The organism is Bradyrhizobium sp. 142, from assembly GCF_023074015.1.
GTDB lineage: Bacteria > Pseudomonadota > Alphaproteobacteria > Rhizobiales > Xanthobacteraceae > Bradyrhizobium.
Genome location: NZ_JADPKQ010000025.1, coordinates 1 through 42,958, shown reverse-complemented (window position 1 = coordinate 42,958; position 42,958 = coordinate 1). Strand labels below are relative to the sequence as shown.

The window sequence follows — 42,958 nt, the reverse complement described above, 5'->3', positions numbered from 1 at the left end:
GGCGCGCATGAGCCAGTAGAAGCGCCGCACTCGGATTGCAACAACGGGTGCCAATCCACGCCTCGCTCGACACGCTGACGGCGCTATTGAGGCGCGCGGACGAATCCTTCAGGTCCGTCCCTGTTCCGGCTGCTAACACTAGGCTGGGATTCCCGATCGTGGGAGCTCGAGCTTTTCCACCTGTCCGCCGCTCGGTGCAAAACAGCGGTTTGTGCGGTCTGGAAATCCGCGATAGCCGCTGTGTGTACCGAAAACTTAAGCTCGGGCGTAGTGGTGGTGAAGTCCGCCGAGGATGGCGTGTGATTTGATGCTACCGATTCGCTGAATTTGACGAGAGACTGGTGCATCTTTGTCCAATGACCGGTGCGTCCTGATGTCATTGTAATAGCGTGCGTACGATTGCAGAATCTGGCGCAGATGCACCTCACCCAGGACAATGATGTGGTCTACACACTCACGCCGGATCGATCCGATCAGCCGTTCGGCAAAGCCGTTCTGCCAGGGTGAGGCTGGTGCGGTAGGCTTGTCCCGGATGCCCATGGCGCGCAATCGGCGCGTGACGATGCTGCCATAGATCCGGTCGCGATCGCGGATGATGTAGTGCGGAGCCTCATCCCAAGGAAATGCCTCCGTTATTTGACGTGCAACCTTCACGAAGTTGAAGAATCCGAATTTCGCCGGGGTTGCGCGCGCGCTGGGTCTCTGGGGCCAGACCGTTTCGAGTGCGGACCAGTTGGAGACCGCGGTCAAGGACTGGCTGGCGCAACCGGGGCCTGCGTTCTGCACGTGCACGTCAACCCGATGCAGCTCGTCATGCCGCCATTCATGCAGGTCGAGCCTGCGATCGGGATGGCGCTTTATTCCGCTCGTGCCGTCCTGCATGGCCGTGGAGGAGACGTCTGGGAGATGGTCAAGGAGAATTTCCTCTAGTCGAGGTCGCCTTCCCTCAGCAGCAGTGTGGCGGCATCCCGATCGCTTCGCCGCACAGCATGAGAGTGGCCAAGCATTGCTGTCATGGGTCGATCGAGATTGTGAGCGGGAACGGGCAAACCTCGCTCGCTTCTTCTCGCCGAAAATTGTCGACCAGCTTGTCGGCATTCATACGCCCTTCTCTTTCGCACGCCGTCAACCCGCCACTGTCCTGTTTGCCGACATGATAGGCTTTACCGCGTATTCGTCGGGAAAGCCTCCAGACCTCGTCATCGGCATGCTGCGCGATCTGCTTCATCTCCTTAGCGAGGCGGTTTTCTCCAATCACGGATCGGTCGACAAATATCTGGGTGACGGGCTGATGGCATTTTTTGGCCCGCCCCTGACGAGCCGGCGAGATGCCACAAACGCGGCTCGGTGCGCGCTGGAAATCGTGAACGCGATCGAATGCCGGAATCAGCAGCGCATCGGCTGGAACGAGGACGCCGTCCGCATCGCCGTCGGCATTCACTACGGCGAGGTCGTGCAGGGAGATGTCGGCAGCGAAAGGCGGCTCGAGCTCACCCTGGTCGGGGACACCGTGAATATCGCGAGCCGCGTTGAATCTTATTGCCGAATTCTCGATGCTCCGGTGCTGGTTACCGGTCAATTCTTGGAGGCGCTGCTGGCAGAGGGGAGTCAGGATCTTGCGAAAGCGTTTGTCGACGAAGGTGTCCACGTATTGCGCGGTTGCAAGGAGCCGATCCGCCTCCTGAGCGTGAGAAGAGAGCGCAAGGCTGCCCCCGGACGACAGGCTGGTTTGCAGCCGTCCGGCGGATGAAGTCGGGTGAAATGGATGGGCGAGCCAGGTGGCCTATTCTGCCCTGATATCGCTTGGCGCCTTGTTCGTCCACCGATGGAACGCGCGGCGGAAATTCGCGGCGTCGCTGAATCCGAGCGCCAAAGCGATGTCGTCGTTCGAAAGCCTAGTTGTGCGGAGATATTTCAGCGCAATCTGGGTACGGAGTTCGTCCAGCAAGCCGCGATAGGAAAGACCCTCGCGGCGGCAACGGCATCCTGCGAAGAGCCACATCGGGCGGTTCGTGGCTGACGCGGAGGCGATCCATTCCTACGAAGGAACCAGGGAGATGAACACCGTGATCGTGGGCAAGTCTATCACCGGGCTTAGTGCCTTCGTCTGATCCCAACGGGACGCCGTCGCGACTTGCGCACAGCATCGTGCGTCGTCCTATCCCGGAGCGTGTCGTCCTTGGCGAGCCCACTCCGACGGTCAGATCGCAACCTGAAGCAAATGTCGGTATCGGGTGGTTGCACCTCCCCGATTTGAACCTGCCGTTCGACAGGCTTCTGATTTTAGGCGAACGATCGGAGGAAATATCGCAGATTTGCGTCGTGTGGGGAAAGGCGGTAGCGGTCTCCCGCTACGAATTTAGTCGTTTTCCCCGGGGGCTTCAGAGCATGGGCTCAAACTGGCAGTGCACGAGCATCTCGGAGACCGAGGCGTTGTTCGGTAGCATCAGCGCGGTTTCTACCAGGCGGGCGATATCGCCCGGCTGGCTCATCTCGTGGCGGGGAATCTCGTCGTCGTTCAGCGTCATGTCGGTGGCAACGTAGCCCGGGCAGATCACCGTCGCCCGAATGCCGGCCGCGCGTCCTTCCCGGCGAATGCCGTGGGTGAGTGCAACCACGGCGAACTTGGTCATGGCGTAGCCGACGTTGCTTCCCACGCGCTTTCCGGAGAGGGATCCCAGATTGATGACCCGCCCATGACCGCAGACGGCCAAATGAGGGAGGGTGGCTCTGACGAGGCGCAGGGGTCCCTTGACGTTCACGCGCCACATTTCATCCAGCTCGTTTTCGCCCTCGTCGGAGACACGGACCTTCGGATTGATGCCGGCGGTGTTGACGATGGCGTCGATACCGCCCCACCGTGCGACCGTTGCGTTGACCCAGGAAATCGGGCTCTTGGCGTCTTCGGCATCATAGCGGTGCGTCATGAGCCTCTCGCTCTCGGCGAGACGGCTCGGGTCGCGAAGTCCCGCCGATACCCGGAAGCCTGAGGCCAGGAGCTGGTCGACGACGGCGCGCCCGATGCCGCGCGAAGCCCCGGAGACCAAGACGATCCGATTGCCGACTTCCAACATCCTAGTCCGTCTCCCATGGGCGAGCGAAGAGCATCGCAAAATGTAAGGGGATGCGCGCGACGACGAGTAAGAGAAATTCACTCTGCCTGCATCGGGTGCGCTTATGGCTCGCGCGCCCGACGACTTTCGGCCGGGATATTGGCTGTCCTTATGAGGGCAGAACAAATCCGCTGTATGCGTGCGTCGGCCTCCGCACGTAACTTTCCGCCGCTCTGGCTGACGGCAAGAGAACCTTGCGGATGGGATTTTCGGACTATCGAACGGCGTTGGTGACGGGCGCGTCCTCAGGTATTGGGGCTGCGACGGTTCGGCGCCTCCGTGCCGAGGGGCTCGAGGTTCATGCGCTGGCGCGCGACGTTCGCCGGCTGTCCAGCCTGTCGGCCGAGACCGGATGCCACGCATGCGCGGTCGATGTGAACGATCTCGACGCCCTGAAGCGCCTTGCGAGCTCGGCCGAATTCGATGTTCTCGTCAACAATGCCGGCCAGTCGCGGCGCGGCAATATCCTGGATACAGCGCCTGACGATGTCGACACCCTGGTCGACGTCAATCTGCGCGCAGTCCTGCACCTGACGCGGTTGATCGCACCAAGCATGGCGAGGCGCAACAGCGGCCACGTGGTCAATATCTCGTCGATCGCCGGCCACTATGCCTTCGGCGAGAACGCCACGACATTCAATTCATCCGTGGCCTATCACGCGACGAAGGCGGGCATTCATTCACTGTCGCAGCAATTGCGCTTCGATCTCTACGGCACCTGCGTTCGTGTCACCGAAGTCTCGCCCGGGCGCGTGGCGACGAGCATCTTCCAGAACCAGAACGCCGCCGACAACCCGGATGCCCGCTTCGTCGGCGGCTTCGAGACGCTCCAGTCCGAAGACGTCGCGGATGCCATTGCGTTCGCGCTGGGATCGCCGGCGCGGATGAACGTCGCGACGATCGAGATCGTACCCACGTTCCAGGTCGTCGGTGAACTGCGATTTGCGAGCCGATCCGAGGCCGCACGTTTGAAAGAAATGAGAAGTGGAGCTGACAATGCCTGAATTCGCAAACCGCCTCAAGACCGTAAAGGTGTCGGCCTCGGCGGCGATGACGGACAAGGCGCGCGAGCTCCGCGACGCGGGCGTCAAGATCGTGGGTCTGTCATCCGGCGAGCCCGATTTTCCGACGCCGCCGCATGCGATCGAAGCCGCACATCGGGCGGCCCTCGCAGGCGATACCAAGTATCCGGCGCAGCCGGGGACCGTCGCACTGCGGACCGCTGTCCAGCGCAAGTTCAAGCGCGAGAACAATCTCGACTACGCCCTCGACGAGATCCTGATCGCCAATGGCGGCAAGCAGATCATCTTCAACGCGCTGTTTGCTACCTGCAATCCCGGCGACGAGGTCATCATTCCGGCGCCGGGCTGGATCACCTATGCGGACATCGTTCTCCTGGCGGAAGCGACGCCCATCGCGGTGCCTTGCCCGGAGAACAACCAGTTCAAGCTTCGTCCGGCGGACCTGGAGGCGGCGATCACGCCCAGGACGAAGTGGCTGATCCTGAATTTTCCCAACAATCCGACTGGCGCTGCCTGTACGCGCGAGGAGATGCGCGCGATCGCCGACGTCATGCTGAAGCACCCCGACGTCTGGATTCTCACCGATGACATCTATGAACATCTCACCTATGACGGTTTCCAGTTCTGCACTATCGCGCAGGTCGAGCCGAAGCTGAAGAATCGCGTCGTGACCGTGAACGGCGCGTCCAAGGCCTACGCCATGACCGGCTGGCGGGTCGGCTATTGCGGCGGTCCCAAGGACTTGATCGCGGCGATGAACAATGTCCACGGTCAGGCGACCGGCGGAATCTGCACGGTGAGCCAGGCAGCGGCCGTCGCGGTCCTAGACGGACCCCAGGACTACCTGAAAGAGCGCGCTGACATCTATCGCGACCGGCGCGATCTGGTGGTCAGGCTCCTCAATCAGATTCCGGGCGTCACCTGCCACAAGCCGGAAGGGGCCTTCTACGTGTTTCCCAACATCGCCGGCTGCATCGGCAAGACCACGACGGGCGGGCGACGGCTGGAAACCGATGCCGACTTCATCTCGGCGCTACTGGAGGAACAGCATGTCGCGGCGGTGCCCGGGGGCGCGTATGGCATGAGCCCGTATTTCCGCATTTCCTATGCGACCGATACCGAATCGTTGAGGGAGGGCTGCCGGCGTATCGCGAGCTTCTGCGAAAGCCTGCGCTGACCGGGCGCCGATATGTCAGGGGGCTTGGCCCTCGGCGGAGAACGAAAGATGCAACCAGCGGCATTCGTCGACCAAGATCGGAGCAGCATGCCGAACCAATTGTCATAATCCTTCCTAATGCCCCTAAACGAAGATGTTCTTGGTCCTGTAGGATGCCGACGCATAAGCTTTGTGCAAAGAGGGGTATTGCCTTGGTATCGCGCAGTCGAGGACGGCCAGCGATGACCACCAGCGACGATGCGGTGGCAATCTTAAGCGTTCAAGCTCCACCGGCAGCCAGGCGGGCATCGCGGTGGCGTCTGGCGCTGCCGGTCGGGCTTCTCGCCGTCCCGATGCTGGCATTCCTGACGTACTTCTTCTTCTATCCGGCGCTGGGGCTGCTGTTCTCGAGCATCCAGACACAGGACAGCCGCGGCATCATCGGCCGTCCATTCACACTTGCGCACTACGCCCGTCTGATCAACGTCGATCTCTATGTGCACGTGCTCTGGACGACGCTGCGGATCAGCGTCATCACCTCCGCGCTCGCGACGGTCCTCGCCTATCCGGTCGCGCTGGTGATGGTCAAGAGTCGTCCGATGGTCACGCGCATCATCACTTTGATCGTCATCGCGCCCCTGATTGTCAGCGTCGTCGTTCGTGGATACGGCTGGCAGCTCGTGCTCCAGAACGGTCCGAAGGGAATGCTGAACTGGATCCTGATGACGCTGCATATCGTCGATGCCCCGATATCGGTCCTCTACACCGAGGTAGCTGTCGTCATCGGGTCGCTGCACGTGTTCTTCCCGATGATGGTTCTGCCGCTGGCTTCAGCGCTCGGCAAGATCGATCTCAACCTCGAAGATGCAGCCCGGATGCTGGGTGCGCCGTGGTGGAAGGTATTTCTCCGCGTGACGCTGCCGTTGAGCATGCCCGGCTTCGTGGCGGGGTTTACCCTGGTATTCTCGCTCACCGCAGGCTCCTTCGTCATTCCCGCGATCCTGGGCGGCGCTTCGGCGGTCATGCTCGGCAATCTGATCGAGCAGCAGATCTTCGTCGTCTACGACTGGCCGTTCGGCGCCGCGATTGCCGTCGTTCTCGTCGGCCTGGTCCTCGCGGTGAACGGCGTCTCGATGTGGCTGCTGGAAGGCCGGCGTCTCAGGAGGCCCGACTGATGGACGAGCGGTTTTCCGGCTTCGGCGCCTTCATCCTCTACACCATCACCGCCGGCATGATGCTGTTCATCCTGGCGCCGCTGCTCCTGGTCATGGCGGTGTCGGTTTCCGACTCCTATTTCGTGACGTTCCCGCCGCAGGGCTTCACGCTGAAATGGTATGCCAAGGTTCTCCAGGACCGAGACTTCCTCGAGGCGATGAGGCTGAGCATACTGCTCGCGCTCGGCACGACGGCGGGCTCGCTCCTGTTCGGCGTGCCCGCGGCCTTCGCGCTGGTCCGTGGCAAGTTCTTTGGACTGGCAGCGATCAAGGGGTTCTTGCTGTCGCCGCTGATTTTTCCGGCGCTGGTCACGGGCCTGGCGTTGCTTCAGGTCCTAACCAAGCTCGGCTCGCAGGATGCGCGGCTCAACCTCCTGATCGGGCATGTGGTCGTGACGTCGCCCTATGTCATCCGCACAGTCGTCACCAGCCTCCAGCTCGTGGACGAGAATCTGGAGGATGCCGCGCGCACCCTCGGCGCAAACCGGCTGACGACCTTCTGGCGCGTGACGTTGCCGCAGATCGGCTCGGGCGTCGCCGCCGGCGGGCTGTTCGCCTTCATGGTGTCCTTCGACAACTATCCGGTCACGATGTGGCTGGCGAACTCGGAATACTCGCCCGTGCCGCTCGTCCTGATGCGGCAACTGGTTAACGTCTTTGACCCTTCCGTACCGGCGATGTCGACGATCATCATTCTGATGGGGATGGTCGGTGTGCTGCTGCTGGAGAAACTGGTCGGCCTTCGCCGCGCGCTGGCTGCCTGATGTGCATTGGTAGATGGAGATTGGACCCATGAAGCTGACACGTAGGACTCTCATTAAAGCCGGCGCATCCGCGGTTGCTTTCCCGACGATCATCAACCGGTCGTGGGCGGAGGACGCCAAGCAACTGCATGTCGGCGTATACAACTCCGCGCTGGGCAAGCTGATTCAGAAGGAAGTCATTCCGAAATTCGAGGCCGAGTTCAAGTGCCGCGTCTTCACGATCGAAGGCGCTACGCTTTCCAACATCGCCGCCCTCCGCGCCACCCGTGATACGCCGCGCTTCAGCATGATGATGATGGACGATGTCGGCATCCCCCAGGCCAAGCAGGAAGGGCTGATCGACAAGCTCGATCCCGCCAGGATTCCGAATCTTGCCAAGGTCTATCCGCGCTATCTCTTCGAAGAGGATCATGGCGTCGGTTTCTCGATCTCAAGCGCGGCCATGTTCATCAATCCCCAGGTGACGAAGCCGCTCGAGAGCTACGAGCAGATCTTCGACGCAAAATATCGCAAGCAGATCCTGCTTAATACGCCCAAGAACACCCAGAGCGTGCTGATGCTCATCGTGGCGACGGCGCTCACGACGGGCAAGCCGCTGAAGGAAGCGCAATACCTGGTCGATAGCGGTTGGGACAAGCTCGCAATGCTCAAGCCCAACGTCCTGACGATCTACGACAGCGAGGCGCAGGTGCTTCAGGTGGCGCAGGGCCAGGCGACCATCGGCGGCATCGAATATTCGAAGGCGATCTATCCGCACACGGCCAAGGGCTTGCCGCTCGACATGACGTTCCCGAAGGAGGGCGCGTTCACCGGGATCAACAGCATGACGCTGGTCAAGAATGCGCCCGAACCCGAGCTTGCGTGTGCGCTGATCAACCGCATTCTGGAGCCCTCGGTCGCCAAGATGCTGTCCGAGCAGACGCTCAGCGCGCCCTCGGTGGGAGGGATCGACTTCAAGCCGGAGACGGCCAAGTTCCTTGCCTATCCCGACACCAAGGCGACCGATCTCGGACTGTTCACGCCGGATTGGAAGTTCATCGTTCCGCGCCGCGGTCCGTGGCTGGAGCGGTACAATCAGGTGTTCACGAGCTAGGACGGGCTACCATGAGGTCTTCCGAAGTCAGGCTTGACCGCCTCAGTAAGGAATATAACCGCAGTATTGCGGTCGAGGACGTCTCGCTCACGATCGAGCCCGGCCATATGGTCGCGCTGCTCGGTCCGAGCGGATGCGGAAAGACGACCTGCCTGCGCATGATCGCGGGGCTGATCCGCCCGACATCCGGCGACGTCTTCGTGAACGACAGGAGGATGACCGATGTTCCGGTGCACCGCCGCAATGTCGGGATGTTGTTCCAGAACTACGCGCTGTTTCCTCATCTCACGGTCGAGGAGAACATCGCATTCGGCCTTGAGATGCGCGGGATATCCAAGGCCGATGCCGCAAGGAAAGTGGGCGAAGCACTCAATCTCGTTCAGCTGTCCAGCTTCGGGAAGCGCTATCCGGCGCAACTCTCCGGCGGCCAGCAGCAACGCGTCGCACTGGGGCGGGCCCTGGTGATCGAGCCGGCCATGCTACTGCTCGACGAGCCGCTCGGGGCGCTGGACAAGGGGCTCCGCGAGAGCATGCAGGTCGAACTGCGCGCCCTTCAGCGCAGACTCGGCCTGACCACCGTCATGGTGACCCACGACCAGGACGAAGCCCTGACGATGGCCGACAAGATTGTGGTGATGCGCGATGGCAAGCTCGAGCAGGTCGGCTCGGCGACCGAAATCTACCAGCGCCCGACCTCGAAATTCGTCGCCCAGTTCATCGGCGCGTCAAACCTGTTCGAGGGCCCCATCGAGCAGCGCAACGGAAACGGGGCGGTCATTCGCGTCTCGCCCGAATTGAGCCTTCAGGTCGACCAGATTCCGCAATCGGCAAGCGATGTAATGGTCTCGATCAGGCCCGAGGCAATCGTGGTCGAGCGCGTTGGCCAGAGCCCGGCGGCGCAACGCCTCAACAGCGTGATGGCGCGTGTCGACCAGGCCATCTATCGCGGATTCGTCAGTCACTACTATCTCAAGACGCCGAGCGGCGGGCAGATCATCGTATTCGAGCAGAACCAGTCGCAACAGGCCGGACTTCGGTACGCCGTGGGTGAGGAGGTCGTGGCGCGGTGGGAGTCGCCCAGCAATCACGTCATTGCGCGTCACTGAAGCGGCGTACGAGCGCGGCGTCTCGCGTGCAATCGACATCCTTTATACCCGCAGACGAACATCGTCTTGGATCGGCTTGCGCCGCTTGGCTAGATTTGACTGTGGCAGCGCCACGCGCGTTCGACCAGCGAGGCCCTTTTGTCGGTTAATCAGCCCAACGCTCCCTTTGTCGGCACGATCGAGAAAAGCCCGAAGATCAGCCTGATCGGCACGCTTGCGATGCTAGTCGAAGCGCCGGGTGACTTCGACCTGGTGCAGCAGGGACGTGTCTGGGCGCTTGCCGATGCCCTCTCGTCCTGGCCAAATGTCCAGGAGGCCGTCATTGGCGTCACGAACGTGATGCTGGCATTTGAGCGGCCGCCCGAAGATATCGGCGTGCTCAGCGCTTCAATCGTCGAGCTGTGGCACCGTCTGCCAAGCCGCCAGGCGGACGGCAAGCTCATCGATATTCCTGTCGTCTATGGCGGCGAGCACGGATTCGACTTGCCTGCGGTCGCTGCGCGCGCGGGGTTACCCGAACGGGAAGTGATCCGGATTCACAGCAGTGGGGAATATACCGTCTGCGCCGTCGCAAGTTCGCCAGGGTTCGGTTACCTCCATGGCCTCGATCCGCGCATCTACATGCCACGAAAATCCGTACCCTCACTGAACATGTGTGCGGGCTCGGTAACCATCGGAGGGATGCAGACCGGCGTCGCTGTCCTGACCAGTCCGAACGGGTGGAATGCGATTGGCTGGGCCTCGGTTGCGATGTTCGATCCGCAACGGGCGCAGCCGTCTCTGATGCTGCCGGGTGACCGCATCAGGTTCATGATCGATCGGATCGAGCTATGATCGAGATACTGACCAGCCATGCGTTCAACACCATCCAGGATCAGGGCCGCTACGGCGCGCGCTGCCTCGGTGTGAGTACATCCGGCGCCATGGATCGCGTCGCGCTCGGGGCCGGCAACGCGCTGCTCGGCAACGATCCCGATGCAGCTGGTATCGAGATTCAGACGTTCCCCTTCCGCCTGCGATTTTCAGCCGACGCCACGTTTGCGCTCACTGGTGCCGATCACGATGCCACATTGGCGGGCGCCGCTGTCCCATCCTGGTGGTGCAGGCGGGCCAAGGCGGGCGATATTCTCTCGATCGCAACGCCCCGGCGTGGCGCGCGCGTCTACGTGACGTTCGGAGGGGGCATCGGTGTGCCGCGCGTGCTGGGCTCGCGCAGCACCCATCTGCGCGCCGGATTCGGCGGGATGGAGGGGCGCGCCTTGCAGGCAGGCGACGTCGTGCCGGTGGGCGGGACACAGTCCGAAGCCACCGGCCGCTTCGGCTTCGGCGTCGAGCCACCCGATGTGGCGATCGCTGGCCGTGGTCCATCGAAGGGCCGCGTGCTGCCGGTGCGCGTCATGCGGGCCGGCGAATATGATCTGTTTTCGGAGGCGATGCAGGCCGCGTTCTGGTCCACGACATGGAAGATCAGCGCCCGGAGCGATCGGGGCGGATACCGTCTCACCGGCGGCAAGCTGACATTGGACGCGCCGGTCGAGATGCGTTCGCATGGCGTTGTGGCAGGCGTCGTGCAGGTGCCGCCTGCCGGCGAACCGATCATCCAGATGAGCGACGCCAACACGGCCGGTGGCTATCCGAAAATGGCCGCCGTGATTCAGGCCGATCTCTGGCGTCTCGGCCAGGCGGCGCCGGGATCATTCATCGCCTTCAGCGAGGTCAGCTATCAGGAGGCCGTTGCGGCCATGGCTCCCGTCAACGACTACCTCGTGAAGTTGCGAGCAACCGCGGATCTCTATCGAGCGCTTTGAGTGGACGTCAACAATAACAAGAGCAGGGTACGAACATGAAAATTGGCATCGACTCAGACATGGGCGAAGGTTTCGGCAATTATCGCGTCTGCGACGACGAGGCGCTGATGGGCATCATCTCGTCCGCCAACGTGGCGTGCGGCTTCCACGCTGGCGATCCTGTCATCATGGATCGCATGGTTCGCCTGGCGAAGCAGAAGGGGGTCGAGGTCGGTGCCCATCCGGGCCTGCCCGATCTGCTCGGGTTTGGCCGCCGCGTCATCCAGATGGATGCCGCCGAGCTCGAGAAGCACATGGTCTATCAGATCGGCGCCTTGCAGGCGATTGCAGCCAATGCCGGCCATCGCGTGACCCATGTCAGCTTCCACGCCGCGATGGGCAACATGGTCAATGCCGACCCCGATATGGCCGATGTCGTTGCCCGTGCGATTGCGACCATCAATCGCGATTTCATCGTGTTCTCACAGCCGGACGCCGAGATCGTGCGCGCCGCGCGCAAGGTGGGCCTGCGCATCCTCACTTTGTTCCTGGCTGATCGCGCCTATGACGAGCACGGTCATCTGGTGTCCCGCAAGCTTGCCAACTCGGTCATCACTTCGGCTGATGCGGTGGCCGAGCGGGTCAAGCGCTTTCTCGATAGTGGCACTGTGCAGACGATCGAGGGCAAATCGATCAAGGTCGAGGCGCGCTCGATCCTGATCCATAGCGACACGCCGGGTTCCGTCAATCTTGCTGGCACGGTGCGCCGCGTGATCGAGCAGGGCGGCGGCGAAGTCACGCCCGCAACTGTACTGCTCAATTGATCGGGCTTCCCTCGGAGAGCGGGCGGATGCGCACAATCGGTGTGCCGTAGCCGACCGTTGCGCCAGGCTCCGCGATCACGGCATCAACGGTGCCGGCGGCCGGTGCCACGATGGGCGCATACAGCAACCCGATTTTGACGAGGCCGACGATCGCGCCGGCCTCGATCCGCTGGCCCTGTGCGACGAACGGCTTGTCCCGCCAGGGATGAGCCACAAGGAAATGCCCTGCGACGTCGGCTTTTGCGATGACGGAATGGTCTACAGCCGGGGCCGCAAGCGTCGGTGACGTGGCCATGCGCGGGCCCGTGTCGACGACCAGCTTCAGGGACTGGCCGGGCTCCTCGATTTCGATCGTGTCGACGCCGGACCTTTCGAGGATCTGCGCCAGACGTGCGATGTCGGTCAGCTCTATCGGCATTTTCTGATCTCCTCGATGAGGCGCGCGTTGATTCTGAGCCGCTCGAGATAGGCTGACATCTCGGTCTCGGCCGCCAGCGCATCGGCGTAGGCCGTCTGCTCGAACCGCAACTTGCTTCCGAGCCGCGCCTGCCCGACGCGCCACAGGTCGGCCCGGATCACGGTTGCCATTTTCGGATAGCCGCCGGACGTCTGGGCGTCGCGCATCTGGATGATCGGCTGTCCGTTCGGCGGAATCTGGATCACGCCGGGGACGATGCCGTGCGAGCGCTTCTCGATCGGCGCTTTCGGCTTCACGGTGGGGCCTTGCAGGCGGTAGCCGTAACGGTTGCTCTGCGGCGTGATCTTCCAGCTGCTGGACCAGAACAGCGCCTGCGTGGCGGCGTCGAACCCGTCATATTCGCCGGCAATCACGACCCTGACGATGGTCTCGTCCGCGACGGCGTTCGGCCGTGCAAGCGTGATCTCGGCCGGCTCGATCCCGAGATCCCCAATGGTCGCGGTCGACGCGGCGCAGGGCAGGATGTCGCCGGGCTGGAGCGGCCGTCCGTGCCAGCCGCCGAACTCGCCGCGAAACTGCGTGCTGCGCGAGCCCAGCACCATGGGCACGTCGATGCCACCGCCGAATGTCAGATAGCTTCGTGCGCCGCCGGGCATTGGCTTGACGGTCAGAATATCTCCGGCACGGGCGCGCGAACGCCACCATGGCGGGATCACGCGTCCTGCGATCTCGGCCTCGACGTCGGCGCCCGTGAGCGCAAAGGCCATGTTCCGGCCGAAACGAAGCTTGAAGGGCAGCATCGGGATTTCGATGCCGGCAGCGTTCTCGTCGTTGCCGAGAAGGATGTTGCCGGCGCGCAGGGCGACATCGTCCATCGCACCCGAAGTGCCGACCCCGAAGCGATACTGGTCGAAGCGGCCGAGATCCTGGACGCTGGCGGGCCCTGTGACTGACAGGATCTCGATCACCGGATCACCCGTTCGATCTCGAAACGGATGGTATCGCCCGGTACGAGCGCGGCCGGCGTCGGCCAGGACGGATCGAAGAAGGTCCAACTCGTATGCCCGATGGCGTGCCAGCCGCTCGGCCCGGGCGAAGCGGAGACACCAGTCTGCGATCCGCCGATCGACACCGAGCCGCCCGCGGAGCGTTGCAGCGGCGTCTGCCGTCGCGGCATGGTGATGCGCGGGTCCATGCCGCCGAGATAGCAATAACCGGGATGGCTGCCGAGCGCGAACACCGTGTAGAGCGGGGCCGCATGGAGCGAGACCACGTCGTCGACGGACAGGCCGCAATGGTCGGCGACGGACTGAAGCTGCGATCCGATCTCGCCGCCATAGGTGACGGGCAGCCTGATCTCGCGGCCGCCGATCGCGAGGCCTTCCGCCGCGTCCCAGCCGTCGTTGAGAGCGGCGATCAAGGTGTCCAGTTTGCGCGGAGGGGTCTCGAAGGTCAGCATCAAGTTGGTGATGCCGGGAATGGCCTCGCGGATTTCTGCCCATTTCGACGCGGTGGCCGCCAGCGACCAGATGCGCCGCTGGTGCGGCAGGTCGAATTCGCCGGGCGCCTCGAACAGGAGGGCCGATGTCCCGAGCAGGCTGATCCGCGGTCGGTCCGGCGTCGTCATGGCGCGGCCACCCGCGCATTCATCCAGTGCTCGAGATGATGGATGTCGTAGCCGCCGCGGCAGAACGTCGGATCGGCGAGGATCGCCTGGTGCAACGGCACATTGGTTCGGATGCCTTCGGCGCGCAGTTCGGACAAGGCGACCCGCGCACGCGCCAGGGCCTCGTCGCGGGTGCCGCCATGGGCGATGAGCTTGCCGATCAGCGAGTCATAGTGACGGGGAACGATGGCGCCGGCGGTGATATGCGAATCGACGCGGATGCCGATGCCGCCCGGCACGTCCCAGCGCGTCATCGTGCCGGGCGAGGGCGCGAAGGTGCCGGGGTCCTCGGCATTGATGCGGAATTCGACGGCGTGACCGACACGCGCGATGTCGCTCTGCGCTATCCCCAGCGGCTCGCCTTGCGCGATGCGGATCTGCGCCTTGACGATATCGATCCCCGTCGTCATCTCGGTGACCGGATGCTCCACCTGGACGCGCGTGTTCATCTCGATGAAGAAGAATTGCTCGTCCTCGTAGAGGAATTCGAAGGTGCCGGCACCGCGATAGCCGATCCGCCGGCAGGCTTCGACGCAGCTGGCGCCCACTTGCTCGATCAGCACGCGGTCGATGCCGGGCGCCGGGGCTTCTTCGACCACCTTCTGGTTCCTGCGCTGAAGCGAGCAGTCGCGGTCGCCGAGCCAGAGATGATTGTCGTGCTGGTCGCACAGCACCTGAATCTCGATATGACGGGGCGTTTCCAGGAATTTCTCGATGTAGACCGCAGCGTTCCTGAAAGCCTTGCTGGCTTCCGCGCGGGTCAACGCCAACGCCTCGTCCAGCGCGCCTTCGCTGCGCACGATCCGCATGCCACGCCCGCCGCCGCCACCGGCGGCCTTGACGATGACAGGATATCCGATGTCCCGGGCGATCGCGCGCACTTCCGCGGAATTATCCGGCAACGCGCTGTCCGGGCCGGGCACGCAAGGCACGCCCGCCAGTCGCATCGCGCGCTTGGCCGCGACCTTGTCGCCCATGGTTCGGATACAATCCGCCGGAGGGCCGATGAAGGTGAGGCCGGCGCGCGCGACCCGATCGGCGAACTCCGCACTCTCAGAGAGGAATCCGTAACCCGGGTGGATCGCCTGGGCGCCGCTGACTTCGGCTGCGAGCAGGATTGCCGCAGCGTTGAGGTAGGTGCTGCTCGCCGGCGCCGGCCCGATGCAGAGGGCCTCATCGGCGAGTGCGACATAGCGCGCGTCGCGGTCCGCCTCCGAGTAAATGACGACCGCCTTGAGACCCATCGCCCGACAGGCGCGCTGGATGCGAAGCGCGATCTCGCCGCGATTGGCAATCAGGACCTTGTCGAACATCAGGACGAATCCGCAGGACCGATCCGGAACAGGGCTTGCCCTGCTTCGATCTCGTCACCGTTCTCAGCGAGAATCGCAAGCACGACACCGGGTGCCTCGGCGGCGATGTCGATGAAGGTCTTCATCGCTTCGATGATGCAGATCTTCTGCCCGGCCTCGATCCGCGCGCCGACCTCGATCAGCGGCGGCTCGTCCGGCGCAGCAGCCCGGTAGAAGACGCCGTGCATCGGTGCTGGCACGACGATGTCGGCAGTAACCTCGGGAGCAGGGCTTTCCCGGTGATCGAGAGTGGGGGTCTCGATATTGCCCCCGTTTGCAGGCTGCGCCGGGACCGCAGGGGCTCCTGCAGAGGCGCGCTTGAGGATGCGAATGCGGGTGCTGTCCTGCGTGAGGTCCAGCTCCGCGATGGAGGAGCGCGTAACGAGATCGATGAGTTGTTCGATTTTGGAGAGGTCCACAGTCACGCTCCGCGTTGACGGCCTGTCGAGTTCGGGGCGTTCATGCGTCACTCGGCCGGCGGCCGGCCCTTCTGTGCAAAATTGAGGCCGCCGACGACCTGCTGGGTCGGCAGGACTTCCATGAACGCGACATTCATGCGCGCTGGCGATCCAACTGCGAATGCGATCGAATTGGCGATGTCCTCGGGCTGGAGTGCATCATAATCGTCGAAGAAGCGACGCTTGGCTTCGGCCAGATCACCGAGCAGCCGGCCGAAAACCTCGGTCTCGACCCGGGCCGGCGATATTTCGGTGACGCGAACCCTGGTCCCATAGAGATCGACGCGCAGTTGCTGCGACAGCGAATGAATGCCCGCTTTGGTGGCGTGATACACGGTGTTTCCGCCGCCAAACGCGTAATGGCCAGCGATGGAGGAGATGTTGACGACGTGGCCTCGATCACGGTGCGCCATGCCTGGCACGATCAGTCGCGTCAGATGCAGGACTGCGCGCAGATTGACGTCGATGAGCGCGTCCACGTCTTCAGGTGTCGTGTCCAGGATATTGCCGCGCCGGGACTGGCCGGCGTTGTTGACCAAGACGTCGAACTCGGCCGACTTCACCAGTGTCGCAAGCGCATCGAGGTCGCTGATGTCGATGGCGCACGGGCGGCATCCGGTCTCCGCGGACAGGGCGGTCAGGCGTGTGGCGTCGCGGGCCACGGCGTAGACTTCGAGCCCTTCCGCGCGCAGGCGGCGAACCGTCGCGGCCCCTATTCCGGAGGATGCGCCCGTCACCAGGGCCGTCCGATAGTCCGAAAATCCCATCCGCGATGGCTCCTCTGCTACCGTCCAACCCGCTGGTGGCTTCGGCTGCAACGCGAGCGGCGGACGAGTTCAGCACTAGCTATAGGCCCCTCAAGTTCCCAGTGGTAAGAACAATTCGTTCTGATCCCATAGCTTCAGCCTATTGCTGCTGCATTGCTCCCTGTCTGGATATCCGGAGACGCCGTATTGGATACGAAACGCTTGGAGGCCTTCATCAAGGTCGTGGATCTCGGCAGCATGACGAGCGCGGCGAAGGTCCTGAATGTCGCCCAGCCGGCCCTGAGCCAGCACATTGCGAGCCTGGAGGCGGAATTCAAGTGCAAGTTGCTCGACCGCAGCGCCCGCGGGGTCAAGCCCACGGAGGCCGGACGAATCCTCTATCGCTATGCCAAGTCGATCCAGCGGCAGATCGAAGAGGCCAGGCGCACCATTCTGGACAACAAGCCGGAGCTGACCGGCAACGTCACGATCGGTCTGGCGCCGCTCAGCTCGGCGGCTTTGCTGGCGACCCCGCTGCTGATGCAGGTACGCGAACGCTATCCCGGCATCGTGCCGCACATTTACGACAGCTCCGGGGTCATGCTCAGCGAGATGATGCTGAAGGGGAGCATGGATATGGCTGTCCTCTACGGCGATCGCCCGGTGACCGGTCTCGATTACAAGCCGTTGATGCGCGAGTACTTTTATCTTGTCGCGCGCCGCAGCATGTATCCGGAGCAGATGCCTCCGGAGGAAGTTTCGGCGGCGGAGGTGGCGCAATTCGACCTGCTTCTTCCGTATCGGGAATCTTTCCTGCGACAGACGGTCGAGCGGGTCTGCGCCGAGGTGGGACTTCGCCCGCGCATCGTTGCCGAGATCCATTCCCAATCGACTCTCTCTTCGGCGATTGCAGCCGGAGTGGGGGCGGCAGTGCTGCCCATGTCGATCGCAAAGGAGTTGCCGAACCTCGACGAGCTCTGCATTCGGCGCATCGATGCGCCGTCGGCCTCGCAGCAGATGTCACTATGCATTTCCGATAATGCTGCGTTGTCCGACGCGGCATTCGCTGTCTACAAGATCTTGCTCGAGATCATCGCCAAGACGTGGGGGCCGTTTGATCTCCACCTCGGCTCGGCTGCCATCGTCACGGACGGCCCAACGTCGTCTCTGGATCGTCCGAAGGACGAGCCATAACGAAACACGATGCGGCAATCCTAAAATCTGAATTTGCCGCTCCAGGTCGGTTGGTTATGGAGGTGTAACAGAGATCGCGACCGCCGCAAGGAGATATAATGGTGCATGTGATCAGGACATTCGATCGGCCCGCCGCCGAGCTTGTCGAGCGCATCAAGAAGTTTCCGCCGTCCACCCTTCACGAAGCGCAGGGGCGATCCGGCGCGCTGACTTCCCGCATCAAGCCGATCTATTCCGGGATGCGCGCCTGCGGACCGGCGCTGACGGTGAGCTGCCATCCAGCCGACAACATGATGCTAATCACGGCGATTTCGCTGGCCAAGCCGGGCGACGTGCTCGTGGTGAGCGCGGGCGATCATCCTGAGCAGGGCGGCTTCGGCGAGGTGCTGGCGACGGCCTGCGTCGCCAAGGGTATTGTCGGCCTGGTCACGGATGCCGGCGTTCGCGACGGACCGGCGGTGCGCGACACCGGCTTCAACGTCTTCTCCTACGGCCTCTGCATGAAAGGCACCGTCAAGGAGACCCTCGGCTACATCAATCAGCCGATCGTCATCGGCGGGATTGCCGTCCGTCCCGGCGATATCGTGAGTGCCGATGATGACGGCGTCGTGATCGTGCCCAAGGAGAACATTGCGGACGTTTGCGTCAAGTCGGCGGCGCGCGAGGACAAGGAAGCCGGCGTGATGAAGGCGCTCAAGGCCGGCGGAGATATTCTCGAGCTGTCCGGCATCGGCAAGGTGCTGGAGGCCAAGGGCTGCACCTTTGCCTGAGCGACTACGCGCCGCAAGCGAGCAATAACAGGAAAACCAGTGTCAGCCATTCTGGGCTCGGGCGAGCACCGCTACCGCGTCGTCGACAATTTCGCGAAACTGCCTGACGGCTGGCAGCTCACCGACGTCGCCTCGGTCGCGGTCGACAGCAAGGATCGCATCTACGTCTTCAACCGCGGCGCCCATCCGATGGTGGTGCTCGACCGCGATGGCAATTTCCTTCGGAGCTGGGGCGAGGGGCTGTTCTCCCGCGCGCACGGCCTGCATATTGATGCCGGCGACAATCTCTACTGCACCGATGACGGCGACCACACCGTGCGCAAATGCAGCACCGACGGCAAGGTGCTGCTGACGATCGGCGTCCCCGAAAAGCCCTCGGCATTCATGAGCGGCGATCCCTTCCATCGCTGCACCCACACGGCGCTGTCGCCGAAGGGCGGGATCTACGTCTCCGACGGCTATGGCAATGCGCGCGTGCACAAATACACGCCGGACGGCAAGCTGATGAAGAGCTGGGGTGAGCCCGGCACCGACCCCGGCCAGTTCAACATCGTGCATAATATCGTCACCGACGCCGACGGCTGGGTCTACGTCGCCGACCGCGAGAACCACCGCGTGCAGGTGTTCGACGGTGACGGCAAGTACGAGACGCAGTGGAATAACTTGCACCGGCCCTGCGCGCTGTGCTGTTGCGGCGGCGGCAAGAGCCCGACCTTCGTGATCGGCGAGCTCGGTCCCGCCATGGCCGTCAACCACAAGGTGCCCAATCTCGGCCCGCGGCTGTCGATCGTGGACGCCAAGGGCAAGCGCATCGCGCGGCTCGGCGGCGAGGATGGCCCCGGTCTTGCGAGCGGCAAATTCCTCGCGCCGCATGGCATCGCACTGGACTCGAGGGGCGACATGTATGTCGGCGAGGTCGGCGTCACCGACTGGAAGACCAATTTTCCGGACGAGGACATGCCGGCCGTGGTCCGCACCTCGCGTTGCCTGCAGAAACTGGAGCGCGTGGCGGACGTTCCCCGCTAGAGGCGAATCTCGACGGCCGGCCGGCTGCCTCCCTCGCCAGCGCTGCGTCCGGTTGCCATATCGTCCCGTGCTGTGGATATATTGGCGCATCGTCATAACCGGGGCTAGGGGTGTGTCGCCGCGCCTGAATTTTCGTCAGATCGAGGCTTTCCGCGCGGTCATGCTCACCGGCACGACGATCGCGGCTGCCAATATGCTCAACACGACGCAGCCCTCGATCAGTCGCTCGCTTGCACAGATTCAGTCGTCGGCGAAACTCAAGCTATTCGAACTCGATCGTGGCCGACTGCGTCCGACGCCAGAAGCCGTCATGCTATTCGAGGCCGTGCAGCGGAATTTTCTCGGCCTGGAGGCCATCGAAGAGACGGTGGCGTCTCTGCGCCGCTCGGGCATCGGCCGGCTGCGCGTGGCCTGTACGCCGGCGCTCGGCATGAGCGTCATGCCCGCCGTCATGGCGAGTTGCGGCGCATCGGCCTTGCCGAAACCACCTTTGCAGACGCCACCTGCGGCACCATCCGTCTCAAGCTCCTGAAGATCGGCGCACTGGTGCGCATCAGCGTCCGCCGCATCAGGATCGCCATGGCCTCGGCCTGCCCAGCCGCCCAGCCGTGGGGACACGCGGCTCGTCGCCTGGCCGAAGCCGCCAAGGCTCGCGCCTCGCCGGCCTGACACGCGAAGCTGCGACGCGCCCAATCGGCGGCATCCACCAATGGCCCACCGGAGACACTCAAAACCAAATCCCCAGCCGCGCCTTCAGCGCCACGGCTCCTCGTCGCCTTCGCCAGATCCTCCTATCACCGTCCCAGAGCAATTGGTCGTGTGAGAAATACGGGCTAGGCTCCAAGGCATCGCAGATTGTCGCCGAAGGCTCATATGAGCTTGCCGACCCGACCATCGACTCCCAGATCATCCAGCTCAAGGCCGAGGAGACTCTCATTCGCCAGGCGACGTCGCTTCATGGCGAGCGCATGCCCCTGATGCTTCCTGGTGTGTCGATCAGCACGGAACTGGGGGACTACACCGCGTTCAAGGTTCTGCGGATAACCGTGCCGAAGGCCAGCCGCATTTGTCCATCTCGCCAAGGCGCGGACGAGCACCGGCGCAGTTCTGACGTGCTCCGCGACCGCTCTTCAAGTTGGCGAATTGCGTTGTATGCTCGCACGTAGCGTATTAGCGCACTCCACCATTTCATGCCGCCCCTTTTCGGTGAAATTCGTGGGCGCAGGCGGTTCGCGTGAAGCTGAAGATGCACCACGAGCCGCGGCTCGAAGGTTCAGCCTGATCGATGGATCGCACCGCATCAATTTCCGTTTTCATGCAATTAATTCTGCTTCAATTTGTTCTTAGAACTTTAGGAAAATAACGCGTGTGTTGCAGTTGTATGCGTGGAATAAGAAACGCAAGCCTTCGGACGAAGTTGCAGTCGGACAGCTGTCCTCATTGATGTGAACTGCTTCATACGCACGCTCGTCGTTTGTTCGTACAAGGTCGAGTAATGGATGCGAGATCCAATTTACGGAGGCCACGCAATGCCGGGCTTTTTTTCTGGCTACGAGATCGTTGCCGAGACCAAGAACTTCCTCGTCACCTGCGAAGACGATTCAGGCGCTCGGCAGCGTGCTCAAAGCATCGGAGCAACCTGCGAAGCGGACCTGTTTAGGCTCAATCAGCTTTTCAGTACGAACTTCGCAGCGGGAATGAGCTCGCCGCATTCCATTTGGGTCATAGTCTTGAAAGATGACCCGTCAGCGGGTGCCAATGGCTGGAACTATGGCTACGAGACGGAAGAGAGCAGTCAAATCTGGATACGGCGAGCATTCACGCCCCCTCCGCCTCCACCTCCATCGCTCTTCCCTCCAGATCCGCCACCCCTCAGTGGTCCAGATCTGAATGCCGCGGTCATTGAATTCCCGAGGTTCGTCTTCGTGGCGGAGCTGGCCGAAATCCTGATGGGGTTTACGGGCTATGGTTGGGACGCGGGCGCATCGCCGGGAGAAGGTCTGTCGAACTTGCTGGGCGCGCTCCTGCATCCGCGAGGCTACTATGATGCCGGTCAGGGGCCCGGAATCAATCAGTGGCTGAACGGTGGGAGCGGTAACCCGCCGCGCTTCGACTTCGTATCCACAATCAAGAATACCGACCAAGATATCTACTCCTACGGCTGTGCAATACTGTTCCTCAATTACCTTGTCTATCAGCGCGGGATTCCGTTGGAGAAGGTTATTCGCGCGGGAGGCAGCACTCTCGCGGAGACCTATTCGCGTGTAACTGGAGAGCCAGCCAGTGCTGCTTATTCGGCATGCAACGCGCTTCTTGCAGCGCATATTCGCAACTCCACAACGAACAGCATGCGACGGGATAACATCTTCCCGCTGCTTGATGCGGCGCATCGCAGCGTTCAGACCACGCAAGGTGACCCCATCGACAAAGGCCACTTCGACGAACCCAACTCGACTTCCTTCGTGGTGAAGCCCGGACTGATGTGCTCGCCGTCTGCTTACGATTTCTTCAAGCACGAGCAAATGGTAGAGCAGCCCATCTTCGCTGTAGCGCGAGGGATGGCGAACGCGAGATTCAATTGGAGCATTAATGATTTGCCAGCACCAGTGCACGGGAGCTGGACACAGCTTACGGTCAATAGTCCACTCACGATCAAGAATCCGGATGGCACGGTGACTACTGTCGCCAACACGACGACTTTACTCTATGGCATCCTCGATGCCTGGAATGCGAGCGTGCTCTATCTGAAGACATTGAATAGGAACGGAAACACCGATCTGACCGTAAAGGTCCTTGCACGAGAGGCGGTAGAACTCGATGGCGATGTTTCCGCTGACGAGTCTGTAGGCCTAACTACGGTGACTTGGACAGCCGGGGAGGAGCTCAAGAAGGCACGCAAGAGGTGTAACCCGTTCTATGCGGAGGTAAACGATTCTGTGTGGCATTTGACCGAGAAGCTTAGCGACCTGAAGAACAGGCCGGATCCACCGTATGAGCGAGCTGTCCGAGAGATCGTCAACGAGGTGGAACGGCTCCAGAAGGCGGTTGATCGCTACTCCCAGGCTGGCGGACAGACGCGGTCGGAGACATGGCACCAGCTCGGCAACCGAGGAGAGCTGCGGTCGATTGACCCGGCACCTTCGCTCTTGAGTTCCCCGCGTATGCGACTGCCGTCAGTGACGCACGGACAAGATCGCGATCGTTCCGAGAGTGACTAAGTACTCACCTGCGGATAGTGCGTGGTAGAACCAATCAACGCCGGGGTCATTGCCCGTATCGAAAAAGATTCGTTTCCGGCGATCTCGACGAGCGCAGAGAAACCCCAGTCCTTAGACATCGAACCTTAGACATCGAAGGATCAGTTCCGAAAGCATCGTGCAGGATAGTGATCTGACTTCGGAGCCGGATGCAGCAGCTCTGGCAGGGGCCGTTATCGAAATGAGGATCGAATGTTCTGCTGCGATAATGGACGTCGCTCGAAGCTTCATGAGATTACTCCTTGCGAATAGATGCTATTTTTCGAGAGAACAGCCGGTATCCGGATTGATCATCGGAATTTCTGCCTAGCGGGAACTATCGCACCCAAATGGGGGTCAAAGTTTGGCGCTTATTTACAGGCGAGTAGCTCGCGTGCTTTCAATCGGCAAGCAGCAGGCGTCTTGGAACGTAGTTGACCTTCTCCGCTTTTTCTCTGTGATCGCCGGAGGAATGCGGTGAAATCGAGTGGGCAGCTATCGCGTTGGCACTTGCCACCTCGACGTTGGCGGCCTCGGCCCAGCCCGTCAGATGGACCAGATACAACATCCCCGAGAGTGGCACCTCCGTTGACCTTCCGTCCTCGATATTTACCGAGGCAGCGGGCCGACCCGACGGTTACGGTCAACGCTTTCAAACCGCCGACGGACGCGCAGACCTTACTTTCCAGGCCGCTCCGAACGTCGAGAACGATTCCCCCGCTACCTTTCTGGCAAAGAAGCATCCGCCTCCACGCATTCAATACAAGCGAGTGACGCCACGGTTCTTTGCGGTCTCCAGCTACAAGGGCGACAAGGTTTGGTACAACCGCTGCAACTTCTCCGGAGGGCTGGTCCATTGCGTCCTGATCAACTATCCCGCCGACGAAGAGCGCGACTGGGACAGGATCGTCACTCGCATCAGCCTGTCGCTCAGCGGCAAATAGCTTCTCCACAGGCTCACGCTGACATCTTCGCACTCCCGCCGTTCAAAGCGCGCTCAGGTCGTCCGGGACTTCGCCGAACTTGCGAATGCGGTGGCGTCTCCGAACTCGCCGGTCGCAGGATCTCCACTGAACGCGACCGAGCCTAGGATGCCGGGCTTGCGAGACAGCACCTCGGCATGCATCACGGCGGCATTGGCCGAGAAGCACTCCGTCGCCTCGCCGGCGGCGATGCCATCGTCGGCGGCAACGAAGGGCAAGGCGACGTAGTAGGTGACTTCACTTCGGCCATGTCAGTCGTACCAATCCTTCCGATCGCGCGGGACGTCGAGCCGGCGGCGCGAGTAGCCGGCGGAAACCGAGGCCCGTAGCTCCACGATCTGTGCCTCCAGGAAGCCGTTAGCGACAAGCAGCGCTTTGACCGCTTCTCGCGCATCTCCGCCGCAGGCGGCGATGGCCTGGTCAGCGGCGGCCTCCACCTCGAAGGTGGCCGGTTTGGATGGCTTGGGTCGGGTCATCGGAGTATGTTCTCATTTTGTTCGCAAGAGTCAAGGCTGCGCGGCGTGTGCCATGGCGCCTCGCTGGGCGAGGACAGCGGCGGCAGTGTCGGAACTGGATGGCATGGTTCGTCTTGACTCCGAGTCCCCGTACCTGGAGCGTTGCGTACCCATGGCCCCCCGCGCGAACTGGAAAGGCTTCCTGCGCCTCTCGCTCGTCACCTGCCCGGTGGCGCTCTACCCGGCCACTTCCGAGAGCGAGAAGATCTCGTTCAACCAGCTGAACCGCCAGACTGGCCACCGCATCAAGTACCTCAAGGTCGACGCCGACACCGGCGAGGAGGTCCCGAACGAGGACATCGTCAAGGGCTACCAGCTGGAGAAGGACCAGTTCATCGAGGTCTCCAAGGAAGAGCTTGAGGAGATCGCGCTGGAGTCCACACGGACCATCGAGATCGACGAGTTCGTCGACAAGACCGACATCGATGCGCGCTACCTGATCCGCCCCTACTACATCCGCCCCGACGGTAAGGTCGGGCACGACGCCTTCGCGGTGATCCGCGAGACCATCCGCGAGATGGACAAGGTCGCGATCGGGCGGGTGGTGCTGACCAACCGCGAGCACATCATCGCGCTTGAGCCGATGGACAAGGGCCTGGTCGGCACGCTGCTGCGCTATCCCTATGAGGTGCGTAGCGAGCAGGAGTATTTCGACGAGATTCAGGACGTCAAAGTCACCAAGGATATGCTCGATCTCGCCCGGCACATCGTGAATCAGAAGGCCGGCCGGTTCGACCCCGAGAAGTTCGAGGACCACTACGAAACCGCGCTGATCGACCTCATCAACCAGAAGCGCGCCGGCAAGCCGATCACCCCGAAGGAGCGTCCGCGCGGCGAGAACGTCGTCGATTTAATGGACGCGTTGCGCAAGAGCGTCGGCGGCGCAGCCGCGGAGAGCAAGGCAGCGAAAAAGCCGGCCAAGAAAGCGAAGAAGGTGGCGGCCGGCCAGAAGGAAATGCTAATGCCGATTGCGGGCAAGAAGGCGTCCGCCAAGGAGCCGCCAGCGAAGAAGCCGGCGGCTAGTCGACCGCGGAAGTCGGCGTGAGGGGCAGACTAGCGCCCCGGTTGGCTTCCGGTTAACTCCATTTCCGGTCCCCGATTGATCGGTCGGCGCCTACGGCGCAAGCCCTTCGGCGGACGTTTTGTGCAAGCGGAGCGGCGTCCAGGTCGAATACTGCGCGGAGCCCTTCAAGAACGATGGTACCTTCGTTTCAGGAATCGCCAAAAACCTGAAGCGCGGCATGGCCGCTGAGTGGAGTCGAGAGCTCTCGGTTAAGGTGCACGCGGGATACTGCCGGGTGGCGAGCCTCGGATACCGGGTCGGCGCTCCTGTCGGCTACGGCCTTCGACGGTTGATGGTCGATGAAAGCGAACATCCGAAGGGCCAGCTTGAGAAGCGGCAGTACAAAGCTCTGCAGTCGGATCGCGTTCGGCTACAGCATGGTTCTGCCGAAGAGGCGGACGTCATCCGATGCATATTCGATCAGTTCGTCAACGGCCGGAAATCGTACAGCGATATCAGGCGCCAACTGAATGACGCGTGCATCGCCAATCACAACGGTCGGCCTTGGACCGACGGCATGATACCGACCATTCTCGCCAACGAAAATTATATCGGCAAGACTCTCTACAATCGCACCTCGCGACGCTTGGGGCAGAAGCTCGTCAAGAATCCGGATCACGCGTGGGTCCGCGGCGCTGCGGCAATCGAGTCGATCGTCGATCCTGGATATCTTTGTTCGTGCCCAGAAGCTGCTGGCCGAGCGGCGCGTGGAGATTCCCGAAGATGAAATGTTGTTGCGACTGCGTCTTACGCTTCGCCGACGAGGGAAACTCAACTCTCGCATCATCAACACGACGCTTGGACTCAATCACGTCTCGTCGTACGTCAAGCATTTCGGGTCGCTGCGGAAGGCCTATGCGCTGATCGGATACGTGGCGTCGCGCGACTGCGACTGGCTCGACACCAAGGAGCTTTGGGCCCCCGAGCAAGCGAGGCACGCCATCGAACTTGCGGAGATTCTGAGGGCCGACCTTGGTCTTCAGGTGGAGCTTGTTCAGGACGGTATAGGCCTCGATGTCGGGGGCGCGCGCCGGGTTTCGTTTCTCGTCGCGCGACGACTGGCGCATCGTGGAGAGGACCACGCGCCGCAGCGGAAAGCCTACAGAAGGCAAATCTCATCAGGACTGCTCGCCGTGATGCGGTTGGATGCGGCGAACAAGGCAATCGAGGACTATGTGCTCTTGCCATTCCCGCTGAAGGCAGGACGCTATGTCTGGCTCTCATCCGATTCCCTCAGCCGATATTGCGGGGCGCTTTACGCCGGAAAAGGAGCGTTGTTCAGAGCGATCAAGGCGAACTTGGCGAGATCCAACCATGCCGCCCCAACCAGGTCAGTGCCGCTGAACAAGCAAATGAAGCAAGGCCGGCCCAAAGCCAAGGGCTCCGGCGGGCGGCGCCGACAGTGCGGAGATACAGAATCGCTCCAATGAACGTACCGTAGTTCCTCCGGAAGTGGCATTCAGCTTCGCGATCTTCGAAAGTTCCGAGGAAGCGTCGAGGTCATTTGCCACCGGACTGGCTCCTTCGTTTGCCAGGACCAGCACCTTATGAACCACTGTTTTGCCCGACGGAGCAAACATAATTCGCGTTATCAGAATATTGTTCTGGACACGCCCTCTAACTGGCTTGTTGGAAGGAAGCGATCTCCGACGGTTCGCAGCCAGCACCGGCCTCAGAGGAAACAGGTTCGTCGGCGTGCAACGCCGGGGGCGAGTAGTCCAGCGCCATTCTCCGCGTGACCGGTTTGGGCATCGGCATCGTCACGCTCGCCGACAAGCAAACCTACACGGCTGAATCGGTGGACGCCGATCCCACGGACGTGGCGCTGTTCGGCACCTGAGGGGGATGATCCGCGCTCACGGGGAATCCTCACCCCGCGCTTCATGACTCCGTGCGTCGGCGTAATCGCCCTCGGGAAGCCAGCGGCCGCGGGCGGGTCGAAGGGCTAATTCTTACTCCGCGAAGATATCGCGTATTTGCCGGCTGATCGCCTTGTAGACCTCGAGCGCGGCTTCACAAAGATCAGGTCCGGACACTGCCTTTTGGCGGTGACGGACGCCATCGCCGAGCGGACTCCGAACTTGCGAGCCTCGTAGCTCGCCGCAGCGACAACGCCGCGCCCCGCCGAGCCGCCGACCGCGACCGGCTTGCCCCGCAGGTCCGGATCGTCCCGCTGCTCGACCGACGGGTAGAAGGCGTCGATGTCGATGATCTTGCGGTGGGAAAGGCCGGCGTCGGGTCGGCCTTCGGCCAGTGCATCCGTCTCTGCGGTTCCGTCCTTCGCTCCGGCTTGACAAATAAAGCTGTCAGAACAAAAAAGGAACGATAAAACCGTATTTGGCTGGTCGTTGAGAACAGATTCGTTGGCCGGAATCGATGGAAACCCGTCGCGTCAAATGAAGCCTACCACCTTGCCGGTCTACTACTATCTCGACCATTTCGTCGAAATGCTCCACTTCGTGGAGAAAACGTATGGCGAGATCCTCACCGACGAGCACCGCTCGTTTACCGCGCGCTTTCGCGGCCTGTCGAAGGACGCGCAGTGTCTGCTCATCCGAATGGTCAACCGGCGGGGAGCGATCTTCAATCGCGCGCTCTTTAAGTACCCCGAGATCACCAGCCTCGATGCTGCGGCTCGTGACCTGATCGACTGTGGCCAGGCGCGCGGCCTGCGAGCCGAGGACTACTCCGCCTTCCTCCTTTGCCTGCCGAAGACCGCACTTCTCGACGGCGCCCGTGCGGCGGGGTTCGGCCGTGACATCCGTACCTCGTGGTCGAAGCCCGTGCTTGCCGACTTCTTCGTCGCCGCGATTCCGTTCGATCTTGCAGCAAGGCATTGCGGCGCCCGCGGCTTCATCGCGCTCGACAACACGCGATCGATCGAGTTCCTGCTGTACCTCTATTTCGGGAAGACGGCCGACGATCTCAAGAACTTTGCTCTGCGCGATCTCGGTGTACTGCGCACGAACAGGGAGACGTCGTTCAGCGCCCGCTTCGCCGACGCCGACGAAGCGCACGCGTGCTTTCACTACAGCAAGGTGCTGGACCGCATCGAGGTTCGCTCTGCCGACATCTTCCAAGCGGCGGCTGCGGCGATCCTAACCGGGCCCCCGCGCACGACCGAATACGCCGCCGACCTTGCTGCCCGTGCCGCGTGCCAAACCGGACAGTTCTTCGAAAAACAGGGCGACAAGGATCTGGCAGAACGGCTCTATCGTTTCGGCGCCTCGGCCGATTGTCGCGAACGCCTCGTCCGTTTGCTGTACGCAAAGAGCGACAAGGACGCGGCCGAGAATCTGCTGCGGGACATGATCGACGACCCCGAAAGCGACGACGAGCACCTCTTCGCGACGGATTTCTACGCGCGCAAGTTCGATGGACGGCGGACTGGTCTGTGCACCGAGTTGCTGCGGTCGGGTCGGACAATCATTGTCGATGACACGCATCGCGGGAATCCCGAGGCGGGCGTCGCCGGCGTGCTGCGACGCCAGGGCGGACAGGTCTACTTTGCGGAGAATACGCTTTGGCACACGCTGTTCGGGCTGTTGTTCTGGGATGAACTTTTTGAGTCAGGCCAGCTTCACAGCGGCTTCGACCGGATCCCGCATTGCCTTCGCGACCGGACGTTCTATCGCCGGTTCGCCTCGCAGATCGACGGCAGGCTCGCGGAGGTCAGATCCGGCAATGCGCTTCCGATCATCTTGCGCACTGTCGCCGCCAAATGGGGCCGGCCCAACGGAATCTTCGCCTGGGACCACGTTCAGATGGGCGCGTTGCGTGCCTTGCTCGAAGGCGCCGGCGCGGATGGCCTGGCAGAGATTCTTCGGGCGATGTGCGAAGACTTCCGCGGCATGCGGGACGGCTTCCCCGACCTGATGCACGTCCGCGACGGCAAGGTGTCCTTCCTCGAGGTCAAGGCGGAAGGCGACGCCTTACGACGCAACCAGTTAACCCGCCTGCGTCAACTCGCGAATGCAGGTATTTCGGCTGAGATCGGCCGCGTGGATTATCGGTTCGACCCGGAGCAGGATTACGTGGTCGTCGACATCGAGACCACGGGAGCTTGGTCGTCCGGTGATCGCATCACCGAAATCGGCGCGGTCAAGGTCCGCAACCATCAGGTTGTTGATGAGTGGCACTCGCTTGTCAATCCGCAGCGGCCGATCTCCTCGAAGATCGTCGAACTGACCGGCATCACCAACCAGATGGTTCGGGACGCGCCCGTGTTCCACGAAATCGCCGACAGTTTCATGGCGTTCATGGGCGACAGTATCTTCGTCGCCCACAACGTAAACTTCGACTACGGCTTCCTTTCATTCGAGTACGAACGGCTTGAACGGCGCTTCCGCTTTCCGAAGCTGTGCACTTGCGTGGGAATGCGACGTCGATATCCGGGGCACAAATCATACGGACTCGAAAAGCTGTGTGCGATCTACGACATCGAGCTCGAAGAACCACCATCGTGCGCTGTGCGACGCTCGGGCAGCGGCCCGGCTGTTGACTCTCATCAACAAAAAGCGCGACGACGCCGTCTCGGCGGAGGCGGAGCACGCCGCTTAGTCGCATTCCGGGCAGGTATCACCTATGCCTTCCAACACTTCTGCAAGCGCGTTGAGGGCTGACTGCGGCGAAATATCGGGCGGCGGATCGCGCTTGGCGATATCGAAGGCCCGTTCGCGCGCGTGCGGATCGGCGCGGTCCTTCGCCCAGCCGTGCTCCTCGCATTCGTGGATGGCGCCGGCCTCCTGCAGCACGTGGATGGCCCAGCCGCGCAGTGTACGGATCGCCGGTCGCCTTTCCTCAATCATCAGCATCGAAATACTCCTGCCATGACGAATCCTTGAGGCCGCCGGCTCGTTCCTGGCGGTTAGCATGGGGCAGGGATTCGCAATCGGCAGAGCTTCCGATTGTCCACCTGTTCCGTGAGCCTGTGCAGAACCCTAAGAGGTCGGCGCCGGGTCTTCCTTGACGCCACGGGCCACGATTCGGAGCGTCCCGTCCGGCAGGGGCCGCTGCAGCTGGAGGGCTTCGTCCGCGAGCGCGCTCATCCAGGTCTCGACTTCCTCGGTCGTCGTCAGGATCACCGGCATCGCCTTCGGATGGATGGCGCCAACCTCGGCATTCGGCTCCGTCGTGAGGAACGCGTAGAGGTCGTTCGTGGTCTCGCCTTCCTTGACCTTCCGGACCGACGTCCAATTGGTCCAGATGCCGGCGAAGCACGCGAGCGGGCGGCTCTCGTCGAGGCCGAACCAGATGTCGCCACCCTCGGCCTTGTTGAACTCGCTGAAACTGTTGAACAGCCCCACGCACCGGCGATCTGGACCCAACCACCTCGTCCAGTGCTTCGACTTCCCGTTGCGGATGTTGGTGGTCCACGAGTCCGGCTCCATCCGGAGCAGTTGCTTGAAGTCGACGGGGTTGTCCCTGGCTTCGAGTTTCGCGGCGCGCTTCTTTGTGGCCTCCAACAGCGCTTGCTGCGACGACGGCATAGCTCGCGGCCATTGGCGCCGGTCCGGACGATCGGCGCCTTGTAGTCCGGAAAGACGCCCGGCATCGGCGCGAGGTTGCCGACGTACCGGTTGACGACGCGGAACAGCGCGCTGATAGCGGCTTGGTTGGTGGTGATCGAGTAGAGATTATGCCGATGTCGGCATAATAGAGAGCGTTTTTAGATTGGCGGCGCGTGGTTCGGTACCCATCACGAGCACTCGCGAGGGGCGCCGGTAATCTAAAAACGTGTTGGACGAAGCCGCGGGCACGCCGCTGCAGCTATGGGTGTTGAATCACTGCGCCGTTATTTGTGGACGCCGTGATCTGGACTGGAGACAAGTCCAAAGTGGACATTATCACGAAAGTACTGGGTGGAAGCGACATCTGGGAAGCGAAGTAGCCGACAAATGCGAAGCGCCGGAGGTTTGACGTCGGAAGAACGACAACAGGGCATCTATCGGCTGCCACGGCGGCCGGAAGAATCCCGAAAATGGAAGGTGGCGGTTCTTGGTTGATCGAGGTCTCGCATCAAGAAGTGTCCGGTGAACGAGTTGAACGAACCTGGCTGCGAGACCTCGACGCACACCATGTGGCCTTTTTGAAGGAAGGGGCGCATCAGTTCAATATACCTGGACGCTGACGCATCCTTGATGCCACGTTCAAGTATCAAGTAACCTCGGTATCGCGCCAGGGCCGCTTCAAGCACTCCGCTGGCCGGAGGCAACAAAGCCGCAGGTGCGATCCCAAGACCGCGCAGGTAACCGAGGATCGGCTGCATCGCTCTGATAGAGCGAAGAAAACTGTAACCCGCTTCATGACGGCTGCGCTGAAACCGCTCTATTTCGTTTGCGCATAGTTCCCCTACATCGAGCCCCTCGCTCACAAGCCAATTGCTCAGGTGGTTTAGCAGCAATAAATGAAAGCGGGCCTGCTGTGGGCTATAGCCTTGTCGTGTCATGTGGTCGGCAAACCCAGTCGCGAATGCCGAAAGCGGGCCCGAAACCCTAACTCGTGACAGATCAATCAACATCAAAGCCTTCCTGTGGCGACACTTTAAAGCGACTCGGCTAAGTGCTTGAGTTTGCTGATTCCTGCATTTTGCAAACGACTCGATCAGCGGTGCTTTCGTTTTGAAAACGACTCGATCCTGCAAGTCGTTCGAGACGCTGCGGAATTCGCCCCGTTTTTTGTGTCGGCGGGCGCTCGGTCCGGCAGCTTCGGCTCAGTCGCTGATAGTCCTGGTTCAGGACGAAGTTGAAAGCCGTATTCGCATGATGTTGCCGGCGATCGCTCGATCGAATTCGCTCCGGCTCGCCAGGGTCAACCGAAGGCGCGTCAGGGCTACTCGTAGATGCTGGCCGCATGCAGCAGTCGAGCAAGGACGGCGTAAGGCATGCTTTCCCGCTCATGCCCGTCCAGGAGGCGGCTTTGGCCAAGGGGGCTCGGCCCTTGATGGTCTCGCAGCACAGCTGCGAAAGCTTCGAGATATTGGTCCAGCGTAACCTGCTCCCATTCCTCCGGATGCGCCAGCAAGTGCTCGCGGAGACTCTCCACATAAGCGGAGAGCTCGGACGCATTCGAGGGAGCGGCATCGATAAGCCGGTGACTCATGTCAGCACCCATCTCTTCTGCGTACCCTGACCGATTGGCCAACTAACTAACTCTCTACTCTCCGAGACCGAGACCGCCGGCGAATACGCCGTCATCTGGTCCCGCTGACCGGCCAAAGACGCCCCCCTCCACCGAGCGGGGCGTCTCCCCTGCAATCCCTGTCAGCTTGCGGGATTGCTCGCCGTGACGATCCACGTCGCGCTGTCGATCATCACCGACCGCTCGCCGGGGCGGCCCGCGAAGGCGGCACGAACCGCGGCCGAGGCGCGGGCGCGGATGTCGTCGGGCTGATCAGCGAGCGCGCGCGACAGCGGGCCGACCTCGAACGTCATCTTCACCGCGTCGTCGATCGCCGCGTCCCGCGTCGCGCCCTCGCCAAACGGGACGGAAGCATCGAAGGGCGCGATAGCGATATTGGTGAACCCGGCCGCCGTCAGGATCCGACCCACCCGCCCCCGGTCGCCGAACGAGAATGGACCGGGCGCTTCGGGATCGGGCGGCGCCGTCGGCGGGACGATACCTTTGATCGCGCCCATCGGCAGGCGCATCCAATCGTTCTCGGTCGCGCCGCGCCAGCAGACGAATGCGACCCGGCCGCCCGGTTGGAGCGCGCGGCGCATATGCGCGAACGCCCCTGTCGGATCGTCGAAGAACATCACTCCGAAACGCGAGAACAGGATGTCGAACGCGCCCTCGGGCAGCTCGGCGCTGCTGGCGTCGGCTACCCGGAACAGGGCCGGCGTATCCTGTGGCGCAAGCGCGCGCGCTCGGCCGATCAGCGGTTCGGATATGTCCACGCCCAGCACTTGGCCCCCAGCGCCGACGCGGGCGGCCAGAGCCAGACTCGACGCGCCCGCGCCGCAGCCGACGTCCAGCACGCGCTCGCCCGTCGCGGGCGCGGCGGCTTCGATCGCGGCCTGGCCGAACACCGCCAGCCTGGCGTCGAGCCGGGCCTGGTGGGCGACCCAGCGCTCCCCGCTTCGGCCATTCCAGTCGGCGACCTGATCGGCATTGTGCTGTGCCATGACATATCCTTGTTCTGGCCCGGTCACTGGGCGCAGTGGCGACCGCCGGGGACTTCCGAGACGATGCAGTTCATCCGGCCTATAAGCGAAAGATTACGGCTTGCGCGCGTCTGCCTTCTGAAAGTCGTCCTGATGCGCGCGCACGAAGTCCTCGATCGACATCGGCGACACACCGGTCAGCAGGTTCACATCGTCCGAGGATCGGTCGTATCGGCCGTCCCGGTGCAGCAGTGCCATCGACTCCAAGTGCGCGACCACGTGTGCGGATGCGCCAATGGATCGCAGGCTCTCCAGCCACGGTTCCAACGGAATGTTCATGTAGGTGATTGGACGCCCCAAGACTCTTGTGAAATCTTCGGCGACCTCGCGAAGAGTCTCCGCACGGGGACCGGTCAGCTCGTAAACCTTTCCAAGGTGAGACTCGGGATTCGCCAACACCTCTGTCACGCACCGCGCAACATCGTGGGCGGCGATCGGCGACGTCTTTCCCTCTCCGAAGGGCAATATCAGCGCGTCCTGAGCGGTGACCGTCGGAACGGCAAATCGCCAGAAGAACGCGTCCATGAAGGCGGTGGGACGCATCGTGACCACCGGCAAGCCGCTCCACCGCAAGACCTGCTCGGCCAGCCAGTGCTGCTTGTGCTGCGGGCTGCGCGCGGTCTCGCGGATGCTCATCTCCGAGACCGTCATCTGCGACATGTTGACGAATGCTTCGACGCCATGGTGCCGGGCAACCACCGCCACGTTTGTCGTAGCCTCGAGATACTTCTCGTTGACCGACATGCTGAAGTACAGGCGCTTGCAGCGATCCACGGCGCGGTGCACCGCGTCCAGGTCGAGCAGATCTCCGACGATCACCTCGGCACCAAGTGCCCTCAGCGATTCCGCCCGGCCGTCATCCTGGCGGACCATGGCGCGCACCTTCAGCCCGCGCTCCAGCAGAGACTTCGTCACGCTCGGTCCGATCGCTCCAACTTGGCCAGCGGCACCGGTGACAAGGATGGGATGGGAGTGTTTCATGTCAAGGTTTCTCCGCGAGACCAATACCGGCGCTCCCGCCGGTGACGAGAATGGTGTGACCGAACAACTTCACTGGCGACTCCTGGAATTGGTGTTGAATTGGTTGACGGGGCTGTTCGAGGCCGATCACCTGGGATCGAGCGAGCGCTCCGCGAGCTTCGTGGCAGCCAGCAGGATCTCGTCCGACAGGGGCGTGCCGGCCACCGCCCGCGACAGGGACAACGCGCCGTAAGCTCTCCCGGATGCCGCGCTTGCGCAACAGAGTGCCCGCGGACGTAACGATGGCGTCTCGGCTGTGCCGTTTCTGCTCGGCGCGACTCACGACGCCACCATGTCGGCGTGAATCGCCTCGACGACCGCGGCGGGGTGGGTCAGCGGGATCATGTGTGCAGCCCCGGGGACAACGACCGTGCGGGCGTCGAACGCCCCCGCGAGCAGACGGCTCACCGACCGCGGAGCGGCCAGCGTTCGCTCGCCTACGAGCACCGAGGTCGGCACCGCGGTCGAGGTGAGCTCGGCGAGCGTGGTCCGATCGGCTTCGCTGGCGGTCATCTCGAGCCGTAGCCGCGGTGCGAGCCGTGCAACCAGCGCACGCTCCTTCTCGCCCAGCGCGTTCCACGCGCCGGCGCCGCTCCAGTGCTCCACCAACAGGCAGGCGGCCGCACCGTGATCCGGCAACGCGCGCATGAACCGATCGTAGAGGGTCTGCACCTCGCGCAGGGCGTCTTCCTCCTCCGGCGCGCGCAGCACGCTGACGACCACAGGATCGATCAACGTGAGCCGCGCCACGCGAGACCCGACGGCCAGCCGCAGGTGAAGTCCGAAAAATGCCCCGAGCGAGTGGGTGACGAGGTGGAACGCGCCGACGCCCTGCATGTCGAGCCAGCTGCGCAGGTGGGCCACCTCGTCCTTTGGCTGCCACGCCTCGCTCGGTGTCGGCGACCGTCCGTAGCCGAGCATGTCGGGAACCACCACCCTGGCGCCGTGCGCCTCAAGACCCGTGCGGACCGTGGCCCAGGAGTGGGAGCCGGTGGCGGAGCCATGGAGGAGCACAATGGGAAGGTCGTCGGTCATCGGAGATCCTGTGGCGCCGGGTGGTACTGCGGGTCAGCCGGCCAGTCGGTTTTCCGTGACACCGGCCCGCAACCTTCAACGGGTAGCCCGCGGCAACCGGAAACCCATTTTCTTGGTGCGCGAGTTTGGCGACGGCGCGAGGCCGCCCGGGACCTTGACCGAGCCAGGCTTGCGGAACCTTCGCACCCAGCCACTGCGCGAGGCTTGCATTGACCTCGACGGGCTTTTCTTGTGCCATCCAGTGCCCTGAGGAGATCCTCTCGATCGTGAGATCGCGACAAAGCTTCTTCATCGGTTCGGTCAAAGGCGAGTTCACGCAGTCGCACGTATAGTCATATTCCGCCTCCAGAAATAGAACGGGCATGTCGAGATGGCCGTCATTCAATGCCTCGAGTGCATAGCGAGCGTTGGCTGCATGATTCATGTAGTGCCGTAAAAGCTCGTTCGCTCGTAGGCGGAGACATAGGCATGCAGGTCGCTCTCGGTGATGACCCGCTCATCACGAGGAAGGTTCGGAGCGGCGCCCTTTCCGCCGAACCCAGCCTCCATCACGGCGAATCTGGGACGACGGCGCCGGCTTGCCTTTCCCATCGGGATTGCCCGCGCGAAAAAGCGTCTTGAAGGTTCCTGCGACGTTCGCCTCCATGGCGCTGGTCAGTTGCCGAACGGATATTCGCTTTGCGGGTACAGATCGCGGTTGACCAGCCCGACGAGCACATCAAGTCCCCGCTCAAACGTGGCATAGGGAATGCACAGGTTGGCGACTGCGAGGCAACCGTCCGGATGGTGGCTGGCGATGTTCCAGACGACCACCGCTCCCCAATCGTGCCCCACCCAGATCGCCTTTTCCTTACCGAGAGAGTCGAGCAGCTCGATCATGTCGGCGACGATTTCGCGCTGGGCGTAGGCGTCGTGCGTGCTGTAGAGCGAGGACCTTCCATGCCCCCGCAAGTCCGGTGCGATCGCCCGGAAGCCGAGCGCACCGAAGATTGGAAGCTGATGCCGCCAGCTCAATGCAAGTTCTGGCCAGCCATGGACGAAGATGACCGGCGTGCCTTGGCTCGGGCCGCTTGCAAAATAGAAAGTGCTGTTGCGTGAACCGTGGAAAGTGTTCTCTGTAACTTGAACCGGCGACATCGGAGCGCTCCGCTCTGAACTGTGCTCTCAAACCAGCATCGACTGCTGGGCGAAGATACCCGCCATCGCGCCCTGCGATGATGCCAGGGTGACCGAGGGCAAGAAGGGCGTGGCGAGGTCGCCGGCGGCGTAGATGCCGGGCATGCTGGTTTGGCGGCGCTCGTCGACCTTGAGGGCGATGCCGAGGGGCGTATCCACCTTGGCGAGGCCCAGTGATTCATGCAGGCTTGCGGACGGCTTATTGCGCGGATGGGCGAACAGGATGTCGACCGCGACATTGCGGCCGGTATCGAGATTGACGGTAGCGATATGGCCCCCATGATGGACGATCCCAGTGATCCGGCCATCGACGACAGGTATGTTGCGGCGCGCCAGATCGGCCTGGATATCAGGCGGAATGTCGTGACCATCGGCGAAGACAGTCAACTTGTCGGTCCAATCGTGGAACAGCCTGACAGACTGGTGCGACTGCGGGCCGGACCAGACGAGGCCCCAATGGTGGCCGGCGACTTCAAAGCCGTCGCAATAGGGGCAGGGCACGATGGACGTGCCCCAGCTTTCGGCAAAGCCCGGAACATCAGGCATCTGGTCGGCGACGCCATAGCTCAGGATCAGGCGGCGCGCCCCAAGGCTTTCGCCATCGCCAGTGAGGACGGAGAAATCGTCGATGGCGCCGGAGACGCTGTCGGCCCGGGCACTGACCAGCCTGATCGTGGGATAACGCGCCAGCTGCTGCCGCGCCTCGGCCAGGATGTCCAGCGGTGGCTTGTGATCGTGACCGAGCAGGCCATGCGAGTGGCCGGCGAAGCGGTTGCGCGGCAGGCCGGTATCGAGAACGGTGACCTTGCGGCGGGCACGGCCGAGCTGCAGGGCGCCGGCGAGACCGGCAAAGCTGCCGCCGATGATGATGACGTCATCCATGGTGATAAGCTCCGTGTTGTGGATGGAGGGGGTTGGGCTGGCACGAAATATCGTCCAGCGACACGCGCTCGAGACGGGCAGCGAGCAGGGCTTCGGCATCGACGAGAAAGTCGCCCATCACTGTGTTGACCGGCCGGACAATGCCGCATTCGATATCGCCGGGCGGCCCCGGGGAAACTTGATTTGGAGGACAGGTTGAAACCTACCCATTGGCTTGCACATTTCAGATACTACATGGTATCGTAATTCAAGAATTAGAATACTGTCAAGTACTGGAATTGTCGTGACTGAAAACAGCCAGGGCCGGCGCGGCCGGCCCGCCAACCAGGCGCTCGGCCAAACGATAGTCGACGCCGCGTGCGAACTCTTTGTGGAATTGGGTTTTCAAGCGACGACATTGGACAAGGTTGCCCAGCGGGCGAAGATATCCAAGCTCAGCATCTATCGGCACTTCGAGAACAAGGAGGCGCTGTTCAGCGCGGCCATCGCGGCCGGCTGCCATCAGTTGTTTGCACCACAGGCCCTTCTTGAAGGCGTCGACGGTTCGGTCGAAGATCAGCTCATGGCGGTGGGATCATCCCTGCTTCGCACGCTGTTGAGATCAGACGTCCGCAGTGTCGAAGCCATGGTAATGGCCGACAAGACCAATCAAAACTCGTTAAGCAAGCTCCATTACGAAGCCGGCCCCGCCCATGTCATCGCTCAAATCGAGGCCCTGTTGCGTCAGTTGCACGCGAAGGCGGTTCTGAACGTGCCCGATCCTCTCCGGTCCGCCCGCTTGTTTGCCGCGCTTTTCAAAGGATCCGATCTCCTGATTATCGCACGCTTCGATGAGGCGAGAGCAGAGGACGACAACGAAATCGAATCCTATTGCCGGTCGGCCGTCGCCATGTTCATCGCCGCGCACGGTGGCAACGACCACGCGGGCGGATATTTGCCTGCCCCAAGGTCAAAAGACAAAATTTGAATCGTGCGTGACCGATGTTATCAAATAACCGAGACCGGAGACCGGTGGAGGCTGAAGAGCTTTCGATTGGCGACAAGATCGCGGAAAAATACGCTTGTTGAACTATCGGTTGCGATACCAGTCCGCACGATGATTCCCGCGCGCCCACCCGCTCTTGTCAGTTGGGAAAATAGCTCCGCAAATAATGCGTATGTGTTCACGTCGCCGGTGCCAATCAGCGGGAATCGATCTGTCTTGCGTACAAACACGCTGGCAGCTTCGGACGCGCGTTTCGACATTACGGTGACAGTGCACAAACATCCCATCAAGCGGAAGCGGCGAACCCTCGGCAGCGCATTTCCCCGAATCCAGTCCGCCTTCGCCCTGCGGGCTTCGGCTTGACAGCCTTCGTTCCCTTCGCTGGGAGTTCGTGGCACGGACTTGCCCAGCCGGAGCTCGCGAAGCGGGCTTCTTTAAGTGTCCGCATAATTCGGAAAAATGAGAAATTCTCCGATGAACCCTCCTCTGCCTTTTCGCGCTCAGAATCTGCATGGAGAAAACCGTGTTGGGTTTGGCGAACCAAAACCAGCGGACTATGAAATCGAGTTACTCTTAAAGCTTAAAGCCGGGGATCGAGTCACTCTATTGGGGAATCGAGGTGCGCGCACGGCGACCCGCTTAGCCGCATTTGACGTTGCGCAAAGTCGAAAAAGCCCCCCTCGACTCCTTCGCATTCGCACTGGGGTCAGAAAAATTAGGCGAAATAGCTGAGCGGCATCAGTGACCTATAAAATCGAGTCACTCCTAAAGGCGGCAATCGAGTCACTCTTATAGCGGAATCGAGTCACTCTTTCGGTGTCGGCACACTCCCTTCGATTGGCAAGAGGGAGGCTATACGCTGTAGCCATCAATCGGATTATGCCGACTCCATCGCAGCGATCGCCGCCGCCCGAGCCCGTTCTGAGCCAATGGTCGGCATAATCCAGAGGTCGGCATAGTAGAGATTGCACATGAACCGAACCCGCAGCCCTATTCCAAATCTTCGCTGCGCTCCGGATGCTGCAGCGGCGGAATGACGATCATCGGTACTGATCGCAGCGGGCCTCGCATCCAGTGCAGCGTTCATAGAGAGTCAGGCTCCTGTAGCAACAGCGCTCGCTATTACATCAAGAAGCTCGAATGTCTTGTAGTTGAATCATTTCGGACGCAGTTCAACCATCCCAAGGGTTTGAAGGGTTACCTGAAGGCGTACCATGAAGAACGAAGCCGCGTTGAAGCGACGGCGCGCCGAGACCGCTCAAAGTTAGAGAGGGACCGGGATACTGCGCGGAAGGAGCAGGGTAGATTTTTATCGGCAATCGCCAAGGGCCTCATCACTGATGACGAAGCCGCAGGTCTCTTGCAGTCACTTCGTTCGGATAAAGAAGGATGCGAGCGAGGTGCGCCCACCTCGTCCGGTGCCACCATGACAACAGACACGACGGTGATCTGGGCATTGGTCGGCTAAAGGCCCAAGAGGCACGTTCGAAATAGACGCGCCAGCTTAGGCGGACTTGCTTCGGCGCTTCGCAGCGCTCCGGCACATGACGTGGCCCCCCTGAGCAATCAACGATGCACCGACATGTTGAAATCTCCGCCGCGCGCTGACGGCGGAACGAAACGAGAGGCGGACGCAACGCCGGCAAGGGGAAGATCATTTGGCGGCATCGCGATCCTGTAGCGCAAGCTTGAGCCATTCATCGGCAAGCTTAAGCCAAGCCTCTTCATCTAACGGGTTGCGCGCGTTCACCGCGCGGTTTCGGCAGTCCTCTGCCAGCTCTAAATACCTTTCCACTTCGTCCGTCTATGTCGGAACCTGAAGGCCGGGTGAAGTCAGCCACTCATTGAGGTGAGCGGCAACATCCATCTGGCCAGCCTTCCGCAGAAGCTCGTCGCGAGGAATGCTAGGGAGCATACCTGCGGCTTGCATCCGCAAGTTCATCGCCTCTTGCACTAAGCGGAAGTGGAGTGTCGGTAATTTCTTGAAACGTTGCCGCTGCAACATCACGGGGCTCCCAGTTCGATTGGGCGGGAGCGCAAATTGGCGTTCTCATCGCCGATAGAAGCCATCGGCCGGGCGGCGACATCGGGACTAGGCGCTTCTTCTGCGCCTACGTCCAACTAATTCGTATCAGCCGCCAACTGAGGTGGCCCTCATTCAATTGTCTCTGCTGAATTTCGACATGACATCATCTGCGCCCAGAAGGTGTCGGAGCGCGCGCCCGATCAGCCAAGACGCCGCCGCTTTGGCGCCAGTTGCTGGGAACACTACAGTCCACAACTGACATCGACCCAGCTCGTGTCGAGATGTGGTACTTGCCGATCTCCGAGTGATCGAGGACGCACTGGAACAGCTCCGCCTGCCCTCGTACGGCTGGGGCAGTAATCGGGTCCGCCAATTTGCGCGGGCGGACCGCAAACGCCCGAAGTGCACGCCAACGGGATTTTAGTTCCCCAACTATTTAATAAAAAATGAAGAATCTCCTTTCAATCTTAAACCCCGAGTGTGGCAAGCCAGCTACAGCAACGTAGACGTGATCGACGTACCATTGATTGGCAGGTGGGGCAAACACGCCGATTCATTGAACTCGTTATCTCTGGGGAGACTGGAATGAAGAAACTTATTGCGGCTGCGGCCGGAACATTAGCTCTAGGTCTGGCGGCTCCCGCCAGTGCGGCGGATCTCGCTGCGCGTCCTTACACCAAGGCTCCGCCGCCGATGGTCGCCGCCATCTACGACTGGAGCGGATTCTACATCGGCGTCAACGGCGGCTGGGGTACGAGCCGCAATTGCTGGGACTTCGTGACGCCGGTCACCGGCACGCTGGTCACCGATGGTTGCCATGACGCATCGGGCGGCACGGTTGGTGGTCAGGTCGGCTACCGCTGGCAGTCGGCTAATTGGGTGTTTGGCGTGGAAGGCCAAGGCAACTGGGCTGACTTCAGCGGAAACAACATCAGCCCGACCTTGGCGGCTCAGCAGGATCGTACGCGAATCGATGCTTTCGGCCTGATAACCGGCCAGGTTGGCTATGCCTGGAACAATGTGTTGCTCTACGTGAAGGGCGGCGCTGCGGTGGTTAACGACAAATATGACCTTCTCGTCGCACCAGGGTTCGTAGGTGCCGGTACGGTGTTCGGTTCGGCCCGCGAAACCCGCTGGGGCGGAACGGTCGGCGCGGGTCTCGAATTTGGCTTCGCCCCGAACTGGTCAGTGGGCTTCGAGTACAATCACATCTTCCTCGGCAATCGTAACGTCGACTTCACGTTTGGCGGTGCGTTCGTTCAGACCGAGCGCGTCCGCCAGGACGTCGATATGGGCCTCGTGCGCCTGAACTATCGGTTCGGCGGCCCGTCGATCGCCAGGTACTGATAAGCTTCATCAACAAATGTAAAGGCCGGCTCTTTGAGCCGGCCTTCCGCTTTGGGAGGCTCGAAATGAGGAAAACCTACAGGCCAGTCATCCCTTCTCAGCTCGCCGCTCACATTACCGCGCAAAACAATGGCCCCGACGATCTTGCACGTCGGGGCCCTTCGAGATCATCAGGCCGGTTACATCCGCCGTGCCCGCGATCCTTGATGACGCCGATTAGCGCACCCGATCTGGTGCGGACTGTGACGAGGCCGCGGCAGCGATAGGAACACATTGCGCCCGAAAGCGCTCGGCCTCGACCTCGGCCTTGCGCCAGTCTGCCCGCCGCCGGTGCTCAGCCGCCAACGCCTTACGCGCCTCCACATCCCAGATGATCCGATCGATGTCGACGCCGTCCAGCGTGCGCCTGATCCGCAGCACGGTGGACAGCACGATCACGACATCGCCGTAGGGCAACAACAAATCACGCGCAGCGACATCGCAATGCGCGATGAATGTCTCGATCGCTTCCTCGCTCTTGCAGAACAGCAGGGCCAGCTCACGCGCCTGCCGCAGATCATCGGCCGGCGGCTCAGGATCGCGGTCGCTCAGCAGCATTGCTTCGGCAGCCCTTCCGGCCATCAGCTCGATGCACTGATTATATACGCTGGCAAAGACATCAGCGAGCTGTGATCCTCGCCAGCGTTGGGCATCAGCGGAGCAATGGCTTTTCGAGTTGGAGGCATCCCCGCGACCCTCCGCGAACGCCTCGGTATGTCCGACACCCCAGCACAAGCCCTCGTAACCACGGACCGGGTTCGGGTTCACGGTCATGCC

45 protein-coding genes and 5 pseudogenes are annotated in these 42,958 nt (G+C 61.9%); 26 read left to right on the top strand and 24 right to left on the bottom strand.

Features of this window, described 5'->3' with window-relative positions:
- Window positions 1-255: 255 nt before the first annotated feature.
- On the bottom strand, window positions 256-882 hold the full coding sequence (locus IVA82_RS02110; RefSeq protein ID WP_247383614.1) for a transposase: 627 nt from the start codon (window positions 880-882) through the stop codon (window positions 256-258).
- 124 nt (window positions 883-1,006) lie between these two features.
- Between IVA82_RS02110 and IVA82_RS02105 the strand changes: the two genes are divergently transcribed.
- Window positions 1,007-1,750, top strand: coding sequence for an adenylate/guanylate cyclase domain-containing protein (locus tag IVA82_RS02105; RefSeq protein WP_247383613.1), 744 nt, complete (start codon window positions 1,007-1,009; stop codon window positions 1,748-1,750).
- Window positions 1,751-1,783: 33 nt separating this feature from the next.
- Here IVA82_RS02105 and IVA82_RS02100 read toward each other — a convergent pair whose 3' ends face one another.
- Entirely contained in the window at window positions 1,784-2,002 is a 219-nt protein-coding gene (locus IVA82_RS02100) for a helix-turn-helix domain-containing protein (protein WP_247383612.1), read from the bottom strand.
- Between the two features lie 379 nt (window positions 2,003-2,381).
- The gene (locus IVA82_RS02095; RefSeq protein WP_247383611.1) at window positions 2,382-3,074 is read right to left on the bottom strand and encodes an SDR family NAD(P)-dependent oxidoreductase; all 693 of its coding nucleotides are present in this window, start codon (window positions 3,072-3,074) and stop codon (window positions 2,382-2,384) included.
- 239 nt (window positions 3,075-3,313) lie between these two features.
- On the opposite strand from IVA82_RS02095, the gene IVA82_RS02090 reads away from it, so the two are divergent.
- From IVA82_RS02090 to IVA82_RS02050, 9 genes are all read left to right on the top strand, one after another.
- Window positions 3,314-4,117 (top strand): SDR family oxidoreductase, encoded by an 804-nt coding sequence (locus tag IVA82_RS02090; protein ID WP_247383610.1) that lies wholly within the window; start codon window positions 3,314-3,316, stop codon window positions 4,115-4,117.
- Window positions 4,110-5,312 carry a pyridoxal phosphate-dependent aminotransferase gene (locus IVA82_RS02085; protein WP_247383609.1) on the top strand — a complete coding sequence of 401 codons (1,203 nt, stop codon included), beginning with the start codon at window positions 4,110-4,112 and terminating at the stop codon, window positions 5,310-5,312. The genes IVA82_RS02090 and IVA82_RS02085 overlap by 8 nt, the downstream gene beginning before the upstream one ends.
- A gap of 221 nt (window positions 5,313-5,533) precedes the next feature.
- Window positions 5,534-6,466 carry an ABC transporter permease gene (locus tag IVA82_RS02080; RefSeq protein ID WP_247383608.1) on the top strand — a complete coding sequence of 311 codons (933 nt, stop codon included), beginning with the start codon at window positions 5,534-5,536 and terminating at the stop codon, window positions 6,464-6,466.
- The gene (locus IVA82_RS02075; protein ID WP_247493138.1) at window positions 6,466-7,269 is read left to right on the top strand and encodes an ABC transporter permease; all 804 of its coding nucleotides are present in this window, start codon (window positions 6,466-6,468) and stop codon (window positions 7,267-7,269) included. The genes IVA82_RS02080 and IVA82_RS02075 overlap by 1 nt, the downstream gene beginning before the upstream one ends.
- 28 nt (window positions 7,270-7,297) lie before the next feature.
- Entirely contained in the window at window positions 7,298-8,362 is a 1,065-nt protein-coding gene (locus IVA82_RS02070) for an extracellular solute-binding protein (RefSeq protein WP_247383606.1), read from the top strand.
- A gap of 11 nt (window positions 8,363-8,373) precedes the next feature.
- Window positions 8,374-9,468 (top strand): ABC transporter ATP-binding protein, encoded by a 1,095-nt coding sequence (locus IVA82_RS02065; protein WP_247383605.1) that lies wholly within the window; start codon window positions 8,374-8,376, stop codon window positions 9,466-9,468.
- A gap of 138 nt (window positions 9,469-9,606) precedes the next feature.
- Entirely contained in the window at window positions 9,607-10,302 is a 696-nt protein-coding gene (gene pxpB / locus IVA82_RS02060) for a 5-oxoprolinase subunit PxpB (protein ID WP_247383604.1), read from the top strand.
- Window positions 10,299-11,276: a biotin-dependent carboxyltransferase family protein gene (locus tag IVA82_RS02055; RefSeq protein ID WP_247383603.1), complete on the top strand. Its 978-nt coding sequence runs from the start codon at window positions 10,299-10,301 to the stop codon at window positions 11,274-11,276. Before pxpB (IVA82_RS02060) ends, IVA82_RS02055 begins: the two co-directional genes overlap by 4 nt.
- 35 nt (window positions 11,277-11,311) lie before the next feature.
- Window positions 11,312-12,079: a 5-oxoprolinase subunit PxpA gene (locus tag IVA82_RS02050; RefSeq protein WP_247383602.1), complete on the top strand. Its 768-nt coding sequence runs from the start codon at window positions 11,312-11,314 to the stop codon at window positions 12,077-12,079.
- On the opposite strand, the gene IVA82_RS02045 is transcribed toward IVA82_RS02050, so the two are convergent.
- The 6 genes from IVA82_RS02045 to IVA82_RS02020 are packed head-to-tail and all read right to left on the bottom strand — an operon-like array spanning window position 12,072 to window position 16,740.
- Window positions 12,072-12,497, bottom strand: coding sequence for an acetyl-CoA carboxylase biotin carboxyl carrier protein subunit (locus IVA82_RS02045; protein WP_247383601.1), 426 nt, complete (start codon window positions 12,495-12,497; stop codon window positions 12,072-12,074). The two genes, IVA82_RS02050 and IVA82_RS02045, sit on opposite strands and share 8 nt — an antisense overlap.
- Window positions 12,488-13,465, bottom strand: a complete 978-nt coding sequence (locus tag IVA82_RS02040) for a biotin-dependent carboxyltransferase family protein (protein ID WP_247383600.1) — start codon at window positions 13,463-13,465, stop codon at window positions 12,488-12,490. Before IVA82_RS02040 ends, IVA82_RS02045 begins: the two co-directional genes overlap by 10 nt.
- Window positions 13,462-14,124, bottom strand: coding sequence for a 5-oxoprolinase subunit PxpB (pxpB, locus tag IVA82_RS02035; RefSeq protein ID WP_247383599.1), 663 nt, complete (start codon window positions 14,122-14,124; stop codon window positions 13,462-13,464). Before pxpB (IVA82_RS02035) ends, IVA82_RS02040 begins: the two co-directional genes overlap by 4 nt.
- Window positions 14,121-15,476 (bottom strand): acetyl-CoA carboxylase biotin carboxylase subunit, encoded by a 1,356-nt coding sequence (accC, locus tag IVA82_RS02030; protein WP_247383598.1) that lies wholly within the window; start codon window positions 15,474-15,476, stop codon window positions 14,121-14,123. The genes pxpB (IVA82_RS02035) and accC overlap by 4 nt, the downstream gene beginning before the upstream one ends.
- On the bottom strand, window positions 15,476-15,934 hold the full coding sequence (gene accB, locus IVA82_RS02025) for an acetyl-CoA carboxylase biotin carboxyl carrier protein (RefSeq protein WP_247383597.1): 459 nt from the start codon (window positions 15,932-15,934) through the stop codon (window positions 15,476-15,478). The genes accC and accB overlap by 1 nt, the downstream gene beginning before the upstream one ends.
- Before the next feature lie 47 nt (window positions 15,935-15,981).
- Window positions 15,982-16,740, bottom strand: coding sequence for an SDR family oxidoreductase (locus IVA82_RS02020; RefSeq protein WP_247383596.1), 759 nt, complete (start codon window positions 16,738-16,740; stop codon window positions 15,982-15,984).
- A gap of 186 nt (window positions 16,741-16,926) precedes the next feature.
- Between IVA82_RS02020 and IVA82_RS02015 the strand changes: the two genes are divergently transcribed.
- The 7 genes and pseudogenes from IVA82_RS02015 (at window position 16,927) to IVA82_RS01985 (ending at window position 22,927) form a co-directional block, all read left to right on the top strand.
- On the top strand, window positions 16,927-17,913 hold the full coding sequence (locus IVA82_RS02015; RefSeq protein WP_247383595.1) for a LysR substrate-binding domain-containing protein: 987 nt from the start codon (window positions 16,927-16,929) through the stop codon (window positions 17,911-17,913).
- Window positions 17,914-18,011: 98 nt separating this feature from the next.
- On the top strand, window positions 18,012-18,683 hold the full coding sequence (locus tag IVA82_RS02010; RefSeq protein WP_247383594.1) for a 4-carboxy-4-hydroxy-2-oxoadipate aldolase/oxaloacetate decarboxylase: 672 nt from the start codon (window positions 18,012-18,014) through the stop codon (window positions 18,681-18,683).
- A 39-nt stretch (window positions 18,684-18,722) separates the two neighbouring features.
- Complete coding sequence (locus IVA82_RS02005; protein WP_247383593.1) at window positions 18,723-19,709, top strand: peptidyl-alpha-hydroxyglycine alpha-amidating lyase family protein; 987 nt, start codon at window positions 18,723-18,725, stop codon at window positions 19,707-19,709.
- 67 nt (window positions 19,710-19,776) lie between these two features.
- Window positions 19,777-20,241 (top strand): LysR family transcriptional regulator, encoded by a 465-nt coding sequence (locus IVA82_RS02000; protein WP_346658704.1) that lies wholly within the window; start codon window positions 19,777-19,779, stop codon window positions 20,239-20,241.
- Window positions 20,172-20,378: pseudogene (locus IVA82_RS01995) on the top strand (transposase); the annotation flags it as partial. The gene IVA82_RS02000 and the pseudogene IVA82_RS01995, both read left to right, overlap by 70 nt.
- Window positions 20,318-20,875, top strand: a complete 558-nt coding sequence (locus tag IVA82_RS01990) for a hypothetical protein (protein WP_247383617.1) — start codon at window positions 20,318-20,320, stop codon at window positions 20,873-20,875. The pseudogene IVA82_RS01995 and the gene IVA82_RS01990, both read left to right, overlap by 61 nt.
- A gap of 363 nt (window positions 20,876-21,238) precedes the next feature.
- Complete coding sequence (locus tag IVA82_RS01985; protein WP_247383592.1) at window positions 21,239-22,927, top strand: hypothetical protein; 1,689 nt, start codon at window positions 21,239-21,241, stop codon at window positions 22,925-22,927.
- Between the two features lie 418 nt (window positions 22,928-23,345).
- Here the strand turns inward: IVA82_RS01985 and IVA82_RS01980 are convergent, their stop codons facing one another.
- Window positions 23,346-23,513: a hypothetical protein gene (locus IVA82_RS01980; protein ID WP_247383591.1), complete on the bottom strand. Its 168-nt coding sequence runs from the start codon at window positions 23,511-23,513 to the stop codon at window positions 23,346-23,348.
- On the opposite strand from IVA82_RS01980, the gene IVA82_RS01975 reads away from it, so the two are divergent.
- The gene (locus tag IVA82_RS01975; protein ID WP_247383615.1) at window positions 23,443-23,889 is read left to right on the top strand and encodes a hypothetical protein; all 447 of its coding nucleotides are present in this window, start codon (window positions 23,443-23,445) and stop codon (window positions 23,887-23,889) included. The two genes, IVA82_RS01980 and IVA82_RS01975, sit on opposite strands and share 71 nt — an antisense overlap.
- A 42-nt stretch (window positions 23,890-23,931) precedes the next feature.
- Here IVA82_RS01975 and IVA82_RS01970 read toward each other — a convergent pair.
- Window positions 23,932-24,146 (bottom strand): annotated as a pseudogene (locus IVA82_RS01970) (hypothetical protein).
- A 33-nt stretch (window positions 24,147-24,179) separates the two neighbouring features.
- Window positions 24,180-24,404 (bottom strand): hypothetical protein, encoded by a 225-nt coding sequence (locus IVA82_RS01965; protein WP_247383590.1) that lies wholly within the window; start codon window positions 24,402-24,404, stop codon window positions 24,180-24,182.
- A 151-nt stretch (window positions 24,405-24,555) separates the two neighbouring features.
- Between IVA82_RS01965 and IVA82_RS01960 the strand changes: the two genes are divergently transcribed.
- The 3 genes from IVA82_RS01960 (at window position 24,556) to IVA82_RS01950 (ending at window position 26,936) form a co-directional block, all read left to right on the top strand.
- Entirely contained in the window at window positions 24,556-25,488 is a 933-nt protein-coding gene (locus IVA82_RS01960; RefSeq protein WP_247383589.1) for a Ku protein, read from the top strand.
- Between the two features lie 196 nt (window positions 25,489-25,684).
- Entirely contained in the window at window positions 25,685-26,233 is a 549-nt protein-coding gene (locus IVA82_RS01955; RefSeq protein WP_247383588.1) for a recombinase family protein, read from the top strand.
- Complete coding sequence (locus IVA82_RS01950; RefSeq protein ID WP_247383587.1) at window positions 26,214-26,936, top strand: hypothetical protein; 723 nt, start codon at window positions 26,214-26,216, stop codon at window positions 26,934-26,936. Before IVA82_RS01955 ends, IVA82_RS01950 begins: the two co-directional genes overlap by 20 nt.
- Window positions 26,937-27,461: 525 nt before the next feature.
- On the opposite strand, the pseudogene IVA82_RS01945 reads toward IVA82_RS01950, so the two are convergent.
- Window positions 27,462-27,760 (bottom strand): annotated as a pseudogene (locus tag IVA82_RS01945) (DNA polymerase IV); the annotation flags it as partial.
- Window positions 27,761-27,869: 109 nt separating this feature from the next.
- On the opposite strand from IVA82_RS01945, the gene IVA82_RS01940 reads away from it, so the two are divergent.
- Complete coding sequence (locus IVA82_RS01940) at window positions 27,870-30,128, top strand: exonuclease domain-containing protein (RefSeq protein ID WP_247383586.1); 2,259 nt, start codon at window positions 27,870-27,872, stop codon at window positions 30,126-30,128.
- On the opposite strand, the gene IVA82_RS01935 is transcribed toward IVA82_RS01940, so the two are convergent.
- The 6 genes and pseudogenes from IVA82_RS01935 to IVA82_RS01910 all read right to left on the bottom strand — a co-directional run bounded on the left by IVA82_RS01935 (window position 30,063) and on the right by IVA82_RS01910 (window position 34,652).
- The gene (locus IVA82_RS01935; RefSeq protein ID WP_247383585.1) at window positions 30,063-30,320 is read right to left on the bottom strand and encodes a hypothetical protein; all 258 of its coding nucleotides are present in this window, start codon (window positions 30,318-30,320) and stop codon (window positions 30,063-30,065) included. The two genes, IVA82_RS01940 and IVA82_RS01935, sit on opposite strands and share 66 nt — an antisense overlap.
- Window positions 30,321-30,446: 126 nt before the next feature.
- Window positions 30,447-31,132, bottom strand: a pseudogene (locus IVA82_RS01930) (SOS response-associated peptidase family protein).
- Between the two features lie 318 nt (window positions 31,133-31,450).
- Window positions 31,451-32,026, bottom strand: a complete 576-nt coding sequence (locus IVA82_RS01925) for a hypothetical protein (RefSeq protein WP_247383584.1) — start codon at window positions 32,024-32,026, stop codon at window positions 31,451-31,453.
- Between the two features lie 311 nt (window positions 32,027-32,337).
- Window positions 32,338-32,607, bottom strand: coding sequence for a hypothetical protein (locus tag IVA82_RS01920; protein ID WP_247383583.1), 270 nt, complete (start codon window positions 32,605-32,607; stop codon window positions 32,338-32,340).
- Window positions 32,608-32,768: 161 nt separating this feature from the next.
- Window positions 32,769-33,632: a class I SAM-dependent methyltransferase gene (locus IVA82_RS01915; RefSeq protein WP_247383582.1), complete on the bottom strand. Its 864-nt coding sequence runs from the start codon at window positions 33,630-33,632 to the stop codon at window positions 32,769-32,771.
- Between the two features lie 93 nt (window positions 33,633-33,725).
- Window positions 33,726-34,652 carry an NmrA family NAD(P)-binding protein gene (locus IVA82_RS01910; protein WP_247383581.1) on the bottom strand — a complete coding sequence of 309 codons (927 nt, stop codon included), beginning with the start codon at window positions 34,650-34,652 and terminating at the stop codon, window positions 33,726-33,728.
- On the opposite strand from IVA82_RS01910, the gene IVA82_RS01905 reads away from it, so the two are divergent.
- Entirely contained in the window at window positions 34,651-34,884 is a 234-nt protein-coding gene (locus IVA82_RS01905; protein ID WP_247383580.1) for a hypothetical protein, read from the top strand. The two genes, IVA82_RS01910 and IVA82_RS01905, sit on opposite strands and share 2 nt — an antisense overlap.
- A gap of 86 nt (window positions 34,885-34,970) precedes the next feature.
- Here the strand turns inward: IVA82_RS01905 and IVA82_RS01900 are convergent, their stop codons facing one another.
- The 4 genes from IVA82_RS01900 to IVA82_RS01885 all read right to left on the bottom strand — a co-directional run bounded on the left by IVA82_RS01900 (window position 34,971) and on the right by IVA82_RS01885 (window position 37,784).
- Window positions 34,971-35,726, bottom strand: a complete 756-nt coding sequence (locus IVA82_RS01900; protein ID WP_247383579.1) for an alpha/beta fold hydrolase — start codon at window positions 35,724-35,726, stop codon at window positions 34,971-34,973.
- Between the two features lie 420 nt (window positions 35,727-36,146).
- Entirely contained in the window at window positions 36,147-36,317 is a 171-nt protein-coding gene (locus IVA82_RS01895; RefSeq protein WP_247383578.1) for a hypothetical protein, read from the bottom strand.
- 63 nt (window positions 36,318-36,380) lie between these two features.
- Window positions 36,381-36,863, bottom strand: a complete 483-nt coding sequence (locus IVA82_RS01890; protein WP_247383577.1) for an alpha/beta fold hydrolase — start codon at window positions 36,861-36,863, stop codon at window positions 36,381-36,383.
- A gap of 27 nt (window positions 36,864-36,890) precedes the next feature.
- Window positions 36,891-37,784, bottom strand: coding sequence for an NAD(P)/FAD-dependent oxidoreductase (locus IVA82_RS01885; protein WP_247493136.1), 894 nt, complete (start codon window positions 37,782-37,784; stop codon window positions 36,891-36,893).
- Between the two features lie 283 nt (window positions 37,785-38,067).
- On the opposite strand from IVA82_RS01885, the gene IVA82_RS01880 reads away from it, so the two are divergent.
- The 3 genes from IVA82_RS01880 (at window position 38,068) to IVA82_RS01870 (ending at window position 42,142) form a co-directional block, all read left to right on the top strand.
- Complete coding sequence (locus IVA82_RS01880) at window positions 38,068-38,751, top strand: TetR/AcrR family transcriptional regulator (RefSeq protein ID WP_247383575.1); 684 nt, start codon at window positions 38,068-38,070, stop codon at window positions 38,749-38,751.
- 1,051 nt (window positions 38,752-39,802) lie between these two features.
- Complete coding sequence (locus IVA82_RS01875) at window positions 39,803-40,237, top strand: hypothetical protein (protein WP_247383574.1); 435 nt, start codon at window positions 39,803-39,805, stop codon at window positions 40,235-40,237.
- Between the two features lie 1,143 nt (window positions 40,238-41,380).
- On the top strand, window positions 41,381-42,142 hold the full coding sequence (locus IVA82_RS01870) for an outer membrane beta-barrel protein (protein WP_247383573.1): 762 nt from the start codon (window positions 41,381-41,383) through the stop codon (window positions 42,140-42,142).
- Between the two features lie 216 nt (window positions 42,143-42,358).
- Here IVA82_RS01870 and IVA82_RS01865 read toward each other — a convergent pair.
- Window positions 42,359-42,958, bottom strand: a pseudogene (locus IVA82_RS01865) (hypothetical protein); the annotation flags it as partial.

What these genes read in the sequence shown, in the direction of transcription:
- IVA82_RS02020 (WP_247383596.1), bottom strand. Translation starts at nt 16,740, where the DNA reads ATGGGATTTTCGGACTATCGGACGGCCCTGGTGACGGGCGCATCCTCC.
- IVA82_RS02045 (WP_247383601.1), bottom strand. Translation starts at nt 12,497, where the DNA reads ATGCCGATAGAGCTGACCGACATCGCACGTCTGGCGCAGATCCTCGAA.
- IVA82_RS02055 (WP_247383603.1), top strand. Translation starts at nt 10,299, where the DNA reads ATGATCGAGATACTGACCAGCCATGCGTTCAACACCATCCAGGATCAG.
- IVA82_RS01895 (WP_247383578.1), bottom strand. Translation starts at nt 36,317, where the DNA reads ATGGGAAAGGCAAGCCGGCGCCGTCGTCCCAGATTCGCCGTGATGGAG.
- IVA82_RS01965 (WP_247383590.1), bottom strand. Translation starts at nt 24,404, where the DNA reads ATGACCCGACCCAAGCCATCCAAACCGGCCACCTTCGAGGTGGAGGCC.
- accC (WP_247383598.1), bottom strand. Translation starts at nt 15,476, where the DNA reads ATGTTCGACAAGGTCCTGATTGCCAATCGCGGCGAGATCGCGCTTCGC.
- IVA82_RS01915 (WP_247383582.1), bottom strand. Translation starts at nt 33,632, where the DNA reads ATGGCACAGCACAATGCCGATCAGGTCGCCGACTGGAATGGCCGAAGC.
- IVA82_RS01935 (WP_247383585.1), bottom strand. Translation starts at nt 30,320, where the DNA reads ATGCTGATGATTGAGGAAAGGCGACCGGCGATCCGTACACTGCGCGGC.
- IVA82_RS02095 (WP_247383611.1), bottom strand. Translation starts at nt 3,074, where the DNA reads ATGTTGGAAGTCGGCAATCGGATCGTCTTGGTCTCCGGGGCTTCGCGC.
- IVA82_RS02085 (WP_247383609.1), top strand. Translation starts at nt 4,110, where the DNA reads ATGCCTGAATTCGCAAACCGCCTCAAGACCGTAAAGGTGTCGGCCTCG.
- IVA82_RS01885 (WP_247493136.1), bottom strand. Translation starts at nt 37,784, where the DNA reads ATGGATGACGTCATCATCATCGGCGGCAGCTTTGCCGGTCTCGCCGGC.
- IVA82_RS02110 (WP_247383614.1), bottom strand. Translation starts at nt 882, where the DNA reads ATGCAGGACGGCACGAGCGGAATAAAGCGCCATCCCGATCGCAGGCTC.
- IVA82_RS02070 (WP_247383606.1), top strand. Translation starts at nt 7,298, where the DNA reads ATGAAGCTGACACGTAGGACTCTCATTAAAGCCGGCGCATCCGCGGTT.
- IVA82_RS01905 (WP_247383580.1), top strand. Translation starts at nt 34,651, where the DNA reads ATGTCAAGGTTTCTCCGCGAGACCAATACCGGCGCTCCCGCCGGTGAC.
- IVA82_RS01925 (WP_247383584.1), bottom strand. Translation starts at nt 32,026, where the DNA reads ATGTTGATTGATCTGTCACGAGTTAGGGTTTCGGGCCCGCTTTCGGCA.
- IVA82_RS02010 (WP_247383594.1), top strand. Translation starts at nt 18,012, where the DNA reads ATGGTGCATGTGATCAGGACATTCGATCGGCCCGCCGCCGAGCTTGTC.
- IVA82_RS01920 (WP_247383583.1), bottom strand. Translation starts at nt 32,607, where the DNA reads ATGAGTCACCGGCTTATCGATGCCGCTCCCTCGAATGCGTCCGAGCTC.
- IVA82_RS01910 (WP_247383581.1), bottom strand. Translation starts at nt 34,652, where the DNA reads ATGAAACACTCCCATCCCATCCTTGTCACCGGTGCCGCTGGCCAAGTT.
- IVA82_RS01955 (WP_247383588.1), top strand. Translation starts at nt 25,685, where the DNA reads ATGGCCGCTGAGTGGAGTCGAGAGCTCTCGGTTAAGGTGCACGCGGGA.
- IVA82_RS02050 (WP_247383602.1), top strand. Translation starts at nt 11,312, where the DNA reads ATGAAAATTGGCATCGACTCAGACATGGGCGAAGGTTTCGGCAATTAT.
- IVA82_RS01960 (WP_247383589.1), top strand. Translation starts at nt 24,556, where the DNA reads ATGGCCCCCCGCGCGAACTGGAAAGGCTTCCTGCGCCTCTCGCTCGTC.
- IVA82_RS01875 (WP_247383574.1), top strand. Translation starts at nt 39,803, where the DNA reads ATGACGATCATCGGTACTGATCGCAGCGGGCCTCGCATCCAGTGCAGC.
- IVA82_RS02075 (WP_247493138.1), top strand. Translation starts at nt 6,466, where the DNA reads ATGGACGAGCGGTTTTCCGGCTTCGGCGCCTTCATCCTCTACACCATC.
- IVA82_RS01980 (WP_247383591.1), bottom strand. Translation starts at nt 23,513, where the DNA reads ATGTTGTATCTGGTCCATCTGACGGGCTGGGCCGAGGCCGCCAACGTC.
- IVA82_RS02100 (WP_247383612.1), bottom strand. Translation starts at nt 2,002, where the DNA reads ATGTGGCTCTTCGCAGGATGCCGTTGCCGCCGCGAGGGTCTTTCCTAT.
- IVA82_RS01890 (WP_247383577.1), bottom strand. Translation starts at nt 36,863, where the DNA reads ATGTCGCCGGTTCAAGTTACAGAGAACACTTTCCACGGTTCACGCAAC.
- IVA82_RS01870 (WP_247383573.1), top strand. Translation starts at nt 41,381, where the DNA reads ATGAAGAAACTTATTGCGGCTGCGGCCGGAACATTAGCTCTAGGTCTG.
- IVA82_RS02080 (WP_247383608.1), top strand. Translation starts at nt 5,534, where the DNA reads ATGACCACCAGCGACGATGCGGTGGCAATCTTAAGCGTTCAAGCTCCA.
- pxpB (WP_247383599.1), bottom strand. Translation starts at nt 14,124, where the DNA reads ATGACGACGCCGGACCGACCGCGGATCAGCCTGCTCGGGACATCGGCC.
- IVA82_RS02065 (WP_247383605.1), top strand. Translation starts at nt 8,374, where the DNA reads ATGAGGTCTTCCGAAGTCAGGCTTGACCGCCTCAGTAAGGAATATAAC.
- IVA82_RS01900 (WP_247383579.1), bottom strand. Translation starts at nt 35,726, where the DNA reads ATGACCGACGACCTTCCCATTGTGCTCCTCCATGGCTCCGCCACCGGC.
- IVA82_RS02090 (WP_247383610.1), top strand. Translation starts at nt 3,314, where the DNA reads ATGGGATTTTCGGACTATCGAACGGCGTTGGTGACGGGCGCGTCCTCA.
- IVA82_RS01985 (WP_247383592.1), top strand. Translation starts at nt 21,239, where the DNA reads ATGCCGGGCTTTTTTTCTGGCTACGAGATCGTTGCCGAGACCAAGAAC.